General features: G+C 69.1%; 39 protein-coding genes and 2 pseudogenes (1 of these 41 running past the window's edge). 18 read left to right on the forward strand and 23 right to left on the reverse strand.

Translation table 11 applies throughout. The features are described from left to right. Nucleotides 1-553: 553 nt before the first annotated feature. On the reverse strand, nt 554-1885 hold the full coding sequence (locus tag ACFYX4_RS37785; RefSeq protein ID WP_306945445.1) for a hypothetical protein: 1332 nt from the start codon (nt 1883-1885) through the stop codon (nt 554-556). A 455-nt stretch (nt 1886-2340) separates the two neighbouring features. Here ACFYX4_RS37785 and ACFYX4_RS37790 point away from each other — a divergent pair. Next, nucleotides 2341-2467: pseudogene (locus ACFYX4_RS37790) on the forward strand (transposase); the annotation flags it as partial. A 244-nt stretch (nt 2468-2711) separates the two neighbouring features. Here the strand turns inward: ACFYX4_RS37790 and ACFYX4_RS37795 are convergent. The 3 genes from ACFYX4_RS37795 to ACFYX4_RS37805 form a co-directional block, all read right to left on the reverse strand. Continuing rightward, nucleotides 2712-3521 carry an HNH endonuclease gene (locus tag ACFYX4_RS37795; protein ID WP_141246209.1) on the reverse strand — a complete coding sequence of 270 codons (810 nt, stop codon included), beginning with the start codon at nt 3519-3521 and terminating at the stop codon, nt 2712-2714. Nucleotides 3522-3559: 38 nt separating this feature from the next. After that, entirely contained in the window at nt 3560-5053 is a 1494-nt protein-coding gene (locus ACFYX4_RS37800; protein ID WP_181801090.1) for an AAA family ATPase, read from the reverse strand. Nucleotides 5054-6691: 1638 nt separating this feature from the next. Beyond that, nucleotides 6692-7786 (reverse strand): restriction endonuclease, encoded by a 1095-nt coding sequence (locus ACFYX4_RS37805; RefSeq protein ID WP_389343893.1) that lies wholly within the window; start codon nt 7784-7786, stop codon nt 6692-6694. Between ACFYX4_RS37805 and ACFYX4_RS37810 the strand changes: the two genes are divergently transcribed. Continuing rightward, nucleotides 7785-8591 carry an aminoglycoside adenylyltransferase domain-containing protein gene (locus ACFYX4_RS37810; protein WP_389343896.1) on the forward strand — a complete coding sequence of 269 codons (807 nt, stop codon included), beginning with the start codon at nt 7785-7787 and terminating at the stop codon, nt 8589-8591. The two genes, ACFYX4_RS37805 and ACFYX4_RS37810, sit on opposite strands and share 2 nt — an antisense overlap. Nucleotides 8592-8649: 58 nt before the next feature. On the opposite strand, the gene istB is transcribed toward ACFYX4_RS37810, so the two are convergent. From istB to ACFYX4_RS37830, 4 genes are all read right to left on the reverse strand, one after another. Continuing rightward, complete coding sequence (gene istB / locus ACFYX4_RS37815) at nt 8650-9420, reverse strand: IS21-like element helper ATPase IstB (RefSeq protein ID WP_389343899.1); 771 nt, start codon at nt 9418-9420, stop codon at nt 8650-8652. After that, nucleotides 9417-11012, reverse strand: a complete 1596-nt coding sequence (istA, locus tag ACFYX4_RS37820; protein ID WP_389343902.1) for an IS21 family transposase — start codon at nt 11010-11012, stop codon at nt 9417-9419. The genes istB and istA overlap by 4 nt, the downstream gene beginning before the upstream one ends. Nucleotides 11013-11283: 271 nt before the next feature. Then, nucleotides 11284-11886, reverse strand: a complete 603-nt coding sequence (locus ACFYX4_RS37825) for a hypothetical protein (protein ID WP_389343905.1) — start codon at nt 11884-11886, stop codon at nt 11284-11286. A gap of 446 nt (nt 11887-12332) precedes the next feature. Then, nucleotides 12333-13337: a hypothetical protein gene (locus ACFYX4_RS37830; protein ID WP_389343908.1), complete on the reverse strand. Its 1005-nt coding sequence runs from the start codon at nt 13335-13337 to the stop codon at nt 12333-12335. A gap of 208 nt (nt 13338-13545) precedes the next feature. Here ACFYX4_RS37830 and ACFYX4_RS37835 point away from each other — a divergent pair, with 208 nt between their 5' ends. The 4 genes from ACFYX4_RS37835 to ACFYX4_RS37850 all read left to right on the forward strand — a co-directional run bounded on the left by ACFYX4_RS37835 (nt 13546) and on the right by ACFYX4_RS37850 (nt 16796). Then, nucleotides 13546-13809, forward strand: a complete 264-nt coding sequence (locus ACFYX4_RS37835) for a helix-turn-helix transcriptional regulator (protein WP_181801087.1) — start codon at nt 13546-13548, stop codon at nt 13807-13809. A gap of 168 nt (nt 13810-13977) precedes the next feature. After that, nucleotides 13978-14832 (forward strand): DUF6083 domain-containing protein, encoded by an 855-nt coding sequence (locus ACFYX4_RS37840; protein WP_306945457.1) that lies wholly within the window; start codon nt 13978-13980, stop codon nt 14830-14832. Nucleotides 14833-14835: 3 nt separating this feature from the next. Next, a complete protein-coding gene (locus tag ACFYX4_RS37845) occupies nt 14836-15312 on the forward strand; it encodes a hypothetical protein (protein WP_306945459.1) in 477 nt (158 codons plus the stop codon). Continuing rightward, entirely contained in the window at nt 15309-16796 is a 1488-nt protein-coding gene (locus ACFYX4_RS37850; RefSeq protein WP_181801085.1) for a UvrD-helicase domain-containing protein, read from the forward strand. The genes ACFYX4_RS37845 and ACFYX4_RS37850 overlap by 4 nt, the downstream gene beginning before the upstream one ends. 362 nt (nt 16797-17158) lie before the next feature. Here ACFYX4_RS37850 and ACFYX4_RS37855 read toward each other — a convergent pair whose 3' ends face one another. Continuing rightward, nucleotides 17159-17305, reverse strand: a complete 147-nt coding sequence (locus tag ACFYX4_RS37855) for a hypothetical protein (protein WP_181801084.1) — start codon at nt 17303-17305, stop codon at nt 17159-17161. 25 nt (nt 17306-17330) lie between these two features. Between ACFYX4_RS37855 and ACFYX4_RS37860 the strand changes: the two genes are divergently transcribed. The 4 genes and pseudogenes from ACFYX4_RS37860 (at nt 17331) to ACFYX4_RS37875 (ending at nt 19972) form a co-directional block, all read left to right on the forward strand. Next, on the forward strand, nt 17331-17606 hold the full coding sequence (locus ACFYX4_RS37860) for a GntR family transcriptional regulator (RefSeq protein ID WP_181801083.1): 276 nt from the start codon (nt 17331-17333) through the stop codon (nt 17604-17606). A 38-nt stretch (nt 17607-17644) separates the two neighbouring features. Then, nucleotides 17645-17839: a UTRA domain-containing protein gene (locus ACFYX4_RS37865; RefSeq protein ID WP_181801092.1), complete on the forward strand. Its 195-nt coding sequence runs from the start codon at nt 17645-17647 to the stop codon at nt 17837-17839. Then, nucleotides 17806-18095, forward strand: a pseudogene (locus ACFYX4_RS37870) (UTRA domain-containing protein). Before ACFYX4_RS37865 ends, ACFYX4_RS37870 begins: the two are co-directional and overlap by 34 nt. 485 nt (nt 18096-18580) lie before the next feature. Continuing rightward, complete coding sequence (locus ACFYX4_RS37875; protein WP_389343916.1) at nt 18581-19972, forward strand: hypothetical protein; 1392 nt, start codon at nt 18581-18583, stop codon at nt 19970-19972. A gap of 118 nt (nt 19973-20090) precedes the next feature. Here ACFYX4_RS37875 and ACFYX4_RS37880 read toward each other — a convergent pair whose 3' ends face one another. Genes ACFYX4_RS37880 through ACFYX4_RS37890 form a run of 3 tightly spaced genes read right to left on the reverse strand, consistent with a single transcriptional unit; the run spans nt 20091 to nt 27324 of the window. Next, on the reverse strand, nt 20091-22835 hold the full coding sequence (locus ACFYX4_RS37880) for an RNaseH domain-containing protein (protein WP_389343919.1): 2745 nt from the start codon (nt 22833-22835) through the stop codon (nt 20091-20093). Between the two features lie 20 nt (nt 22836-22855). Next, nucleotides 22856-26146 carry a hypothetical protein gene (locus ACFYX4_RS37885; protein ID WP_389343922.1) on the reverse strand — a complete coding sequence of 1097 codons (3291 nt, stop codon included), beginning with the start codon at nt 26144-26146 and terminating at the stop codon, nt 22856-22858. After that, on the reverse strand, nt 26143-27324 hold the full coding sequence (locus ACFYX4_RS37890) for a hypothetical protein (protein WP_389343925.1): 1182 nt from the start codon (nt 27322-27324) through the stop codon (nt 26143-26145). The genes ACFYX4_RS37885 and ACFYX4_RS37890 overlap by 4 nt, the downstream gene beginning before the upstream one ends. 50 nt (nt 27325-27374) lie before the next feature. Here ACFYX4_RS37890 and ACFYX4_RS37895 point away from each other — a divergent pair, with 50 nt between their 5' ends. Next, nucleotides 27375-27932, forward strand: a complete 558-nt coding sequence (locus ACFYX4_RS37895; protein WP_181801076.1) for a putative phosphothreonine lyase domain-containg protein — start codon at nt 27375-27377, stop codon at nt 27930-27932. A 130-nt stretch (nt 27933-28062) separates the two neighbouring features. Here ACFYX4_RS37895 and ACFYX4_RS37900 read toward each other — a convergent pair whose 3' ends face one another. From ACFYX4_RS37900 to ACFYX4_RS37925, 6 genes are all read right to left on the reverse strand, one after another. Then, a complete protein-coding gene (locus ACFYX4_RS37900) occupies nt 28063-29100 on the reverse strand; it encodes a hypothetical protein (protein ID WP_181801075.1) in 1038 nt (345 codons plus the stop codon). Nucleotides 29101-29229: 129 nt separating this feature from the next. Continuing rightward, nucleotides 29230-30003 (reverse strand): ATP-binding protein, encoded by a 774-nt coding sequence (locus ACFYX4_RS37905; protein WP_181801074.1) that lies wholly within the window; start codon nt 30001-30003, stop codon nt 29230-29232. After that, nucleotides 30000-31595 carry a Mu transposase C-terminal domain-containing protein gene (locus ACFYX4_RS37910; protein ID WP_389343930.1) on the reverse strand — a complete coding sequence of 532 codons (1596 nt, stop codon included), beginning with the start codon at nt 31593-31595 and terminating at the stop codon, nt 30000-30002. Before ACFYX4_RS37910 ends, ACFYX4_RS37905 begins: the two co-directional genes overlap by 4 nt. 488 nt (nt 31596-32083) lie before the next feature. Beyond that, nucleotides 32084-34774 carry an SbcC/MukB-like Walker B domain-containing protein gene (locus ACFYX4_RS37915; protein WP_389343933.1) on the reverse strand — a complete coding sequence of 897 codons (2691 nt, stop codon included), beginning with the start codon at nt 34772-34774 and terminating at the stop codon, nt 32084-32086. After that, nucleotides 34738-35292, reverse strand: a complete 555-nt coding sequence (locus ACFYX4_RS37920; RefSeq protein WP_389343936.1) for an AAA family ATPase — start codon at nt 35290-35292, stop codon at nt 34738-34740. Before ACFYX4_RS37920 ends, ACFYX4_RS37915 begins: the two co-directional genes overlap by 37 nt. After that, nucleotides 35289-36527, reverse strand: coding sequence for an exonuclease SbcCD subunit D (locus tag ACFYX4_RS37925; protein ID WP_181801072.1), 1239 nt, complete (start codon nt 36525-36527; stop codon nt 35289-35291). Before ACFYX4_RS37925 ends, ACFYX4_RS37920 begins: the two co-directional genes overlap by 4 nt. 433 nt (nt 36528-36960) lie before the next feature. Here ACFYX4_RS37925 and ACFYX4_RS37930 point away from each other — a divergent pair, with 433 nt between their 5' ends. The 4 genes from ACFYX4_RS37930 to ACFYX4_RS37945 are packed head-to-tail and all read left to right on the forward strand — an operon-like array spanning nt 36961 to nt 41859. Continuing rightward, entirely contained in the window at nt 36961-37800 is an 840-nt protein-coding gene (locus ACFYX4_RS37930; RefSeq protein ID WP_389343940.1) for a hypothetical protein, read from the forward strand. A gap of 50 nt (nt 37801-37850) precedes the next feature. After that, nucleotides 37851-38993 carry a hypothetical protein gene (locus tag ACFYX4_RS37935; RefSeq protein WP_389343943.1) on the forward strand — a complete coding sequence of 381 codons (1143 nt, stop codon included), beginning with the start codon at nt 37851-37853 and terminating at the stop codon, nt 38991-38993. Then, nucleotides 38990-40498, forward strand: coding sequence for a hypothetical protein (locus ACFYX4_RS37940; RefSeq protein WP_181801069.1), 1509 nt, complete (start codon nt 38990-38992; stop codon nt 40496-40498). The genes ACFYX4_RS37935 and ACFYX4_RS37940 overlap by 4 nt, the downstream gene beginning before the upstream one ends. Then, nucleotides 40495-41859: an AAA domain-containing protein gene (locus tag ACFYX4_RS37945; RefSeq protein ID WP_389343948.1), complete on the forward strand. Its 1365-nt coding sequence runs from the start codon at nt 40495-40497 to the stop codon at nt 41857-41859. Before ACFYX4_RS37940 ends, ACFYX4_RS37945 begins: the two co-directional genes overlap by 4 nt. A gap of 63 nt (nt 41860-41922) precedes the next feature. Here ACFYX4_RS37945 and ACFYX4_RS37950 read toward each other — a convergent pair whose 3' ends face one another. The 5 genes from ACFYX4_RS37950 to ACFYX4_RS37970 form a co-directional block, all read right to left on the reverse strand. Then, the gene (locus tag ACFYX4_RS37950) at nt 41923-43098 is read right to left on the reverse strand and encodes a hypothetical protein (RefSeq protein WP_389343951.1); all 1176 of its coding nucleotides are present in this window, start codon (nt 43096-43098) and stop codon (nt 41923-41925) included. After that, on the reverse strand, nt 43095-48392 hold the full coding sequence (locus ACFYX4_RS37955; RefSeq protein WP_181801066.1) for an AAA family ATPase: 5298 nt from the start codon (nt 48390-48392) through the stop codon (nt 43095-43097). Before ACFYX4_RS37955 ends, ACFYX4_RS37950 begins: the two co-directional genes overlap by 4 nt. Nucleotides 48393-48602: 210 nt before the next feature. After that, nucleotides 48603-51116 (reverse strand): TerD family protein, encoded by a 2514-nt coding sequence (locus ACFYX4_RS37960; protein WP_389343955.1) that lies wholly within the window; start codon nt 51114-51116, stop codon nt 48603-48605. A gap of 196 nt (nt 51117-51312) precedes the next feature. Then, the gene (locus ACFYX4_RS37965) at nt 51313-53367 is read right to left on the reverse strand and encodes a DEAD/DEAH box helicase family protein (RefSeq protein WP_389343957.1); all 2055 of its coding nucleotides are present in this window, start codon (nt 53365-53367) and stop codon (nt 51313-51315) included. Between the two features lie 8 nt (nt 53368-53375). Beyond that, on the reverse strand, nt 53376-53909 hold the full coding sequence (locus tag ACFYX4_RS37970; RefSeq protein WP_007387412.1) for a hypothetical protein: 534 nt from the start codon (nt 53907-53909) through the stop codon (nt 53376-53378). A gap of 565 nt (nt 53910-54474) precedes the next feature. On the opposite strand from ACFYX4_RS37970, the gene ACFYX4_RS37975 reads away from it, so the two are divergent. The 3 genes from ACFYX4_RS37975 to ACFYX4_RS37985 all read left to right on the forward strand — a co-directional run. Then, on the forward strand, nt 54475-54738 hold the full coding sequence (locus tag ACFYX4_RS37975) for a hypothetical protein (RefSeq protein WP_007387413.1): 264 nt from the start codon (nt 54475-54477) through the stop codon (nt 54736-54738). Beyond that, entirely contained in the window at nt 54704-55681 is a 978-nt protein-coding gene (locus ACFYX4_RS37980) for a helix-turn-helix domain-containing protein (RefSeq protein ID WP_389343960.1), read from the forward strand. The genes ACFYX4_RS37975 and ACFYX4_RS37980 overlap by 35 nt, the downstream gene beginning before the upstream one ends. A gap of 1263 nt (nt 55682-56944) precedes the next feature. Next, nucleotides 56945-57671, forward strand: the start of a protein-coding gene (locus ACFYX4_RS37985; protein ID WP_389343962.1) for a DnaB-like helicase C-terminal domain-containing protein. 1310 nt of this gene lie beyond the right edge of the window; the window shows 727 of its 2037 coding nt (coding positions 1-727); the start codon lies at nt 56945-56947; its stop codon lies beyond the right edge, outside the window.

Genomic DNA, 57671 nt, shown 5'->3' on the forward strand with positions numbered 1-57671 from the left:
AGAACCCGTCGAACAACTCCGCCGCGAACGCCTCCAAGTCCTCCCGGACCGAGGCCATCTCCTCAGGTGTCACACCAACTCAACGACACCGACGAGAAAGCAGACACGCCACTCACGAGTGAAGATGACCAAGCCCTACTAGTGCTGTGCAAGGGCTGCCGGGGTTCACCTATCCGCCTGCGGCATCCTGCAAGGAGGGCACCTCCGGCCGAAGGTCCTCCGTCGATGGCGAGGTACCTGCCTCGGTCGTCCGTGAGCACGGTGACACTGCGGTCCTCAGGTCGTCCAGCGCCCACGCGGACCCGGCGGCGCGAACATAAGGGTGCCGAGCCCGGATGTACGACGCCTCCTGTCTCAGGGAGGCGTCGTACACATCCCGCAGCCGGGCGTCAGCGCGGTCCCGAGTGGGGCTCGGCTGTCGCATCTGCGGCCGGCGCGCCCGGAGCGAGACCAGTTCGCTGCCTGAAGCGCCGCCTGACGCTGCGCGCGGCGACCAGCGTGAGTGCTGCCGCAAGGCTCGCTAGATATTCGGCTGCGGCTGCGCTGAGAATGTTCACTGGCCGGCCGCCGGCACCGGGGCGGACGGGCTTGCCGCAGCACGGTGGCGCAGTCCCAGTCGTCTCAGCTTGCGGCGCACCCGGTTGCCGAACGCATCCGGTTCGTCGGCGCCGCCCAGAGCCGCGGCCTGGGCCCATGTCACGCGCTGCGCACCGTAGGTCATGGCTACGGCTCTCTCCATGGGTGCCAGATCCGCGAGCACGGCAAGGACGCGGCAATCGTCCACCTCGCCGTGCAACAGGCCGTTCTCCGGGCGCCGGTCATCGCTGACCACATCTCTCAAGGACACTCCCGATGCCACGGGGGCCTCCAGCAGCCGCACCGTGCGGCCGCCGGATTTTCGCTCCCAGAGCGGCTGCAGACAGCGATGTTCCCGTTCGGTATGACGGTGGAGCAGCTCCATGATCTCGGCATCGCCACTCAGGTGCCGGCCAAGAGCCTCAACCCAGTCACCCAGCAGGGCCATCTCCACGGCCGCGCGCCACGCGTGCGGTCGGCCAAGATGGAGCCACGTCCGAGAGAACTCGTCCACGGCTGCCGTGTCACCCTCGATGCAGGCGTTACGTGCCACCAGCGCGGCCATGACGGCTTGGCGGGTGGTGAATGCTTCTGGTCCGCTGAGCTGTTGGGCGAGCGTGTGCAGGACGGCAGCGATGAAGTTCACGGGGGAGTGCCTCGCGTCGGTGTCCCTTCTCTGCCGCCCCCTCTCCAACAAGGCGATCCAGACGTCCTGGGCGAAGGCCCCGTCCTGTTTCTGGTCGACGTTCACGGCGTCATCGGGCAGACCCCGTGCCCTCCACATGCGCGCCATCTCATATAGGTGGCGCACGACAGCCCTGCGGGCTTCCTCACCGGCGCCGGGCACGCGTGTGGTCACTTGCCTGGCCATCCGGCGCAGCCGCTCGAACACCCGGGAGGCAGCAGGCCGAGCCTGCGCCAGCCAGGTCCCGTGCTGCACGGGCACCGGTTCGATTCGCACCGCGTACACGGCCTCGTGCACGGTCTTTCCCCTCGGGCTTGGCCGGTTGAGAGCCGGACACCGCGCCTGCCCATCGCGGGGGCAGTCCGGGCAGAGGTAGCGAAGGCAGGCGTTCCGGTCCATCAGTTGTTCCTCCGCGTAGCGCAGGAACCGGATGGTCCACAACGCCAGTGCCTCGTCCTCGGGCGTGCAGTCCTCGATCGGTGAGGCGAAGCGGGCAGGCACACGCGTGGCCCGGTCCTGGGTGTCGACCAGCAGGCGAAGCACCCAGCTCTCCAACGCGGAATGAAGCGCCGGGACGCCGACGCGGTCATCGTCCTCGAGATCCGAGTAGCACAGCATGACCATGTGAAGCTCCTTACCTGTAGCGCATGATGAGGCTGCTATCCCTAAGGACCGGCCTGAAGGCGAACCGGCAATCACCCCGCGATTTTTCTAAGTGATCTACGTCACCCTGCGGTTCTGGGGGGCCCAGCCTTCGGAGCCCGGGACGAGCCACGCCACTGCATCGGGCGGCCGAGCTGGCAGGCCCGCCCGATGGATCGCGACACACCGGGACGAGGCTGCAGTTGGCCACACCCTCCATCCATCACAGGCGCTCCCTGCCTGCCGGCAGTAGACCGCTGCCCCATGCCCGGTGCAGCGGGTCGCAGAGCACAGCCTTCAACTCTCCCGTCTCCGTGGCATCTTGCCCGGTACACGGATTGGCGGCAGAGCGGCCACAGCAGTGTGGCGGAGTTTCGGGCGCGTCGCGCACTGGGATGTGGATGTTGGTTTATGCACACTCGAAGGGCGGTGGCTGCAGGTGCCGAGCGGGGGAGCGCTGGCGGGACCTGGCCCGAGCGCTATGACCCATGGCAGACGGTCTACGAACGCTTCGCCCGCTGGGAGCGGGACGGGACTTGGGCGAGGCCGCTCGAGCACGTCCAGACGACGCGGTGGAGTGGACGGTGTCGCAGGGCCGATTGGAGTCGCCTGGGTGGGGCCACTGGACGCCGCCCTAGCCATCGGGGCCCGACCGCCTCAACGGAAGGCATCATCACGGCCACACTGGTAAACAGGTCACGGGGCCCGGTCTCCCGCGAGAGGGACGGGTTCGGGGTGTGACCGACACCGTCAGCGCGTGCTGCGATCGCGGAGCGAGCCGTGCCTCCACCCAGACGTCCTCATCGCATCAGATGTCCTTCATGCCGCCGTTGATGTACCAGTCGGAGTCTGCGAGGGCGTACAGCAGAGCGGTCTCCCAGTCGTTCGGGTCGAATGCCGCGCAGCTGTCGGCGTCTTCGATGAGGGTGGCGCGCAGGACCTCGGGGCCCGAGGACTCGAGCAGGTGCGTGTCCTTCCGGCGTCGGGTCGCTAGACGGCGGGACGCTGCGAACTCGTATTTCGTTCCGAGCTTGTGCCTGGTGAAGTGATGGGCGAGGCGTTGCGCTTTGATCTGCGACCAGTCCGCAGGGGGACGGACGAAGAACTCGACCGCGCCGCCCCCGTCGACATGGCGGACCTCGGCGTGCAGCCATCGGACGGTTCCGAGGTCGTCGAAGTAGGGATGGAAGGGTTCCTCGGCAGCGTTGGTGGAGAAGTTCTTGCTCTTGCCCTGGTTGCAGGGTACGCAGGCAGGCACCAGGTTCAAGGGCGTCAGCGCCAGAAGCGGAAAGCTGTCTTTCGGAGCGTGGTGATCGAGGGTGGACGCCTCTCCTACCCCGCACATTGTGCAAGCACCGTGAATCGCGGCGGCCTTGATCGCGTTGTAGAGCTTGCGTCCACCCCCTCCTACGAACGCCTTGTCGTACGTGGCGTTGAGCCGGTACTTGTCCGGGTCCGTGCTCTGAGCGTGGAGCTCGGAAATCAGCAGGGCGAGCAGTTGACCCGTGTCAGCCGCTGCCCGGTACCGTTCCTGAGTCTCTATGAGCTCCGGGAGCCGGCCCTGGAGGAGTTCGTCCCATTCCTTCTTCGCCAGCCACCTCATGCAGGCGTTCAGCACGTGCTTAACGGTGATCCCCGGCCGCGGTGGCCACAGCATCAGCGGTCCCCCCGCGTACGAGCAAACGTCATCGCTCGCAGTAGAGCCCGGGCTTCCGCTCCCAGGCCGCTGAACCGCTGCGTGATCTCCTCATAGCTTCCCCCCTTCTCGACCTCCGCGGCGATCGCTGCGTGAAAGCCGGTCGAGGTGACCTCCAAGCCGAACACGTCGTAGGTCAGCTCACCGACGCTCTCGCCGTAGGTCTCAAGGCCTGGGCGGTGAGCGGTGAGTTCGTCACCGTGACGGATCATCTTCCACACACAAGACGCGGGCACCTCTTGCAGGACGACGGGGGAGTGAGTCGCAACCACCGCCATGCCGTTGCGGTCGGCCAGCAACGTGGACAATGCGCTGGTCAAGGCAGCAAGTAGCGGCGGATGCAGGTGCGTCTCCGGTTCGTCGATCAGCACCAGGGTGCGTTCGCCGACCACCTCGATCAGACGAGTCATCATCAGGAGCACCACTGCGTGGCCAGAGCTCAGACTGTCGAAGACCTTGCCCACCCGCGCCTCGAACTTGTGGCTGCTGCCCTCCCTCATCATGGCGTCCAGCACCATCAAGTGATCGTCGAGGAAGCCGCTCGCGGCGTAGTTCAGCGTTTCGATGGCCTTGCGCCAGCGCATGCCTCTCGAACCGATTCTGACAGTGGCGAAACTGTCGACGAACTCCTTCCGCCTCTCATCTCTCGTCTTGAGTCGCTCCTCTTCATGGTGATACAAGCCTATGTACTGGAATGAGAGCGCGCCGCGGGGCATCGGCCCATAGGGCCGATCGAAGGGGCTGAACGACACGACGACACAGCCGTTGAAGCTGTTGTCATCGTCACCATCGCTCTCCACTGTGATGCGACCCGCCATAGCGTCGACAGCGATGCGATGCAGCAGCGTCGACTTTCCGGCACCGTTGCGGCCGATTACCGCATGAAGATTCGTGGGAGGGCGACTCCCCGGCTCGGCGTCGAAGGTGAACTCATGCGCCGGCAACAGACCTTCCCCACCGAGGGTGTACGTCCAGCGGAAGGGAACGACACGCGCACGCAACCCGTGGGCAATGCGATTCGCATTACGCAGCTGATCTTCGCTGCGGCCACGGAGCACCGACTTATTGAACACCTCGAGGGACCTGAGTGACCGAATATCCGTATCCCAGCCAAAAGCGACATCGTGCAAGGCCATAAGGATTTCGCGGCCCATGCCTGGGGGGAGCTCCAGCAGTGACACGTAGTAATCGTCCTCGTGACCAAGGCTGAAGAAACCGCGCTCCAAAGAGGTGAAGCGTCCTGGCAAGATTTCTGCCGTGTTGACGAGTCCATCTCGACTCATCGAGACATGCGCGATCCGGAGGTAGCCGATGCGCCGCCTAGTCATATCGGCCAGACGGATGTGGAGATCGAACGTGGTCACGTACCCGTGATCGTTCCAGCCGTCTTTGATCAAGTACGCACCGACGCGACGGGGTAGTGCTTCCTGGTACTCCAGCAACGTGAACTGCATGGCAATGCTCCCCCTCCTGGGACTGATCGTCCGCAGGTAGAATGCCTCAGCTGACTCAACGACGGCGAACTGCAACCGCGCACCTCGACGAAACTCGGCGCCCGAGGAGAGCAGCACTGGTCGCGGTGCACGCTCGACTCCGTCATGCGGGTGGCAACGGAATCCGACCGGACCGAAATCCGACCGGCCCTGGTCAGCGGATCGAGAGTCCACCTGATGACGGAACCGGACGGCTACAGCAGGCACTCGTTGCGCTGCTGCGCTCGCCGGCCGCTCCCTGTCCCACAACGGCTCGGAGCTGTCGAACGAGGGTCGACCTCAACCGCGTGATCCTCAGCAACAACAACTTCCAGGACTGCCTGAACACGACTCTGTCCTGGCTGGTGCCACCGCGAGGGCATGCACGAGATCCCGAACGGCGCCGACAGCATCTCCTCCCACCGCGGCGACGAGAACGCCGTGGAGAGCCCGGCCCGTCGCCCGCGCGGCCGAAGAAGACGCCGGGCACGCACAAGCCCAGCGGGATCCCCTCGGACCCGTCGACGTCGAGCATGCCCAGCACATCCGGCACGCCGTCCACCCCGAGCGCGCCCGCTCCCACCCCCCGACAGCGTCGGCCATCTCCAGGACGTGGGCACGGCGAAGTCCACCGGGAAGGCGGGCGACGCGTTCGTCCAGAAGGGTCAGCACCAAGGCCGAGACAAAGGCGGACAAGGTTGCGGCCAAGATCCGCATCCGCTTCACCGTCATCGGCGACATCGACGCCACCTTCACCGGCGGCGAGAAGGTCGCCACGATCCTCGCCAACAGCACCGGCGTGGCCGTCGCCCCCCTGCAGGCGGGCGCCTGTGCTCGTACCCCCGCTTGCCCTGAGGCTGCCCGCGCATCCGGCGGAACCTTAAAGCCTTGCAACTGCGAATTGAGCGGAATGGGCTCAGTCGGACCTAGCACCCGGTGCCGCAGACTGTCGCCGGACTCACTGCCTTCTGCCACTTCGAGGCGACGCCAGCAACCCACGCCCACAAGCAGCTTGACGACAGATTTGATCCAGGTCAAAGCAAAGGTGGGGAGAAAGGGACCACGAGCAGACAGCCGGGCAGGGGACTGTAAAGCGTTCGGCCCTGTCTCACATTCGGTGGTGACGGTGAGCCGTGAGGGTCGTTGATGCTCGCGTGGGGATCAACGAGCCTGCATAGGCGGGTGTTTTCTGGTCTGTCGCCGCTGCTCTCAAGGGATGAGGCCGACGAGGGCGAGCGGATCATAGTGCGGGCGCGGACTCCGCAAGAAGTCGCGGTCTGTTGGAGGTTGCCCCGGCAGGGGTTCACCGGGCTCGAGCAATCCATGAGGTGCTCGCCCAGAGGGTTGGTGCTCTCGAAGGCGTCCGGGGCGTACAGACGGAACCGGTAGGAAATCGCTCTGTCCCATCCTGCACCGGCCCGCCGAACAGATCATCGACCGAGAACGTGGAGGAACCGGCACTGCCGACGCAGCTTCGATGTCGTAACGCCTGAGTGGCAAGCCTGGTGATGAGCGTTTGCCAGCACGACAGGCAGCCGCACCCGTACGACGTGCTTGTTCCTCGCGTGTCGAACCGTTGTCTCCGACAGCACACCGGCCCGAAACGACACGAGGGCGGCCTCAGGCCAGGTCGCGTGTCTGCCAGCCGGGCGGGAGCTTGGGCAGGCCGATCAGAGCGTCGATGCCGAGGTGTTCCAGCAGCAGGGCTTTGAGGTGCCGACCGTCGATGAGCTCGACGCGGTTGCGGGGTGCGAAGTCCCAGCTCGCCTTACCGAACCACGCGGTGGTGACCACGATGCCCTTCGAAGCGCTCTTGTCGTTCACGATCCCCGCGACCGACCGCACCGTCTCGGCGGATACCACGTTCTTCGAGCGTTTGGCCTGGATGATGCACAGCCCGCCGATGAGAGGTTCCTCATTGACCGCGACAGCGTCGATGCCGTCATCCCGGGAAGCCTGGGTTACCCAGGACTTGAGCCCGATCTTCTCGAACAGCCGCCGGATGAGGTGCTCGAAGTCGATCGGGTCCATCGCGACGAGGTCGGGCCGGCTGTCGAGGCCGGCGACGACTTCCCGCTCCGGAGCGATCTTGTACCGGGCCAGGTCGAACGTGACGACAGGAGGAACGGGCTCAAGATCATAGGGGTGCTGGGAGACGATCGCGTTCAGATAGTGCAGGCTCGCCACCGGGTCGAGTTCGGGCTCGTCCAGCACCAGCTCGGCAAAAGCCTCCCGGCTGACCCGCACACTGATCAGGCACGGCTCGATTGCCTTGCCGGTGGCACGGTCCTTGGCGTGGACTTTCCCGTTGAATGCCACTCCGTCCACGAGTAACGGCGGTGTCACGGCGAAGGCCTCGTCGATCGCCCGCAGCGCGAGTCTGGCCACCAGATCCCTGTACAACGCCTTGCACTCACTCTCCTTCCGCGGCTGCGGGACCACTGCCGGGGGAGCGGAAGCCTTGAACCGGTACTGCGTGACCGAAGGAACCACCGACTGGGCCGGCAACTCGATCTCCAAAACCAGCTCCCGGGACTCCGGAGCGAATGCCGCCTGCCGAGCACCGCCGAGCTGTGGACGGTCACGTAATTCCCCATGCCTGGTGGTCACGTAATTCCCCAGGTCTCGCTTGATTGTGGAGGAGACCGCGTCGGCGGGTTGATCGGTCCGCAGCTCTTGATCACTGTCGATGCTGCTCGTTAGGTTGGCCGGCATGTCCTTGCCGCAGGAAGTTCAGCTGACGACGTCCACGTTCCTGGCCGCCATCGATGCTTCTGCGCCTGGTCTGGTCGAGGGGTTGTACTTGATTGGCTCGCTGGGTTTTCGTGAGTTCTTCCCGGACCGCAGTGATGTCGACTTCGTGGCCGTGCTGGCGGAACGCCCGGATGCCGGAGGGGTTGCTGCTCTCGATGCTGCGCATGAGGTCGTGCGTCGGCGTCATCCTCGTCCGTTCTTCGATGGTGTCCACCTGGTTCGGGACGACCTGGCCAAGCCGCCGGAACAGTGTGCGGATCTGCCGTGCACCCAGAACGGGGCCTTTGAGGCGGCTGGCCGGTTGGGGGTGAACCCGGTCGCCTGGCACGAGCTCGCCCGACACGCTGTGACGGTCCGTGGCCCGGTCTTGACCGAGGCGGAGATGTGGACCGACGACGACGCGTTGCGCGCCTTCACCCATGGCAACCTGGTCGGTTACTGGGCTGGTGTCGTGGACGATCTGGTGAAAAACCCAGAGGACGCCGCCCAGGAGTGGGCCGCGGAGTGGTGCGTCCTCGGTGTCAGCCGGCTGCATCATCTGCTGGCGACGGGAGCGTTGACGTCGAAGAGCGGAGGCGGCCGGTATGCCCTGACCGCCTTCGAGTCGCGGTGGCACCCAATCATCCACGAGGCGTTGCGGGTGCGTGAGGACACTGGTGCGCCGTCGTCCTATGACGCTGCCCCGGAACGCCGGGGCAGCGAGACGGCCGAGTTCACGGCCATGGTCGTCGAGGCCGGTCTGGCGCTGGGGGCCTCTCGGGGCTGAGGAACGACTCCGCGGTCGGTGATCGCGTCAGTTTCCCCAGCCCCTCGGGCAGAGTCGGCTACTTGATCGGGGGCTCGGTTGGGGCGGTGGGGTTCTTCGGCCGCTTGTTGGGTCGGTAGCTGGGGCCGTTCATGATGATCTGGTGGCTGGCGTTGATCAGCCGGTCCAGGAGCGACTCGGCGACGACCGGATTGGGGAAGAGCGGATACCAGTCGCTGGGCGCCCTGTTGCTGGTGATGATCAGGGACCGTCCCTGTCGCTCGGAGACGAGTTCGTAGAGGTCATCGGCCTGGGAGGCGGACAGCTGACGCATCGCAAAGTCGTCGAGGATGAGCACGTCGGGCCGGATGAGGTCGCGCATGCGCTTGTCCCAGGTGCGGTCTGCGTGGCCGCCGGCGAGCTCGCCCAGGATGCGGCTGGTTTTGGCGAAGCGGACGTTGGCGCCCTGGCGGACAGCTTGGTGGCCGAGAGCTTGGGCGACGTGTGTCTTCCCGACACCGACCGGCCCGAACAGAATGACGGACTCGCCGGAGTGGAGCCAGCGCAGGGCCGCGAGGTCGCGGATCTGGGCGGCGGGCAGCTTCGGGGAAGCGTGGAAGTCGAAGCCCTCCAAGGTGACCTGCTGCTCGAACCTGGCCTGGCGCAGGCGCCGTTCGAGGGCGACGGTTTCGCGGCGGGTGATCTCGTCCTGACACAGGACATGGAGGAAGTCCAAGTGGCCGAGTTCGCCGCCCTGGGCCTGAGAGAGACGGGCGTCGAGAGTCTCGAGCATCCCCGAAAGCCGCAGGGTCTTGAGCGACTCGCGCAGGGCGGTGGTCATCACGCTCATCGCGTGGCCTCCTCGACATCGCCGCGGCCCTGGTCGTCGTGGAGCTCGACCAATGTCTGGGCGGGGATGTCGGCGGCGAACAGCCCCTCGGGTCCGCGCAGGAAGGCCGCAGCCCCCGCGTCGCCGGTGTCCGGCTCGGGGTCGGTCTCGGTGCCGGCGACCAGGATGCCCTTGACCGTGCGGTAAGACGGGTCGCCAACCGCGATCGCCTTCCTGCAGGCGGCCTCCAGCCGTGTGTCGCCGTACCTCTGGCGCAGTCCGAGGACCCCTTGGGCGGCGCGGAGCCGGTAGAGCGCGTTGACCTCCAGGAGCTGGTCGATCACCTCCCGGCAGGAGTCGCCGACCTGCGAGGCTTGGCCGCGGCACCAGATTGGCGTCCGCATCTGGAAAGCGATCTTCTCGGGCGGGTAGTCGTTCTTGTCGGTGCGCTTGCCCTGTTCCAGGGCGGCGTGCGTCTTGACCAGTTCGCCCTCGTGGAAGATCTGCACCATCGTGGCGGTGGAACGGACGTCGACACGTCGCCCGACCAGTTTCCAGGGCACCGAATACAAGGTGCGGCCGACCTTGACGTGAATGTCAGGGCCGACGGCGGCCTTCGCCCATCTGGCCAGCACAAATGGTTCCTGCGGCAGCGGCAGGAGGGCCTCGGCCTCCACTGCCTCGAAGACCGCCAGCGGCTTGGCCCCGCCCAGCGGTCGGCACTGCCGCTGACCAGCGACGTTCCTGTCCCAGAGGAGGGCCTCGGCCTGCATGTGCTCCAGCGAGGTGAACTGGCGCCCGCTCCAGAGCGAGTCCCGGACGTAGGGCATGGGCCGCTCCACTCTGGGCTTGTCCTTGGGATGAAGAGCCCTTGCCGGATCCACCAACGTGCCGTAATACGTGGCGAGTTCGGCATACGACTTGTTGATCTGCGGGTCATAGAGGTCGGGCTTGTCCACCCCGGTCTTGAGGTTGTCCGGCACCAGACGGCGCGGGACGCCGCCGAAATAGCGGAAGGCTTCCACGTGCGCGACCGTCCACGAGTGCTGATCCATGTGCACCACGGGACGTACGAACATGTGCCGCGAGGCAGGCAGAACCATCACGAACGCCCAAATCCGGTGCCGTTTACCGGTAGTTGGGTGGAACCACTGCCCCAGGAAGCCGTAGTCGATCTGGGCCTCCGAGCCTGGCTCGACGTTGTCTCGCAGAACGGTGACCTTGGATCGGGCCGCCTCGTCGGGCAGGTTCTCGTGCACCCAGCGGCGGAACGTCGACAGTGACACCTTCAACTTGCCTTCGTCCCGCAGACGTTGGTGGATCGTGGTGACCGTCGTGGTCTTCAGTACGTCCTTGACGTAGTCGCGGTGCGGTTCGATCTCTCCCCACCTGACCTGGTTCAGCTTCCGGCTGGCGAGCTCCGGGAACCAGCTCTTGAGCAGCTTGGCCCAGTCCGGCTCGCTCATCGGCGGCCCGCCCGGGGTGATCCCTGCCTTCTCCGCCGGCGCCAGGTACTTCCTGACCGTCTTGCGGTCCACCCCCAGCGAGGCGGACACCTGACTCTTGGACCGGCCCGCATACCAGTGCACGTAGATCTCGACGATATCGACCACGGTGAACGTTCTCCTTGCCATCCGGTGTGCCCGTGACCTCTCGGCTCGCAGGTCAAGGGACCGCGACGACTCCGAGAGGACAGGACCCTCAACCCGGGCACCGGCATGCCCATGGGGAACCCGACCGATTCGCAAGGAAGATCCAACGGCAGCTCAAACCACCCGAAACAGGGAAAGTTGGGACAGTTCGAGCATGGTCAGCAGCACCATCGACGGTCAGCGCCCCGGTGAGGACCGGTGACCGCGAGGGTGGGGAATTACCTGACGCTGATCATGCAGATCGTGGGGAAAATTCTGACCGCTGACAGAGCCTTTCCGGATAACCGATGGAGCCCAGCGCCCTCTCCACCCCGACCGCAAACCCCTCGAGATCTCCTTCACCGAGCGCCTGCTCCACCTGCAGCCGCAATCTCTGCAGCCCGCCAGGGCGGGCGCGCAGAACCGCAGTCAACACCTCGAGCCGTTCTTCCACCTCGGCCGTCCGGCCTGCAGCCTCCCGGCGCAGACTCTCAACACTCTCCTGCTTTGCACGCCGTTCCGCCGCAGCCTTCTCACGGGCCTCCGCACGACGCTTCTGCTCGAGCTCCCTCGCCCGCGCCGCCTGACGCTTCTCAAGGTCCCGCACGATCTGCTCGGCCCTGCGCGACTCGGCACTCTGCTGCGCCTGCTTCTCTTTCTGCGCCCGCATCCATGCCCGCGCCTGCTCGCGTTCCCGCCGTGCTTCCTTCTTGGCCCGCTCGGCGGCCTCACGCTCCGCGCCCCGTGCTTGACGCGCCAGCTCCGCCTCAGCCCGCTTCGCCGCTGCGGCCTTCTTCTTCTGGCTGTCCCTATATGCCTGCAACAACTGCGCCGCCAAGGACTTCCTGCTCGCCATTCGCCGCCCTCACCACAGGTCAAAACACAACAGCTCCCCCAGCCGCAGGCAGGGCAATCCCAGCGGCCGGGCCATGGCCTGACTCGCTCGGAACATGACTGCTTTTCACTCGCGCCGCCCCGAATCCGACGCAAGCCCGCAGGGCTGCTCACACTGCTCCTGCGCGGCATCGCAGGGAGGCATCCAGACGCCACAAGTCCTCCACCACCCGTCTCACCTGGATCGGCAGCCTCGGGCGATCATCTGCGCTGCTCTCGCTTTGGGATTTGTGGTCCGAGCCCACATATGGTGGATGCCTGGGATTAGTGCGCCGCGTGGCCCGCATGCGCTCGTGACCAGCGCAGACACTCGAAGCTGGGGCGGGAGAAGGCCCACGATGTCGCCCTGGGGGGCACCGGCCAGTCCGCCGCATAACTGAGATGGCAGGCAGGCAGACCTGGCCGCGGTCAGTGCGCAGGCGAGTCTGCGGGGCCCAAGACCGGCCGGTGAAGGGTGGCCGGCTGCCAGTGCACCTCGTCGGTATCCCGCTGATGGTGCCAAGCCGCCAGGGTACGGCCGGCGACCAGCCGGTCGAGCAGTACTCCGGTCTGCTGTGGGGAGTGCCCGCACAGACGGGCAACAACGGCCATGTCGGCTGTGGCGTCGGCCGCGGTGGTGTGGGCGGCCAGGACCAGGGCAGTCAGCCGTTCTGCGGGTTTTGCCGTCGCCGAAACGATGTGTGAGGTGGGCTGCAGGGCCCAGTGGGCGGCGCGCCGACGGGCGCTGCGGCCCGGGGCCTGGTTCAGCGCCGCGTCGTCGAGCAGCCGCACTTGCAAAGGCGCTGCCCGGGGATCGGGCAGGTCGAGCCAGCCGTCCTGCACCAGCTCCTGCCACGCCTCGGTGTGCCGGTGCAGGCGCATGCTGCGCAATAGGCCGGCCGGCAGCCGGGCGCAGCCGTGTGTGTCGGCGCGCAGGGCGCATTGCAGGGCCAGCAGCCGGGCGGCAGGGGAGGTGACGCAGCCGAGTGCGGAGGCGAGGTGGGTGAGCATCTCCCGTACCCGTTGCGGCTCGTCTCCGTGCACCCGCGGCCGGACGGGGGCTGATGCGGCCGGTCGGTGAGGGCTAAGCAGGGTCTCCGGCACGACGGCGGTGTGGCTGGTCGCTGCCGCGCAGGCCGCGCACGCGTCGGCCAGCCGCCAGGTGCGGCCGCCGCGGTCGCGGGTCAGGGCCAGCAGCACCCGCCCGGCACAGCCGCGATGACGCGGATGCCACACACAGCCCCGCAATCGGCACTGGCAGCTGCGCAGGTGCGGCGGCAGCGCGTCCGCGCGGACATGGCAGGCCAGATGCGCCAGGGCGGCCGACCGTGCGGAGGAGGCCTGCAGGGGGAAGGTGCGGGCGGTACACGAGGGGCAGACGAGTACGGGGCCGTCCGCTTGCGGGCGCAGCTCCACTGTCCAGATGCGCCGCACTGCGGCATGTGCGCCACCGAACCGCATGGGCCGGTCGTCCTCCTGTCGTCTGTCTGTCCTTGTCGTGGCGGGGGTCACCGTGGCGGGCCCCCGAGACGGACGCACTGTAGTGCAGATTCCCGCACCATGGATTCGCCGTTTCCCCACTCCGGCGAAAGTGCAGAAACCCGCACTGACGGGGCAGGGGTCTGCACCGTCGGATGGTCGGGTGACGATCTTGCCGCCCGACCCCGACCTCACTGCGCTGCGCGTCGTGCTCGCGCGCCTGCGGGCCGAACGCGGTTGGACCTTCGACGAACTCGCCGACCGCAGCGGGCTGGCCCGGCGTACCCTCATCGACCTCGAACACGGCCGCACCACCGGCAGTGTCACCACCTGGCACACCCTCGCCCACACCTTCGACGTGCCCATCGAGCGCTTCCTGGGCGCCCTGTGCGACGACCACACCCCGCCCGGCACGGCCGCTTCCTGAACCCGCACTCCGTCCCGGCTGGCCACGCCGTGAATCACCCGATCGGGCAATCAGGCATAGAACAGCCATCCGCAGTAACGCTCATGTGTGCGGGCCCGCTGGGCCGGCCGGGGGACATACCCGCGACACGTTGCTCATGTCTGCGTGTCGCCTGGCACGGTCCGGGCCATGTGCCCCACGCCCGCCCCCGACGGCCGTCACTGGGACGGCAGCCCCCGCGCCCCCCACCGCCCCCGCCCGCTGCGGGTGACCACCACCAGTCCCAGCCGCCTGCTGCGCGCCGGCCAAACCGGACGCTGCCGCCACTGCGGCAGCCGCATCGACCTCTACCCGCGCCCCGATGGGCGGCCCATCGCCCTGCACCCCGCGGAACTGGCCATCACCGACGTCCCCGAATCCTGCCGCTGGCACCTCAGCGGCGGCATCGCCCACCCGCACGGCGACAACAGCGCCTGGTGCCGCATCCCGCATGCCGTGCTCTGCCCCCACCACACCCCCACATGCCAGGCCGGCCCCCGCCTCGAGGCGATCCGCCGCCACCTCGCCGTCCGTGCACGCCGCCTGATCGACACCGGGGCCCTCACCCCCGCCTCACCTCAGCCCGCCGCCCTCCACGCCGGAGGACCCGACCGCCCCGTCGTCCAGTTGCTGCTGTGCCGCTATCTCGCCCAGCAGCGGCTCGAGGACCTGCGCTGCGTCGCCCAGACCCGCCACCGCCACCGCTGCCCCCACCCCCTCCTCGCCCCCGCCGGCCCGGCCGGTATGTGGAAACTGCTGCCCAGCACCGCCCAGCACGGCCAACTCGCCCTGCCCGACGTCCTGATGGCCGTCTACGACCTGGGCCACCTGCCCTACGGCGAACAGCTGCGCTGGCGCACCCAGCGCTGCCCGGCCCACGCCACCGCCCCCGGTGCCGCCGACCTCGCCCTGGCCGCCTGGGAACCCTTCGACCCCCTCCTGCACGCGGCACACATCCACACCCGCCTGCCCCACCCCCCGCCCCGCCCGCACCGAAGGGGATGACCCGTGCCGCACCACGCCCTGGAAATCACACTGACCCGCCCCCTGACCCCCACGGCCCTGCAGCGCGCCGCCCGCCTGCTGCCGCTGGCCGCCAACCACGAGGCCACCCGCCTCATCGCCCTCATGCCCGCCAAGACCCCCCACCGGGCACTACGCCGGCTGCGCCACCGGCTCGGGGACCGGCTGCCCATCGACGTGATCACCACGCACTACCCGGACGCCGACCACCGCGTGCTGCTCAACGTCGCCTTCCCGCCTGCCGTGCACGCCGCCCTCAAGGCCCAGGCCCGTCGCGCCGCCCAGAGCCCCGAGCGCTTCCTGGAACTGGCCCTGCACCGTGCCCTGGCTGAGCACGCCGACCGGGAGACCGACCGCCTCGATCGGGCCGTACGTCAACTCCTCGCCCACACCAGCCCCGGCTACCTGCTGTCCGCCGTCGGCCAGGCGCTCACCCGACTCCCCGAAAGCCCCACTCCATGAAACCCACCGACGAACAGACCGCCGCCGCGGATGCCTTCCACGCCGGCGCTCACCTGGCCCTGCAGGCCGGCGCTGGCACCGGCAAGACCACCACCCTGGCCCTGCTCGCCCACAACAGCACCCGCCGCGGCCGCTACCTCGCCTACAACCGCGCCATCGCCCAGGACGCCCGCACCCGCTTCCCCGACACCGTGCAGTGCAAGACCGCCCACGCCCTCGCCTACGCCGCCGTCGGTCACCGCTACACCCGCCGCCTGAACGCCCCCCGCCGCCCCGCCTGGCAGACCGGACAGGCCCTCGGTCTGACCAAAGCCCTACGCATCGGCGACCGCGAAATCTCCCAACGCGCCCTGTCCAACGCCGTCCTGCGCACCGTCACCCGCTTCTGCCACACCGCCGACGACAGCATCACCCGCCACCACGTGCCCATCCTGCGCGGCCTGGAAGACAAAGGCCATCACTGCGAACTCGCCACCTACCTCCTGCCGTTCGCCCACAAAGCCTGGACCGACCTGCACCACACCGACGACGGCGCCGTCCGCTTCGACCACGACCACTACCTGAAAATCTGGGCTCTCACCCAGCCGAAGATCGATGCCGACTTCCTGCTCCTCGACGAGGCCCAGGACACCAACCCCGTCGTCGAACAGGTCTTCCTGGGCCAGCGCGACCACGCCCAGCTCGTCATGGTCGGCGACTCCGCCCAGGCCATCTACCACTGGCGCGGCGCCAAAGACGTCATGACCGGCTTCGACGGCACCCGCCTCGCCCTGTCTCAGTCCTTCCGCTTCGGCCCCCACCTGGCCGCCGAAGCCAACCGCTGGCTGAGCCTCGCCGACGCACCCATCCGCCTCACTGGCACCCCCACCGTGCCCACCGAACTCGGCCCCGTCACCCAGCCGGACGCCGTGCTGTGCCGCACCAACGTCGGCGCCATGGCCCAGGTCATGACCCTCATGGCCGCCGGCCACCGGGTCGCCCTGGCCGGGGGAGGAGACAGCCTTCAGGCCCTGGCCCTCGCCGCCCGCGACCTGAAGGAAGGCCGCCGCACCCACCACCCCGAACTCATCCTCTTCCCCTCATGGGGCGACCTGCAGGACTACGCCGCCCACGACCTGGCCGGCCGCGACCTGCAGCCCCTGGTCAACCTCGTCGACACCCACGGCACCAATGCCATCCTCGCCGCCGTCGCCCGCCTTGCCCCCGAGCCGCACGCCCAGGTCACCGTCTCCACCGCCCACAAGGCGAAGGGACGCGAATGGCCCCGCGTACTCATCGCAGACGACTTCGCCCGCCCGGAGAACAACACTTCTCACGAGCAGACAGGCACCCCGGCATCACCCGAACCCATCGACGACGCCGAAGCCCGTCTCGCCTACGTAGCCGTCACCCGCACCCGCCAACGCCTGGACCTGGGCGGCCTGTCCTGGATTCACGACCACCCTGACAAGACCCACGACCCCTCAGCAGCAACTCCGGCATGAGGTGTCGCTTCCGGGGGAGTCCGCGACGACAACAAGACGCGCCGGCGGGCGAGGCAGAGCACAGCCTCCCCCGCGCCACCGGCGCGTCTTGTGGGTCCTGAATCGCGCCCCACGGTGCTACCGGGTGACACCGGTAAGTGACTGCAGTCGCTGGACGACAGCATCAGGTAGCGGGGTCCGCCCCGGGCACGAGGGCAGCTGAGGTCGGCTGTGGCCGGCTGGCCTGGGGCACGTACCGCTTGGCGGCTTCGAACAGCTGGGCCACACGGTGGCGTTCCTCTGCGCACTGGCCGGTGAGAGGAGAGACGATGAGAAGACGGCGAGGTTGACGGCGAAGCCGAAGATCCCGCCGGTAATACTGCTCAGGACGCGGATGTCGTCGGGTAGACCATCGTCAGGACGCTGGCGACGGCGAAGCCGGAGACCATGCCAGAGATGGCTCCCCACTTGTTGCCCCCGTGCCAGAAGATGGCCAGGAACAGGGGCACGCCGAGCCGCCTCAGTGGCACACGCCCAGCCTCGCCGGGAGACTCGTTGCAACGCTCGCTGCTCAGCACCGCGCCACGCATCGTCGCGACGCCGGAAAACCCCGCTCACATACAGATTGAGCGCTGGCTCATCGACGCCATCGAGCAGTGGGTGGTACGCCCCGGGGAACGCCTGCCCGGCGGACGCGTCCTGTCAGACGCGCTGGGCGTCAGCCGGATGACGCTGCGCCAGCCGATGAACGTCCTGGAACAGCGCGGAATGATCAGACCCAGCCCGGCGGGGGAGGCGGGGCCTTCGTCACGGAACAGTCCGTCGATGTAGACCTGACAAGCCTCAGCGCTCACATCGTCCGCGCGAACATGACCGCGGGCGCCCAGGTCGTCTCCGCAACCACCCTGGCCGGACAGCCCTCCGTCACCGCCATGCTCGGACTCGTCCCCAACGACGACGTGCACGAAGTCGTCCGGGTCCGTCTCGCCAACGGAGACCCGTCGTCCTGGAGCGGTCCTACTTCCCGGTGGTGCTCTTCCCCGACCTCCTCGACAAGCCGCTGACCGGGTCCATGTACGCCGTCCTGAGAGAAAACTACGGGCGCACCCCACCACCGTGACCGAGTACGTCCGGCCCGTCTTGGCCAACCAGGAACACGCCGACCTGCTCGGCGTCGAGCCGGGCAGCAGCCTGCTCGCCGTAGAGCGCACCGCCTACGACGCAGAACACGTCCCGGTGGAGTACTCACTGGACCTCTTCCGCGCCGACCGGATCCGCTTGCTCGTGCGCAGCCAGCTCATCCCCGAATCAGAGACCTGACCTCCTTGCACGAGCCCTGCCCGTCCGCCGGAAGCAGCGGCGCGTGCAGCGCAGATGCCGGGGAGGAGCATCTCCACACCCGTGCGCACCAGTTGGCCCCGAATTTCGCATGCTGCGGCGCCAGCGGAACCTCCCGGATCGTATCGGGAAGGGAACACGGGCCCCCGGGGCGGATCTGCGCAGACCAGGAGGGTGCGGGTCAGCCGCTCATGCCGCCGACGACTGCCCAGATGCCGCCAACAAGCGTCGACAGCGGGGCCGTGGGTCTGCCAAATCGACGGATGAGCCGCCACCGGCCGGGTACGGTGTTGTCCAGTCAGGCCCGGGCCGTCGTTCGCAGCGATGGCACCAGCCGACCCCAATCAACTTCCTTTCCACCGCCCGGAGATGCGCTCGTACCGCGTCAACCAGCGGGTATCCCATTTCCGTGCACAGCACGCCCGCCGTTCGGGCCGTGCACGGGACTGCCATGTGGAGACTTCGCGATGACCGCATTGCCCCGTACGGCCCAGGCCGTCGACTTCCTGTGCGAGCACACCCCCAGCAAGAGCCGCGTGATGGCCCTGCTCGACCACGACCACGGCCCTCGTTCCCTGACCGCCGTCCTGACCTGCAAGAAACCCGACGACGCGCACGAGGCCGTCGACATCCTGCGCCGTGTCCTGGCCAGACGCGAGGCCACCTGCGCCGACGACGAACTGCAGGCATTGACCGCCGTCATGCCCGACGCGCCAGCCGGCTCGCTGCGCCAGGCCGTCACCCACGCCGCGACCGGCACCTGGCCGACCGGCCCTGGAGTACTCTACGAAGTCGCCGAACCGGAAGACCTCGAACCCGACAATGCACAGCAGGCCGCGCCCGTCCCGTTCGAGCCGTCCAGCCACCCGCGGCTCAAAGACCTGCCGGGGAAGATCGTGCGGATCGCCCGTCTGTATGAATTCCACGTCACCGACGAGGACGCCCTGATCCGTGCCGCGACCGATCGCGGATGGGAGCCGTTGCCGGCAACCGACCTGGGAGACGACGACCCGCGCGACCTCGTAGGCGCCGTCATGACTCTCACCGACGATCTCGAACTCCCCGGAGCACAGACCCTGGAGGACCAGAGCGTCGCCGAAGTCCTCAGCCCCGAGGACGGGGACGAACTCGCCGACTGGAACCCGTCCCCGGTCACGATCCGCTTCCACCACGGATGGCGGCTGCGCCACGAGCGCAGCCGCCCCGCGGCCAAGGCGCAGACACCGAACTTCGCGGCGCTGTTCCCGCTGCGCGAGTGTGACTGCCCCGGCGAGTCGGAAGACTGCGAAGCCTGCGGATGGCAGCTGACCCCCCGCACTGCTGACCTGCTGAGCACGGCCCTGTCCGTCCTCGCGGACCAGGCCTTCGACGACGCCGCGCGGCTGGGCGATCAGTACCTGCCGGACGCTGACTCCACTGGCTGGGCCGTCTTCGACCGTCTCCCCCCGCTGACCCGGTCCGCTGATCACCGCTGGCGTCGGCGTATGGCCAGGGCCTTCGACGACCTCGCCGACGACCTGAACCAGGGCCGCTGGCCCGAACCTACCTGCACCGCCGAGGAAATGGCCCTCCACCTGGCCATCGAAGACGCCCCCACCTACCTGGAGGAGCGGCCCGCGGACGATGAACACCACACCCTGCCCCGGCACGAGGACGACTACAGCTGGGATGGCTGCTCCGAACTCCTCTTCCAAGACCACGACGTGTTGATGCTCTTCGACGCCTCCCTTGCCGGCTTCGAGGAGCCCGACAACCCCGCGAACCAGCGCCTGGGAGCGGGAGACCTCCGTGCGGACTCCTGGTTTGAGCCCTTCAACAACGGCGCAGCCCGCAATCCGCGACGAGGCTTTCGCCGATAGCAGCCCGCACTGTCTTCTCCGGCCTCCAGCCCGTTTGCAGCCCGCGCGGTCGGCCGAACCGGTCCTGCCGTGGTGGCATACAGCCATGGCGCCGCGCGCATGCATCGCTTCCGGTGGGTCAGCCGGTGGCGTCGTCGCTGTCCCAGTCGACGGTGCGCCGGTATTCGGGGTGGTTTTTGTCCATCTGGATGGCGGCGTGGATGGGCAGGGGGTGTCGGGTGCGATGTTCCCAGGCCAGGGCGTGGTTGCACAGCCGTGCCGTGGTCAGAGCGTAGGGGAGGGCGCCGTCCTCGGCGGGGCGCTGGATGACGGCGATCTCGGTGGCGGTGAGGTTGTGCCAGGTCTCGGCCTGCTGCTCCTGGTCGTCACACAGCCAACGCCCCTGGCTGCGACCGGACTTGGCCGAGGGGGTCTTGCCGTCCATCTGGTGGGGGCGGCGGCTCATGATGAACGTGGTGTCGGTGCCGTCGAGTTGGAACAGTGCGTTGCTGGTCTTGTCGCCGTCGCTCGTGGTGCCGTTCTCGTCGATCTCGTGGAAGAGCGCGGGCAGCGGGATGCTGGGGTCGGCGCTGGAGGTGGTGCGGATGACGGCGCGCGGCCGGTGTTCAGGCGCAAGGGTGGCTCCGGGCAGGGCGGGCCTGCCGTTGGCCAGGCCGTTGTCGTCGGGGAGCAGGTCGGCGTTCTTGTTCGACAGCAAAGGCCAGACGGGGCGGGTGGAGTCGCCGGAGACGTAGAGGACGTAGCCGCACTCGAGGTGCCGGCTCAGTTCGTACAGGGCGTGGTCGATGCGGCGGGGCAGGGTGTCGTCGCCGCGGCTGCCCTCCGGGATGGGCCGGCTGCGCGACAGACCCTGGGCGCGGGCGTAGTTGAACCAGCCGCCGTGGCCGCCTCGGCCGGCGGGAAGGTAGGCGAGGGCCTTCCACTGCTCGCCGACCGGCACGAACGCGGTGAGGACCCACATGAGTTTGGGTTCCTCGGTGCGGTTGGTGTGCTTCTCGCCGAGCTGGGCGCGCATGTGCAGGCCCAGGTGGGCGACGCGGTCCTTGAGCCCATGTCCCGTGGAGATGGCGCGGGTCAGACGGGGATGGACCAGACCGGCGGCGCGCAGCATGTCACCGATGGCGTGGTGGCCGGGGAAGTCCGCGGCGAGCTCCATGCCGAGGGCCTCGAGCGGGCTCTGGGCCTCGCGTTCCTTCTTCTTCGAGCGCCGCTTTCTGGTTTCGGGGGTGAGGAACTGGGCGATGACGCCGTGCCGTGCCAGGTGGCGGGAGACCTCCGGTTTGGCATCGAGCGTGTACGGGTCGACGGCGCCGTCCTCCCCGCGGCGGGCGGCGCGCCGCTTGCGGCCCCATTCCTTGGCGTCGTACTCGGTCTCGACCAGGGCCAGCACTCCGGTGTCTTCGGCTTCCAGCCCGGGCAGGGCGTCGGTCAGCGCGCCGCGCCGGTCGTGGTGGCTGCCGTGGGACAGCAGCTCGGGGGCCCGGTGCAGCAACACCTCGGTGCGGCAGCCGAGTTGAACGATTTCGTCGTCGGGCATGCCGTCGGCGAGGTGGGGCTGGTTGAAGTGGTAGGCCAGCAGGCGCTGCATGCGGGTGCGCATGTCCTGGTGCTGGTACAGGGCCAGGACGCGCAGCTTGGAGCAGCCGGCGGCGGCCAGGATGTCTTTGAGGCTGGCGTCGTCGAGGAGGGTGGCATCGCGGCCGTACTCGGTCTTGCGGGCGCCCACCGAGAGGACTTTGGCGACCTGTCGGCCGTGGACGAGGTCCTGCCCGGTGACGGTGGACAGGTGCTCGGCGAGGGCGGTGATGGTGTGCAGGCCGACGCCCTTGCCGATGGGGAACGACTTCGAGAAAGGGATCAGCGCGCGGAAGTTGCCCGGCTTGCCGGACAGGTCCAGGGCGCTGAGGGGAAGGAATTCGTTGTCGTCAGCGCTGCGTGGGAAGACCGGGTCGTCCATCAGCCGTACCCAGGCGTTCAGGGCCAGGCGGCTGGTGTGCTCGAGGTGGGTGTACTTGCCCCTGCCGCCCAGATTAACCCGCAGCAGCGGGGCGGCGGGGGAGCGGGGCGCCCACCAGGCGGTGCGGGCGCCGTTGATCTGATTGCTCAGTCTCGACACGCGCGGTGTCATGACCACGAGCGGAACGGGAAGGGAGTGCAGCGACTTCATCGCCACTTCCACCCGCAGCGCGGCGTAGTGGCGCCTGACCTTCCACTCCTCCGCCTCCTGGGCCGCCTCGTCTGCCCCGGTCTCGCCTGTCTTCTCCTTGGCCGGGCGGGCCTCGAGCCAGGTGTTTGACCAGAGGTGTTCGGTGTCCCATACCATCATGTTGTTCTCGGTGTCCGGGCGAAGCGGGATACTGCGGCCATCCGCCGTCAGGTCGGTCCGGGCCAGGAGGGAGGCGAGGTTCCAGCTGGCCGCGTCCCACACCCAGCCGTCGGCGTCCACCGCGTGCGGCCCGACACGGACGTGGTCCCACACTGCCACCTGCTCGGGCTCCTCCGAGGCGAACAGGTCGGCGAGGTCACTGGGGTGGGCCAGGGAGATCTCGTCCTGAGGGGTCTGCAGCAGCGCCTGCTCCCACAGCGCGACCGCGGCCCTCAGATGGGCCGGTGGCAGCTTCTTGGACAGGGCAAGGAACTGCGGCGGCTTGCTCTTGCTGGTGGGATACAACGATGCGCTGGTGGCGCCGCTGGCGCGCAGCACCATCAGCAGCCCGGCATAGGGCAAGTTGGCCTTCGAGCCGGTCTTGCCGCGGTAAATGGCACGCAGCTTCTTCCACTCGGGCTCGATCTTCTCGGGGAGCCGGTACAGCCACACGGTGCCCATCAACGAGCTGGTCAACGGCGCGGCCAGCATGGACATGCGAATGTCATTCGACGGCATTACGGGGGTCCTTGGGCATCCGGGGGCGGGGCGGGGATGAGGGTGACGGGGTTGGGCAGCAGGTCCTCGCTGTGGGCGAGGTCGAGCCAGGCAGTGAGGGTGGAGCCGTAGACGCGGCGCAGGATGTCCTGCTCCTCCGCATCCAGCTGGCCGTAGTAGGAGCGCAGCAGCCGGGGGAAGTCGCAGCCCAACTGCTGGTTGAAGAAGGCGTGGTCGACCAGGTAGAGCTCGACGGGGGTGCCGCCGCGGCGTGCGCGCCCGGCCAGCTGGATGAGCTCGACGAGGATGCCCGCCAGGATCTCGGTCTTGAGGAACTTCGGCATGCGGGAGAACCGCGGGTCGGTGCGCAGCAGCAACTCCCGCTGGCGGACGGCTGCGGTGCGCTGGGAGGCGAGCATGCCGGCGGGATCGGCGCTGATGGTGCCGGAGGCGATGCCGCAGGCGTTGATGCTCGCGTACATGACGGCCGGCTCGTGCAGGTGGGTTAGGGGGCGCACGCCCACCCACACCGAAGCGAGCGCCGAGCGGTCGGTGTGGGGGATGAGGATGTTCAGGCCGCGGGAGACCACCGACAGCGGCGCGCAGATCACCTTCACCCGTGGGTGCGTGGCGGGCAGGTCCTCGAGTTCGTCGATGGTCACCCGCACCACGCCCTCGGGCAGATTCACAGCCTTCCCGGAAGCGGCCTGGTTGCTGCTGACGAGGACCGCGACCCATTCCGGGCGGCCGCACGCGGCCGCGATCCCGGCGGCCATCACCGCCGCGTGGAAGTAGGAGTTCCCGGCCAGCAGCGCCAGCTCCCGCAGCGGGTCGTTGCGGGCGACCTTCTCCAGGTGTGACGACAGCTGGGTGTGCCACAGCCGCTCGGCGAGCTTGCGCAGCTCGGAGGGTTTGTGTCTTTCCTCCACGCCGCCGATCGAGATGGGCTGCCAGCCCAGATCGGTGGACGACACGCTCCCGGCGTGGGCGGTGACCGCGCCGGGAGCGGCGTCGGTCATCACATAGGCGGGCAGGGCATGCACGTGCTGCAGGGCGGCCTTGGGGAAGAACGCGGTGGCGGACAGGCCCAGGACGCTGCGCCGTACTCCGGCGGTGGCCAGCGCGACGGTGTCGCCGAGGCGGACGGTGGAGGTGTGCGGATCGCCGCCCAGGGACTGCAGCGAGAGGCGGCCGGTGCCGCTGGCGTTCTTGTCGAGCTTGAACCCGTACAGGTTCTGTCCGAGCGGCCCGTAGGGAATCGGCTCGTCGCGGGGGAGCAGCCCCATGGTGGAGACCAGGTCGGTGGCAGCGTTCAACTGACCGAGCAGCGGCAGGATCGACCACTTCAGGGTGTGGAGCTCGTTGTGGAGCGCCCCGAGCCAGGCCCGCACGAGGAGGTCGTTGACCACAGCGGCGCGTTGGGAGGCGGGCACGTGGAACGGCGCGTCGGCCAGGATGCGGGCGATGGAGTGCTTGAAGACCGCGAGCTTTCTGCTGCGGCGGGTGCCTTTGACCTTGCCGGCCAGGGCCTGGCGGATCTGATCGGCGAGCGGCTGCCAGCCCGCCGGCAGCTCGGCACCGGACCGCTCGCCGGGGAAGAGGGCCAGGTAAGCCTGGTGCACCGCTTCGGTGATCTCGGCATCCGCCGAGGCGCCGGTCAGCAGGCGGCACAGCTCGGCATCCTTCTTGCCCACCATGTACCAGCCGGAGCCCGGGCGATTTTGCCGCTCTTGCTCGGAGTCCAGGTAGAGGTGCCCGGTAAGGACGTTGTCCAGGAAGGTTTCGCTGAGCCGGCGCGCCTCCATCAACGGGCCGGTCACCAGCAGGTTCTCCAGCGCCGACAGGCCGCCCCGGTGCCGGTCGACCTCTTCCAGCCGCCCCGCGTGGCCCCGCCCGCGGCTGATGAGGGTGAACTCCTGCGCGCCCTGCGTGCACCAGGTCGCCTGGAAGGCGTCGACCTCGTCGATGATGACGACGCGGCAGCGCCGCAGCACGAACTCCAGCACACTCATGTCATGGACGATCCGCTCGCCGTCCACCTCGACGGGAACCTTGCAGCGTCCACGGATCAGGTTGTGGTGGTTGGTGACGATGATGTCGGCCTCGGCGGCCTGCCGGATGTGCTCGAAGCGCCGGCAGACACCCATACGCGGGCACAGATGCTTGCCGGCCTGCTCCGGCTCGGCGGGACCGGCGACCCACTCCAGCTGGGCACAGGGGAGCCTGGTGCGGTCCAGCCGCGGGCCGTCCACCTGCCAGCCGGTCATCTCGCAGCCACCGGCGAACTGCTCGAAGCGGTCCTCACGGCCCTGGGCGAATGCGAGCGCGGCCTGGTCGTCGTGGCGTGAGGACGCCACCCACGCCACCACACGCAGCGGCTTGCCGGACCGCTCGGCAGCCTCCCAGACAGCGGCGGCCGTCTCCTCGACCAGCCCGTTCTCCGCGGCCAACTGCTCGGCGGTCTGCAGGCCTTCACGGATGCGGCCCACCACGATGAGGACCGGGCCCTGTCCGCCGGCGGCCAGCAGGTGCGCCGCATCCCGCATCAGCACGCTCTTGCCCACTCCGGTGGGCGCATTCAGCAGCGTCATCGGCCCCGCGGGCAGCCGCAACTCTGCCGCCGTGCGCCCGTAGGCGTCGGTGAGCCGGTCGAAGAACCCCTGAAGCAGACCCGGTTTCCACCCGAACTTCTCCGGCTTGGCGATTGCCTGGCCCACCACGCGGTCCATCACCGCTTGTCGCGGCAGCCTCACCTCCTCAAGGAACGGCTCGGTGTGCAACCGGACCGGGGCCACGAAGGCGTCCTTCTCGCTGGCAGGAATCTCCACTGTGTACAGACGCTCCCGCCCGAAGGACCACAGGCCCTCACCGGCCGTCGGCAGCACCCTGTGGAGCATGGCCCGGTACTCCTCGGCCTCCTGGACGAGATGCTCGGCCAGGACGAGGGGCTCTTGCGCGTGGCAGGCCACCAACCAGTGGGTCTCGTCTGCGTTCGACTCTCCCGGAATCCGGAACAGCGCAGTGGGAGCTACCGCGTACTCCAAGACCGCCTCGCGGAACGTGTCCGGTTGCGCCAGGTCCCCCTCCTGCTTCAGTGCCTGCCACAGTCGGCCCACCAGCTCGTACTCGGCGCGCGGCAGCGACAGCCACCTCCCCCATGCATCGGTGCGCCGGGCGGCGAACATCTGCGCGAAGTCCAGCGGCACACCGCGACGGCCATCGACGGTCTCGAATGCGAAGTACTGCTCGGACAGGGCGAGATACGCCGCGATGGCGCAACGCTGCAACGCCTCACGGACATCGCCGCTCACCACTCACCCCGGCACCAGCGAAGAACCTCGGCGACGAAGTCCTTGTCGGTCATCACTTCAAGGTCCCGCCGCCCCGCAAGGCGCGCCTGCAGCAGCGGAAGGTCGGAGCGCTGCCGGTGGGGGACCACGATCGTCAGCGGCACCGGCGCGGCCAGCACGGGACGCTCCAGCAGGGCATCGGCCAGGGCCCCGAAAGATCGCCACGCCTTCGCATCCACCCGCCACTCTTTGGCCACCAGCGGCTCGGCGGCTGTGATGCGCAGGTCGTAGCGGTCACCGCCGGGGTACATGAGGACGTCGAGACCGGCGATCCCCGTCAGCGCGTCCCGGATCGCGAATTCCATGCGCCCCGGCAGGGTCATGTACCGCCACACCGTCCGGGAGACCGCGAAGTAGTCGCCGGCAGCGGGAAAGCCCTCCACTCGACCGGCTGAGGCCCCGCCGCCCTCCAGGACCGGAGGGCCGCTGCTGCCCCGCACCGGGCGGTAGGTGTACTGCACCCCCTCCAGCAGATGGGCGTCGCACGCGACGGCGAAGACCCCCTGCACGGCGGGCTGTGCGCGCATCGGCCAGGCACAGGCAGGACACGGGAAGCACCAGCCCGCCGCGTTGCACCACGGCCAGGACGCAACCGGCTCGAAGAATCCGAACCGCCCCCACAGCCCGTCCCACTTCTCCCACAGCACGCCCTGCTGCGCCACCGGATCACTCGCCAGCAGCTCGCGCACCTTCGCGTAGTCGTCGGGCGGAAGCCGCCGGATCTCCGCGTACAGCTGCTGCTCCTCCTGCTCGGCACGCAAGCGCGCCCAGGGCCAGTACTCCATCAACGCCTGCTGAGGCACGAGGTGTTCGCGGCCCAGGTCCTCCACGGCGTCGCACAGCAGGCCGTCCTGGTCCAGCAGCCTCATCTCGCCGAGCGGGTCACCTTCTTCCTCGCCGCTGGCAGGCAGGAGGGGCGCAAGTCCGTGGCGCAAGCCGCGCCGCAGCGCATGCATGTCCAAGGCGGCGGCTGCACCGGCGCCGTGTGCCGAGCGCAGGACTCCCAGGCAGTCGATGAGGCGGGCGGCTCGCTGGCCCGGCTCGCCAGTGCGGTCCGCTTCCGCGACGGCGGCTGCGCAGCACGCGGTCAGCGCCAGGTCACGGCGCCATCGGAGGGTGTTCCGTTCCACGAGGCCCATAACGGGTAAATAAGCGAAAAAACCAATAAACCTCGCATACAGTGCCGATTGTGATCGTCAAGACCGCCCCATCGGCCCAGCAGGACACCCCGTCACGCGAGACGACCGAGCACTGGCTATGGGCCGCCGCCCCGGACACCCCCCTGACCGAGGACGACCACCCCTGGAGCGGCAAGTGGCTCTGGTTCACCCCGCTCAGCCTCCTCGACCGCTCCTGGGCCACGATCCGCACCGCAACCGAGGACGGCCTCCTCGGCTACCGCAGCAAGGCGGCCACGCTCATCAACGCCCGCACCAAAAGCGACGACACGCGCCGCCCCATCTGCGTCTACACCCGAGACTGGCGCAACATCGACGACGTCCAACGCGTCCTGACCAGCCTGCGGGCCCTCGGCATCGTCGACGTCCTGCTCTACAAGACCGACAGCGACACCCGCAAAGGCCGCTACGGCACCGGCGCCAGCACCTTCGTAGCGCCCGCCACCAAGATGAAACTGGTCATCCCCAAACGCACCCGTGAGGCACTCGAGCACCAGCACGCTGCCCGAGCCCAGGCCCGCAGGGCTGCCGCGGCGCGCAGAAAGGCTCCCGTGCCCAAGTCCACCTGAACAGGCTGCCTGTGCTTCCGTCGGGAGAGAACAGACGCCGCTGCGGAGCCCGACCACCCCGCGGGCGAAGCATCCGCCACCTGCATCAGCTGCCGTGTCCCTGCTGCGCAGGGCGGGCGGGGCGCACAGCTCACGGGACAAGGGCGCTGGCGGGCAGTGACAGGTCGAGCCGGGGCAGACGTCCGGCGTGCGCGCGCAGATGGCGTGCTTCGGCAACCATGACGGGGGCGAACACGCCGTCTGCGGGCGGGTGGGCCGTCAGGCGGTGGTGGGCGCGAGCGCCAGCCAGCAGCGGGCGTGCCCAGGCAGGAACGGCGTGCAGCGGGCAGTGCCGATGGCCGACCCCGTGGAGCTTGATGGCACAGACGTCGCCGGTGATGTCGAGGTCGCGGGTGAAGCGCAGGCTGCCCAGACCGGCCCGGGTGAAGGCCAGCACGCTCAGTGCTCCGGCGATGAGCGGGTGCGCGAGAACGGCCAGAGCGGCGGCCTCCTCGGACGCAATCTCGAGGGCAGGGACGGCATGGACCAGCTGCGCCGTTGCCGTCGCGCTGGAACAAGGGTGAGCCGGCCGCCCGGGCCTCAGCGACGCCGCCCGAGTCTCCCGCGGCTGCTGGGCGGGTGACTGCCCCGCCACCGCCACCGTCGCCGGCCCCGCCATTGGTGGAACAGGAGGGAAGGACGGGCGCGCGGGTATCGGTCCCGGCTCGGCGAGGAGTGCCTCGAACTGGTCCCGGCCGCTGATATGGCGCTTCACGCGGGCCAGCGCCGGCGGCAGTCCGCGCTGCGGCGTCTGCCACAGCAGGGTCAGCTGAGTCCCCGTCGACTCGCGCCAGGCGAGTATTTGGTCGATGCGCCGGAGGGTCAGCAGGTGGGCCCGGGGGACCACCACGTGCCGCACCCCGGTCGCGAGGCCCCAGGCAGCCGCGGCGAGCCAGGCCGCGTTGACCGAATCCAGCCACACATCGGGGGAGTTGGGCCCGGGGGCCAGCCGCTTGCCCAGCGCATACAGCATGTCGTGCGCCAGCGCGGCCGGGCTGGAGCTGGCCGGCGTCGGCTGCACGGTGATGCGGCCTTCCCCGGGCCGGTGGGCCTGCAGCGCCGCCCGGGTGTAGAACAGGTCATCCTGTTCGTCCACCACGATCGTCACCTCGCCGTAGACCACGGCCACCGCCTCCTTCCGGCCGCGCACCGCACAGACTGGCCCCGGATGCGCAGATGCCAGGACCGGTCCGTGCGGTGCGCGAGGTTGTTGGCGGCGGCCCGGGCTCGCCGGGCCGCCGCGGATGTGCGGCCGTTGCTACATGCCGCCCAGTTTGCTGTACACCCAGTTGACGAGGTCCTGCTTCACCTCGGTCAGGCCCTTCTTCTGCATGCCGTTGAGCATGTGTTTGGTGATGGTGGCCCAGTTGCGGAAGTTGCCGTGGGCCGCGGCCCGGTCGATGCTGCGGATCATCTGCGGGTCCACCCCGGCCCACAGGGAGTGGAACGCCGGCAGCGTGCCGACGACTTCGGCCTCGGGCATGCGCGTGAACTTCTGCCAGATGAAGATCCGCGACGCCAGCATCGGTTCCCGCTTGAGGACCTTGTAGCAGCCATCGCCGCCGGCGAAGATCACCGCGATGTCGGTGTTGCGGTCGTCCCACAGGTGGCGCCAGTACTCGAACGAACTGCGGCCCATCCACTGGGCCTCGTCGCACACCAGCACGCGGAACGTCTGCGACAGCGTCTCCTTCAGGAGGGTGTCGAATTCGATCGGCCGGGTCGGCGGTTCCCCGGGCAGCCCCAGGGCGTGAAACAGCCCGTGGCGGATGTCGCGGGGAGTCGGACCCGAGCGCAGCTCCAGGCGGTAGGTGTTGTCGGGGGCGATCTTGCGCAGCGCCGAGTTCACCGACATCGTCTTGCCGTATCCGGCCGCTCCGTAGGCGACCATCATGCCCTTGGCGTCGATCGTCGCCTGCACGTCGTCCAGGGTCGTCATGAGCGTATCGGTGGCCACCAGGTGCGCATCGAGGCGGTGGAAGTGGTCCTCGTCCTCTGCGGGCAGCCTGCCGTAGTCCATGTCGCCGCTCACGCGTTCTCCTCAGAGGTGTCGTTTCCCGGCTCGTCCGCGGCCGGGGGGACCGGGCGGGCCCAGCCGTCCGGGACGGGCTGGTGCGGGATGTAGCCGGGATCGGCCCGCCGCAGGTCCGTGACATCCGATTCGGCAAGTTCTGCCTCGGCCTCCGCCTCGGTCAGCGCACCCAGACGCTCGGGCGGGGCGGCGGTGGTGACGGCCTCGAAGCGCTCGCGGCGCAGCCGTGCGGCGGCCTTCATGTCCGCGCGAAGCCGCCGCGCCTTGGCGGTGCGGGCTTTGCGGACCTTGTTGACCTGTTCCTCGCTGGCCGCCTCGGCCAGGACGGCGCTGCCCAGGTGCACACCGTCCAGGCCGAAGACCTCGATGGTCATGTCGTGGTGGGGCAGGTGGCGCACCACGACGCGGACGCCGGCCTGGCCGACCATCCAGGGGGCGATGTAGTGGCGGTTGCGCCACTGCACGCCCTGCGTGGTGATGGTGCGGGTGCGCCCGTCGTCCTCGAGCCCGAAATGGGCCAGCTGCTCGGCGGCAACGTCGTGCAGGGGAGTGGGATCGCACGACCACGCCTGCATCGGGGTGCGGCCGCCCAGCGCCCTGGGCTGGTGCTCGGTGTTCCACCAGTGCACCCACTTCAGCAGCAGCTCCAAAAACGCCTCGAAGGAGAGCGCGGGCTCGTCCGGATCCGCGGTGCGCCCGCCGGTGAGCGTCTGCTGGTGCACGTAGCGCGGCATGGAGACGAACAGCATGTCCTCGACTGCGTCGTTGAGCGCCTCGATGGTGCCCTTCAGGTGCGGGCTGTAGGCCGGGAGATCGACGACGGGCACGGCGAAGGCGCCCAGGGCCGAGGTGACGGTGGGACACAGGAACTCTTTGCCGCGGTCCACCCTGATCAGGCCCGGCAGGCCGCCGGCCGGGCCGAAGGGCTCAGCCCGGTCCAGGGCCATCCGCAGGGCCGCCAGCACCGCATCCGCGCTGGGGGCGTGGGGGGTCACGGCCACCCCCGTGATGACTTTGGTGTGGCAGTCGATGAACCAGGTCACCCAGGGCTGCACGAGCTGGTCCTCGAGCAGCACGCGCACGGGCACACACTTGTGGTCGCCCTCCCAGGCAGCGTTGCGGTGCGCGGGAGGGCGCTGCCCGAACACGTCGAAGGCCCGCCGGGCGGCCTCCCCCTTGGCGAGCCCGGCCCGCTCCCCGGGCGTCAGGTCCCGGCGCAGCGCCCGGTGGAGTGTCGACAGCGACGGGGCCGCAGGCAGCCGGGGATCGTTCAGGGCCCGCTGCTTAAGCTCACGGTGCACGGCGGAGGCGTTGCCTCCCCACACCACCAGCTGCCGCCGCAGTTCAGGGGTGACACGGAACCGTGTCCGGGGCGCCGCATCGACCTGGCCGGTGGCGCGCGCCTTGGCGACCCACCGCCACACCGCCCGCTCCGAGCGGCCCACGGCCGTGGCGACCAGCTTCACGTGCGCGCTGGTCAGCTCGCCGCTCTGGTCCAGCGACAGCAACCGTGGCAGCGCGGCCAGCCGCCCCGTGCGGGCGGTGAACACCGCTTTGTCGGCACCCTGTGTGCTGGCAGAAGAGTTACTCATGCGGTCTGCTCCTTACATGGATACGAATCGGGGAAAGGACCGGAAGTGCCGTGCTGGTGCCGGGTGTTGGCGGTGCCAGAAGGCGGACGGCACTGGCATTCCCGGCCGTTTGTCAGGGCCGTGATGCGGCGTCATGCCGGGGGAGGGACGGCGGAGCCGTCAGCCCGCACCGGCTGCGGCGTCGGCGACTTCGCTGGGAGGGGGCTTGTCGAAGGCCCGGCTGCTCCAAGGGGCAGGCTTATGCCGGGGCATCGGGGGTGGCCCGGCGCTGGCCGGTCTTGTTGCGGCACTTGGGGTGGAAGGCCGCGGTCGGCGCTGAGCTGAATTGCTTGTCAGCGCCGGCCCCAGGGCTTCCTGGGGCGCCTGCATGCGCCGGGGGACGTACGGGATGGGCCGGGCGCAGGAAGGGAGGAGAGTTACCGGTGTCCCAAGGTGCTGCCCTGGGGCGGACGGTTCCTTGGCGCCACTGATGGTCGGCCCGGTGTTGCTCAGGCGTGTTCCAGCATGCGCCGGATCCCGTCGCGGATGGTCGTGGCGCGTTGTTGCGGCGTGAGCCAGGTGGCTGTGGAGCCCTGGGCGGTCTTTTCGACGAACAGCACGTCTTCGACGGCGTCGGCCACCGGATACAGGTGGCTGATGACCGCGAGGGTCTTGTCCTGGATTGCAGCGTTGCTCAGGACGGGAAGGGTGGCGTCCAGACGGTCGGAGTCCAGCGAGCCGAACCCTTCGTCCAAAAACAGGCTCTCCAGCTTGCTGTTGCTGCGGTTGTGAAGTTCCACGAATGCCAGTGCCAGCGCGAGGGAGGTCTGGAATTTCTCCCCGCCGGAGAGGGTTTCTCGGCCGCGCGTGAGGTTCGTGGCGGACTCCACGATCTTGAAGTCCTCGGTGAACGCATAGAGCCCGGTGGAGATCTGCTGGAGGATTCTGCTTCCGTAGCGGAGCAGCGCATGGGTGCGCTGGTCTGTGAGATAGGTGAGGAACTTCGTGTCGGTGAGCTGGTCCTTCACTCTTCTCCACACTGCGGCCTGTTCATCCCCGGCGGTGATGGCAGCGTCCAGTGCCTCGGCGTAGGGGATTTGGGACCGTGCGGTACGCAGGTCGGACTTGGCCTTGCCGTGCGCCGTTTCCGCGTCGCTCGTCTTGCGGCTGAGCGGGTCGAGAACGGCGGGTGCCAGCAGGTCGCTCTTCTCCGGCACCGGGAAGCCCGGGTCATCGTCGGTTTCGTCGGCGGCGGTCCCGGCCTGGAGGGCGAGTTCCTTCTCGAACGCGTGGATGGCGTCCGTGGCTCGCTGCCCGGATTGTTTCAGTGCGCCCGCCAGTTGCCGGCTCAGGGAGGCGAGGGCCAGGTAGTAGTCGACAACGACGACCAGGTCGGATCCGTCCGGGGCAGGAGGCAGTTCCTTGGGCGCCTCGCCGTCAAGGAGACTTTGCGCGTCGGTGGCGGCGTCCGCCCAACGCTCCAGCTTCTTGAGGAGATTGCGGGTGGGAGTCTCCACCTTGCGCTGGCGCCGTCCGTCCAGGGCCTGCCGGAGCTCGGCGTGCTCGGTGAGGGCCTGCTGTGCTTCGTCGCGTGCCTGTGCTGCCTGTTCGAGCTGTGCAAGGCGCTGACCGGCTGTCTCCAGCGCTGAGGCGATGTCCTTCGGGGAGGGGAGGTCCTGCGGTGTGTCCTGGACGGGTCGTACCGAGGCCGGGAGGCTGGCGACCTCGGTCAGCAGTGTCTGAAGGTCGCTCTCGTACTGCAGTTGGGTCTTCTCCAGCCGTTTGCGTTCACGCTGCAAGCGGCCGCGCTGGCGTTTGAGGTCGGCCCGGGCCGCCTCCTTCTCGGCCTGCGCGGTCGCCAGCTCCGCCTGGGCGCTCGTGTGGGCCGCGAGCGTTTCTGCTTCCGCAGCGCGCAGCGGCTGGACGAGTGTCTTGACCGCACGGGTGATCTGGGCCCGGTTCTTGGGGTCGCTGCCCGCGAGGACACGCGCCTGGGCGGCCGTCTGCCGGCTCAGCGTGTCCAGAGTCGCGGCCACGCCCGGCACGACGTCCGGCCGCATCGTGTCCACCAGCTCCTGCAGCTGAAGCAGCGAAGTGTCCATGCGCTCGAGGGCGGCCAGATGCGCACGCTGATGCTTCTGCGCCGTCTGCTCGGTTGCGCTCAACTGGGCCATTGCCTCCGCCGCGGCTGTTACAGCTGCGTTCACGGCTTTCGAGGACTTGGTGAGCTTGCCTCTGGCTTTGCCAAGCGCCTTGCCGTCCAGCGGGGAGGGGGGAGTGAAGTCGCCTGGGAGGGGCCGGACGCAGACCGGGCAGGCGTCCCCTGGCGCCAGAGCGGAACCCGCCGTGTGGGCGGCTTCGCCGCGCTCCACCGCAGCAAGCGCCTCCTCGGCCTCTTCCCGTGCCCCGCGCAGCTGACGTAGCTCAGCTTCCAGCTTGCCGACGCGGCCGCGCTGCTCCTCGACTGCCTTGAGCGCCGTGTTGGCCGACTGCAGATGTGCCGCCGCGGCGGCGGCTTCCTGCAGCGAGCCCCGGACAGCCTCCTGGATCTGGTCGGTGTGCGCGCGGGCCTGGGTGACGGCATGCTGTGCCCGGTCGGCTTCCTCGACGAGAACCGCCAGGCGCTGCTCGTGCTCGGCCAGCTCCTGCTGTGCTTGCGTGTGCTCCTGCTCATGTTCGCCGTGCTGCAGCTGCTCCTGTGCAAGCCGCTGCATCAGGGCGTCCAACCCCGCTGTACGGCGCGGCAGGCCGGAGAGCACAGTCACCGCACCGGACAGGGACCGGACCGTGTCACCGGCCTGCGTGGCCGCCACCAGGGCGGCCTGCGCTGCGTCCAGCTTCAGGCTCAGATCACGTCCGGCCGCTTCCTGCGCTGCGGCTTCGGCATCGAGCTCCGTCGTCGCCTTGGCCAGCGTGGCCAGGGTGACAGCCGCTTCCGGGACGCTGCGCTCACGCAGCAGCCGTGCCGCCTTGTCCAGAGCAGTTTTGCGGTGCTTGTGTGCGAGGGCCCGCCCTTGTGCCGCGCGCAGAGCGGCCAGCCGCTCGCGCCGGCTGGCCGCGATGCCACGCGTACGCTCCACATCCAGCGCCGCCTGTGCGGCGACGGCATGGGGATCTCGCAGGAGGTCCGCCCGGGCGCTCCTGGCGTCGAGGATGCCCGCGCTCAAGCGCTCCAGTCGAACGCCGGCGTGCTTGCGCACACGTTCCCTTCGTTGATGCCGAAGACGTGCCGCAGGATGTCGGCACGGTCGCCTTTGTTCGCCGTGAGCAGGTTGTCGAACTTCCCCTGGGGCAGCAGGACCGTACTGACGAAGCCCTTCCAGTCCAGCCCGATGAGCTGGGTGACGGCTTCTGTCACCGCGCGCATGTTGTCGACCCGCAGGTCGGCGCAGCCTTCGGCCATGGACTCCAGAACAGCCTGCGGCTTCCTGCGGTTTGCATACAGGGTGCGCCGCACCCGCCACGGGCGGCCGTTCACGGAGAACTCGAACGTCACGTGCATGCTGGGGCTGCCGGTGCTGATCAGCTCGTAGGCTTCCTCGGCTTTGCTCGACCACGAACTCGCCCCGTACAGGCCGAAGGTGAACGCCTCAAGGAGAGTGGACTTCCCCGCGCCGGTAGGGCCCAGGATGGCGAACCGGCGCTTCCCGGTGAAGTCGATGGTGCAGGTGCCGGGGTAGCTGCGCATTCCGCTGACGATGAGCCGGCTGGGCTTCACGACGCCTCCGTCCAGGTGTTGTCCAGCGCAGCGCGGAGCATGTCCTCGGCCGGGACCGGGGGAAGCGTCTCGTCGTCGAGCTCGTTGAGCAGGTGGGTGAATGCGGTGACGGTGGACTCCGCGGCAGCGCCCCTCACTCCCTCGGAGGCCAGGTAGGCGCGGAAGGCGTCGGGGAGCTCCGGCTCCTCGCCGGGATCACCGTCCATGACAGCCTCGGCGGCCGCCTCCCGTGCCGGTACGGGGTTGACGAGGATCGCGTTGGGGACGATCTCGGCGATCTTCTGGCTGAGGAGCCCGTCGGGCTCTTCGCCGGCGATCACCGCTTTGAGGAAGGTCCCGTCGTACTGGGCGGCCGCGGCCTTCAACTCCTCCAGGGTCCCGGGGAAGTGGGCCAGCCGTCGGCCGCTGGAGAGCCGGCGGGGCAACGCCCTTACCGGTCGTCCGGGGTCGGCGTCGACGATCACGACGCTTTTGGATTCGTCGGCTTCGCCGAAGTCCATGGCGAGCGGACTTCCCGCGTAGCGGGCGATGCACTTGGCGCCCCGCACCGGTTGCGGGCGATGGATGTGCCCGAGAGCGGCGTAGGAAACCTCCGGAAGATTCTCGGGGCCGGTTTCGAAGCCGTCGTCCACGGCCCGTTCGCTCGGGGAACGTTGGGCGCCGGTGACGTACACGTGGGCCGCGAACAGCAGGATGTCCCGGTCGGGGTCGTACCCCTCGTGCATGGCCCCCGTCAGCTCCGCCTGCAGCCCGCGCATCCCCTCGGCGTAGTCGGCGTACGACGTGCCGGTCGCGGAGTGCTGCCAGAAGTGGTTCGGATGCACGAACGGCAGGACGGCCAGGCGGATTCGCTGCTCACCGCCGCAGGCGTCGAAGGTGAGGACACCGCCGTCGTCCGCCGGGCGGAACCGGTCGGCGAAGAACAGGCCCCGGCCCCGCAAGGGGCCGTTCATGGAGCCGAAGAACTTGAAGTATGCGGGGGAGTCGTGGTTGCCGGCCAGGACCACGGTGGGGGCGATGGCGGCGAGTTCGATCAGGGTGTCCATGGCGCGCGACATGGCCCGGATGGTGGGACGGGAGTGGTGGAACAGATCGCCGCTGTGGACGATCAGATCCGGCTGGCTTTCCTGGGCGATGGCCACGATCTCGGCCAGGACGGCGTCGAAGTCCTCTTCGCGGGCGTGCCCGTGAAAGATGTGGCCTAAATGCCAGTCGGAGGTGTGGAGCAGTCTCATGCCTTCGTGCGCCCTTCTGGGAAGCGAGGCGTAGGAGAGCACCGGTGGTGCCTTATGAGCCCGGGACTGTACACCAAATTCCCTGGAGTAAAACTGGTAGTCCCGAGTTCCTGCTAGCGTCCGGGCATCGACGAACACATGATCGATCTCGACGAGCTCCTGCAGTAGCTGCAGGAGACGGTCCGGCGGACACTCGCGCAGCACGCTACTTTCCAAGTGCCCCTTATAAGCGCGGATTTGACACGCACTCGACTCACCTGGAACGTTCTGGGCAGGCTCAGCGATGTCCCGCACATGGCCCGGCCGACGGTCACGCCTACGGCCGTCGAGTCCCACCTGGTCGCGCCTGTACGCGACCAGATCCATCAGGTGTGGGCCCTCATATTTTCCTGGAGTGAAACTGGAATATCCGAGTGACTGCTAGCATGCGGGCATGGATGAGCATCTGGTCGCACTCGAGAAGCGCATGCAGCAGCTGCAAGAGGCGCTCCGGCAGGCGCTCACACAACACGACACCGCCCAATTGCACTCCCTGGGCGAGGAGCTGACGCGCACTCGACACGCCTGGAACGTTCTGTGCGGGATCAGTGAGGTCCCGGATACGGCCCAGCCGGAGGTGCAGCCAGGAGTCCGGCCGGAGCCCGCGCCGGCAGTCGTCGAGCCCAACCAGGACGTGCCCGTACGCGACCAGGTCCACCAGGCGCTGGCCCTGCTCACTGTCCCCGCCTCGCCCAAACTGCTCAGCCAGGTCCACCAGGCGTTCTTCTCCACCCCGCTGAACACGGCCCGCATGACCACCCTGCGCCGCGACGAGGAACGCTCCTTCCGCTCCGCCCCCTACGGCCGCGCCTACTACATCTGTCCCGCGCTGACCTTCGATCTGCTCTCACCGGCCCGCGCGCTGCTCGCCCTGAGCACCTGGCCACTGGAGCAGCGCCTGGTGGGACCGCTCACCCAGCGCGTCCACTTCCTCACCTCAGCTGTGCGGCTCGCGGACGCTGCCGAACACCTCGCCGGCGAGGCCGGGATGCCGCAACCGGTCCAGCAGCTGCTGCTGCACTACAGCCGCAACATCCACGGCGACGCCCCCCGGGGCCCGCTCGACCTGGACGCGCTGCGCCGGGCCGCCGCAGCGGAACTGGAGATCCACGCCGACGACGACGCCGACACCCGCGCCGAAGCGGCCCAGCGCGCACGCCAGCAACTCGGCGACGCGGAGCAGATCTTCGGCAACATCCTGCGCAACACCGCCCGCCTGCGCCGTACTTCGTAAACCCACTTCTGCAACCAGCACGGCTGTGCCCTGTCCCGCCAAGGAAATCAGTGAGCTCGCTCGACGAACGACTGGGCGTATTACGCGGAACCGCTGCGCCCATCCCGCACAATGCACGTACCCTGGCGGCGCTGACCGCCAATCCGAGCTGCGAGCGCCGCTCGCTGCTGGATGCGGCCGGCATCGACAAAGACGGCCTCGCCGCCCATCTGGGCCTCCCGCGGCCGCTGAGAAAATCCCAGCTCGCTCTCGACTACGGCCTCGCCTTCGAACGCCAGGTCACCGCCCAAGGCGGAGCCCCGCTGGTGCCGCTGCTCCGCCAGGCCCTGGGCCTGAGCGTGCCGGAGGTGTCCTACGAGGACGTCAACAGCGTCGGCAGCGATGACGACAAGTCCCCTCTGCGGCTGCGCCGTGTCCACACCCGCTCGCGTATCCGCAGAGCAGCACACGGCAGGTCGGACCCCCGCACCCTGCTCGACCACCCCGTACTGCGTCTGACCGTCGCCGGACACCAGGCCTACCTCGAACCCGACGTCATCGCCTTCCAGCGCGAGGGCGTCTTCTATGTCGTAGAGATCAAATCCTTCCCCGTCATCCACGGACAGCCCGATCCCATCAAGGCCACCGCAGCGCTGACCCAGGCCGCCGCCTACGTCCTGGCCCTGCGGGAACTCCTCGCCGAGGACGGTCTCCCGCCAGAGCACGTCTCCGACACCGTGGTCCTGGTCAACCCGCGCAACTTCACCCGCCACCCCACCGCCACGCCCTTCAGCGCCCACAAGCAGATCAAGAACCTGAGCCGCCACCTCGGCAGACTGCGGCGCCTGCCCGAACTGCTGGACAAAGTTCCACCCGACACCACCTTCGACCTGGCGCCCGGCCCAGACCAGAAACCGACCCGGCCCCGCGGTGAACTCGTTGCCGCGCTCGCCACCGTGCGGCCCAACTACACCCCCGGCTGCCGCCACCACTGCGACCTGGCCTTTCACTGCCGTGCCGAGGCCCGCAACCAGGGCAAGCCCGCCGCTCTGGGCACTGCAGTACGCGAGGACCTCGCGGGAATCGACACCATCGCCACGGCCCTGGCCCTCGCCGACGGGCACCTGCACCCCTCACGGGGCCAGAAAGACCTCACCCAGGCCCTGCGCCAGGCACAGCGCATCCACACAGATCTCCAGACGGACAGCGCATGATCCGCCTCACCTCGCTCCTGCGCATGCGCGCCGCCTCCACCGGCAACGCCCAGCGCGCCAGCCAGCTGCGTCACCTCCACCTGAGCGACCAGCCGCTGATGCTGCTGGCGCTGAAACAGACCGGGCCCGCCGCACGACCGCTGGCCGTCATGCTGGGCACCGATCCCCGCCGCCCCCAACTCCTGGTCGCCCCGCCTTCGGGCAGCACCACTCCCATGCTCGCTTCTCTGGCAGACGCCGTCACCGCCTACATCGACGCCTGCCAGCGGCACAGCGAACACCTGCCCGCCACCTCCAGCAAGCCGGCCCGACGCCGCTACACCGACGCTCCCCAGATCCTCGTCCCCAACCCCCAGACCGTGCAGCACCTGAAAGACCTCGGAGACGACCTGAGGTTCCGCACCGCCGATGACCACCATCCCGGCTCCCGGGCCGTCCAGCGCCTGGGACACTGGCTCACCTATCTCACCGACCGCGCCGACCTGGTCGGCTCAGCCGCCCTCATCCCCATGACCAGCTTCCTTGGCATGCACTGGATCAGCGGCCAAAGCCCCCTCGAGGACAAGGACCTGGCCACCCTGCTGGCCTGGATCGACCCACCCCGCCACACCGCCTCCGGACGCGACGCCGCACTGGCAGCAGAAGACCCGGCCACCCACCGCCCGGCGGGACCAGCCACCGACGCCGCCTTCGACAACGACCACCTGGCGCCCCTGTTCGACGCCTACGCCCGCGCCCGGCGACAAGCCCTGGCCCAGGAGCAGACCCGCATCCTGCGAGAACTCGAGCGCCTGCTGGCCACCTGCCTGCAGCCCACCTGGGACCTCATGTGGCATGCCTACGCACTCCTACAGGCCCTCCCCGAAGCCGAGAGCACCGCACGCCGCTGGGACCACGAACGCACCGCCTTCACCGACGAATGCCTGCACCTGGCCCAGGACGGACGCCCCCGGCCGGCCCGCGACCAAGCCGTCGCCGCCGCCGTCCGCCTGGCCCACATGGAACTCGCAGCAGCCGCCTTCGCCGCCGAACGCACCGCCGACGACCCCTTCGCACGAGCCGAACTGCGCACCACCGGCGAAGCCTTCGGCGGCACCGTCACCGCGATCGACTCGAAGCACACCCTGCGCGGGCCCACCGGACGGCCACAATGGCGGCCGCGGTTCACCGTGTCCACCTCCGACCCGCTGCGCATGGAACCCGGCCAGCTCCTGGCCTGCCACGCCTACCGCAAGGCCGGCTACAAGATCTGCGAGATCACTCCCGCCGACGGCGACACTCTCGTCGAACTCGAGATCACCGCAGGCATGGGCCACGCCGACCGTCCCACCTACGACGTCCTGCCCGAAGCCGGGGCCTTCCTCGTGTTCACCATCGCACCGGATTCCTACCGGATGCCGGAATTTCCCTCACGAGAGAAGACCCCCTGGACCCATGGCGGGTCTCCTGCCGACCATCCGGACGACAGCGACGAGGATGCGGGCGAGGGTGAGGAAGAACAGTGACACCTTCCCACCAGCCCTCGCCGCAGCAGCGGATGGACACGGCCGCCCGCGCCATCCTGGACCAACTGCCCACACTCACCCACCGCGGAATCGTCGTGCACTCCCCGCCCGGCGCCGGCAAATCCACCCTGGTCGCCCGAGCCGCCGACGCCCTCGCCCAGTCCAACGCCCCCTGCCCCGTCATCGCCCAGACCAACACCCAGGTCGACCAACTCGTACGACGACTCGCCCGGCACCACCCGCATCTGCGCACCGCACGGCTCACCGCAACGGAACACTCAGTCCCCCACGACCTGCAGGCACATCCCGGCATCCGTATCGCCACCCGCATCGAAGCCCTCGAGAAGACGGCCGACGTCATCGTGGGAACCGCCATGAAATGGGCCACGGTCACCGACCGCCGATGGCCGTGGGCGATCATCGACGAGGCCTACCAGATGCGTTCCGACATGCTTTTGTGGACCGCCAGCCTCTTTGACCGGGCCCTCTTCGTCGGAGATCCCGGCCAACTCGACCCCTTCTCCACGGTCGAAACCGACCGCTTCCAAGGCCTGCCCCATGACCCCATGAACAGCGCGGTCGCCGTCCTGCTCGGCAACAACCCCGACCTGCCCGTCCACTTTCTGCCCGTGTCCTGGCGCCTGCCGCCCTCAGCCGTCCCCCTGATCAGCGACGCCTTCTACCCCTTCACGCCCTTCCACGCCGGAAGCCGTGAAGCCGACCGCACCCTCACGTTCTCCATCCGCGGCATGCGCACCCCTACCGACGAGGTCATCGAACACGCCGCCCGAACCGGATGGGCACTGTTCGAACTACCAGCCCGCATCACAGGCCAGCACGACATCGAAGCCTTCCAGGCCGTCCTCAGCATCGCCGAACGGCTGCTGGCCCGGCGCGCCACCACCACCTGCGAGGAAAACCCCGAAGGCCACGTCCTGCAGCCGGGGGACATCGCCATCGGCACCGCCCACCGCAGCCAGGCCCACCACATCCGCGCCCTCCTGGCCCGCCAGTACCCCCACCTCCACGGCGTCACCATCGACACCGCCAACCGACTCCAAGGCTGCGAATTCAGGCTCACCATCGTCCTGCACCCCCTCTCCGGCCGCGGCGACGCCTCCGCCTTCCACCTGGAAGCCGGCCGCCTGTGCGTACTCACCTCACGCCACCGCCACGCCTGCATCGTCGTGGCCCGCGCCGGCATCGCCGAACTCCTCGACGCTCACCCCTCCAACGACCCCGCACAACCCGGAGCCGCCTCCCAGGTCGCCGACGGCTGGGAGGCCAACCACACCGTCCTCGCCCACCTGACCCAGCACACCATCTCCGCCCAGGCACAGCCCCGTCACCGGCGCGGATGAGGAGGTCGCCGCACGCCTGCCACATGTAGGTGGGTTGATGGGAGCGTCGTCGCTGGGGTGCCCTCAGTCCTCGTCGTCGAGGGTGTCGTCGGCTGACTTGTGGTGGACGTTGACGCCAGCTCGGCAGCGCGCGGCGCCGATCGTGTCGTGCAGCCGGGCGAACAGGTCGGGCCGGATGAGTAGATCAGCTCCCGCGACCGCGGGCAGGAGTGGTTCGTAGTTTCCGTCGTGGACGAGGTGGCCGTGCCACTGGCGGCAAATCAGTGCCTCACCGGTGGCGTCGCTGAGGCTGAACCCGCAGATTCCCTCTGTGGGTTCAAGGCCGAGTGTGGCCACGACGCTGGCTGCGGGTGCGAGTACGTAGAGGGGCAGGCCGAGGCCGCTCAGGGTGCGAGGGCGAGGCGTATCGATCAGGCCAGAGGCTCCAGCGTCAGTGAGGGCCGTCAAGGCCTGGTCTGCGGCACTGATGTGCTCGGCTGCTGACTCGGTTGAAAGGCCGAGTCCCAGGCGCCGCCACGGGCTGGTCCACAGCTGCCAGGGGGCCTGGGAGGCGGGTAGTGTGCCGGGCGGCGGGTCGTCGTCGAGGGCCTCCAGGCCGACGGCGATCTGCAGTTGGCGGGCGGGCTGATCCGGGTATCGGCGTGCAGGAGTGCGCTGCCGCTCGAACAAGCCGATCTGCACCCAGCCCTCGTGCGGACCTCCATCCACGCGAGCAAAGGCCATGGCGTTTCCCGGCAGGGACCGCAGGCCCGCGACCGAAGCGAAGCCGGAAGGCGGCCAGGGCTTGTCCGCTTGATGGCTCTCACTGAACCACGGTGCTGGATCAAGCGACCACGCCAGGGCCTTGGGACGAGTCAGAGGGCGGGGAATGCGGGCGAGTTCGGCACGCAGAGCCGCGCGGGGGTCATCGCGCAGTCGCGCGGCCGCGCCGCGTTCGAAGTTCTGGGCATTGCCGAGATGTCCCACTTGGGCAAGCGCGGCACGCAGGCCGGCGGCAGCGCGTTGCAGGGCGTCTTCGGCGGCGGCCTGGTCGGCGAGATAGGCGTCGGGAAGCTGGCTGCGGCGTCCATTGGTCAGAAGGTCCAGCTGCCTGCTCATGAGCGTCTCGACGTCGGGAAGAGCATCGATCACGAGATCGATGACGGTCTCGCGGAGCCCGGCCGGACTGCCGGCGGCGTTTAGGCGGTCGCCCAGGTAGTGGTCGACGAGGTGGGTTGCGAACTCCCGAGGGTTGTTCATGCGCTGTCCTCGCTGGGGGAGAGGGCGGCGGCGATGGCGCGTGCGAGTGTCGGATGGGCTGCCGTTGCCGCGGGGGCGGGCGCCTGGTGGCCAGCGCGGGCCAGGATGGCGGACGCATCCGCACGGACGGACAGCACGTCACTGGCGCACAGCGTGACGAGCTGTGCGAGAAGGGCGGCATCCAGAGGCCCGTCGGGCAGGTGTCCTTGTAGGACGGTCAGGAGCCAGGTCAGGGGGCCGGCTCCGAGGTCGAAGGAGAGGACGCGCGCCAGGGCTGCCTGCGCCTGGCCGGAACGGCTGGCCAGCAGAACCGTCGCTGTGATCAGGGCGCGGCGCTTGTCGCCGCGTTCAGGCAGGGCAATCGTGGCCAACGCAAGTTCGCACAGTGCGGTGTCGATGTCGTGCTGGGTCGCCTGTTCCGGCACCGGGTGGTAGGCACCCTGACCGAGACGGGCACGGCCCGGCAGACGGTGGGCGATGACGCCATACGCCGCATCCCAGCAGGCGAAAGCGCTGACAGTCGGGGGTGAAGCGAGCGGGGGCTGAACAGCGAACGCCGAGACCAGGGCCAGGCTGACACCGATAGTGCGGCTGTAGGACGCCTCGGCGACGGCGTGGGCCACCTGGTCTGCGAGGTTGCGGGCTGCGGTGGCCGGGTCCGCGGAGTGCGCCTGCTGCCACAGATCCAGCCGGTCATTGCCGCCGAAGGAACGCCATCCGCCGCCGCCTCGCATCTTGGTGTAGGCGAGCATGCCCGCCGTGGCGGCGAGTGGGCCGTAGACACCAGGATCGCTGTCCTGGCGCAAGCGGAGACCCATGGCGAGGTCGGCCAGTAGCTCAAGGGGGTTGGAGGCGTTCATCTCGTCGGCGATCCGGTGCAGGAACTGGGCGGCTGCGTCTGCTCCCTGACCGTCGATGATCTCCAAGAGCCGCCACCCGACCGCATTGGCCAGCGCGTCCCTCGACCAGCGTGGGCCCGAGGGGGCATCGTATGCCTTGCTGCTGCGGTCACGGACCGCAGCAAGCGCGCCGGCAGCACCTTCTGGCAGCGTCGGACGCTGCTGGGCGTGCAGGTACGCGTCTGTGGTGGGGCGCTTCTCGGGGCCGAACCAGTCACGTGAGGTGTTGTTGGGCACGGGGCGGGGCGCCCAGGGCAAGCCGCCCTCACCGCCACAACTCTGTGCTGCTGTGCGCAGCGCAGAAGTGGGCTCGTCCCCGGCAGCCTGCGATGCGGCGATCAGTGTCTGGTCGTCGTAGGTGGAGGTGATCGCATTGGCCAGCACCGGCAGGAGACGCGATGCGCGGGCCGCGTCGTCGCCGGGCAGGTCAGCGAGCCTGGTGAGCAGAGCAACGTCCTGCTGGATGCTGCGGCCATCGGGTCCAGCGGCGATGCGGAGCGCGGCCAGGACGACGGGGTCGGCCGTGTCAGCCTGCGTGGCCAGCAGCTGCCGGTGGGCCGCGCCCACCCGGCCATCGGGCAGCCCGGGCTCAGCCAGCAGCACCTGGGCGCCCAGCTGCGCGGCACCCCGCGGATCCAGGCGCGCAAGGGAACGCCACCACTCCTGCGGCGTTCCCGCCGTGCCCCGCCCGTCGGTGCAGTCCGCGACGAGATAGACAAGAGGCTGCGTACGCGCCAGACGCACCTGCGCCTGGACGGGATCGGCCTGCAGGAGCTGAGGCAGCGGATCCAGCAGCTCCTCGATGGTGATGTCCTTGTGACCGCCATAGGCCCCCAAGTAGCGGGCGGCACGCTCCCAGCACCGCTGCGCCTCGTGCGGGTCGTCGCAGGCGAGACTTACGCGGGCCATCTCAAGCTCGAAGTCGGCGTCCTCCGCATACAGCGCACGGCGCTCGGCTTGCGCTCCGCGCAGCGTGCGCATGAGCTCGTGCACGACGTCGGCCCCTGCCTGGCCGACGCTCCCGACGAGCAGGGACACCAGCTCCGTAGTGATCAGCGGGCCGGTTCCGGCCATGCCCATGAGAGAGGTGGTGGTGCCCTCGCTGACGGCTTGCAGGAAGGCGATGCCCGCAGCGACATCATCGCCACGCAGCAGGGCGACGGCGTCGTGCAACACCTGCCGCACCTGCCGGTGGATGTCCGCAAGATCGCAAGCCCGGGGGCTGCCCGTGAACGCGTGTGCATGCTGGGCCAGTTGTTCGAGCGCCACACGCACGGTCGCGGACGCGGTTTCGGCTGTGAGGATGCCCGCCTCGACGTCGCGGTGCAGGCCGACGGTGGCCAGGGTGAAGCGCAGCCAGGCATGGTAGAAGCCATCGCCGTCCAGGAGGGGAAGCAGTCGGGCGGGCGCCTGCGGATCGGCGGCATGGGCCACGGCCAGCAGTGTCAGCCACCTGTTCACCGGGCCGGACAGGCCGCTGGCACGGTCGGTCAGTACATCCTGTGTTGCTTCCGCGAGAACCGCGGCGATGTCCCCGGAAAAGATCTCCTCGGCAAGGTCCGACACTGCCACGCCATGGCGGAGCAGGCGCCGCGGGTCGCACGGCCCGCTGGCCCAGGCCGCGGTGGCCAGCGCGCGGGCAGACGGCAGCGCGCCGCCCGCCGTGCCATGGGCGTCCGCAAGGTGCAGCAAAAGGGCCGCGCGCCGGTCGGGCTGCTCGATGAGCTCCGCGCTCTCGAGCAACGGGTCTGGACCCAGACAGTCCAACAGCACACCCAGCGCATCCTCAGGCGACGTCAGAGCCTCCTGGCCGAGGAACCGGGCCACCCGCTGCGCGAGCGTACGCGGGACCTGCCCGAGCTCGACATCGTCAGCAGCCCGGGCCGGCAACCGGATCCGTCCGCGCAACTCCGCCAGGAACACCGACTCATCGCTCTCGGAACCGTAGTGGACACGCTCATCCTTGCGTGCCTCGTCCCAGGCCGTCAGGTACGCCTCCCACGGGGCGGCATAGCCGGCCCGGTCGACCGCCGCACACAGTTGCAGGCCCCACCGCGCCGCCATCGTGGTCACACCCTCGTACATCAGGCTTGCCGCCACGCGGTCGGCTCCCACCAGCGCCACCAGCACATCCGCATACGGCACCAGGGAACCCGGCAGGCCTTCGTCCTCATACGTCGCCCGCGCCCGGCTCAGTTCGACGCAGCGCACCAGTGTGGGCCAGTCGTTGCGGACCGCCGCACGCCGCGCGGCAACGGTCAGAGTGTGGACGATGGCCTGAGGAGGCTGCAGCCCGGCAATCGCGCGGGAGAGGAAATCGGGTTCGATCAGCAGAGCGAGTTCGTCATCGTGCCCCAGAGCGGCCAGCAGTTCGGGCAGGTGCCGGAACGCGCGGGGATCGGTGAAGAAGCCCCGCTGGGACAACCAGTCGGCGGCCTGGGACCGGACCTGATCGACCCACCTGTCGTCGCCGTCGGCCCGGCGGATGAAGCGGCTGAAGCTCTCATGATGGATCTTCAGTCCGCCGATACCCGGCTGCTGCGCGACGATCGGTGCCACGCTGTTCAGCGCGGCACCGAGTTGCATTCCGGGCAGCGGGAAAATTTCCTCGAGCTCCGATGCACTCACAGCGAAGTCGCATACCGCGAGCATGCTGACAGCAGAACGCTGCCCGGGGGTCAGACCGGCCAGCAGATAGGCGTAGTAGTCGTCGAGGTCGTGCGCCGACGACGGCACCGTCCGCAACCTCTCCAGAGGATCGCCAGCACCATCCGGCGCCGGCGCCGCTCCCAGGCCCGGGGCAGGACCAACGGCCTGCCGGCACAAATACGTGGCGTACAGGGCGTTGCCTCGAGAGCGCTCCTCGATCAGTGCGACCGCGGCCTCCGCCCGCGCAGCGGGATCGAGCCCCTCACCGGCAGAGGAGGACTCCAGGGCCGTCAACACGCCCAGGCGGTCCGCCAGAGCATGCAGTTCGGCGCGGTTGAGCGGGGCAACGGTGAGACGGGAGGCACCGGCGTCGACGGCCTCGAGGTGAGGGCCGGGCTGGCTGGCCAGGACGAGCACGACACCGGGCGGCAGTTCCAGGGCGGAGAGGTCCGCGACCAGAGAGGCCGCCGGGTCCACCCGCGGACGAAAGGCGCTGCCGGTGGTGGATCCAAGAACCCGGCTGACATGGTCGATACCGTCCACGATCAGCGCGATCGGCCGGTCCGGTGCCAGGCCGCGCGCGGCAGTGACCGCGGCCGTGAGCGTCTCCGGCGTGGCCGCGTAGCGCGGCCTGACCTGCGCCAGCGCCTCCGGAACGGCCGTACCCAGCTGCTTCAGCAGGCTGCCGATCACGACCTCAGTCAGCACACGCTGCTGACGGTCGATGTCCGCAGCGCCGAGCCAGCAGTGATGCCTCACCGCCAGCCAGGATTCCCGCAGCGCATCCCCGAGCTGCTCGCACAACCACGACTTGCCGATGCCGGGAGCACCGGTGACCACCACGACACCCCCCTGCTGAGCAGCGTCCTTCACGGCCGCGACCACGCCCGTGAGCACCGTAGGACGTCTCACCTCGGTGGCCAGGTCCACGGGGTGCCCCTCACGGACCGCTCCGAAGTCGACTTCCAGACTCAGACGAGGAAGCAGGTCCTCGACCATCACGGTCCCCGCCCGGCTGCGCGCCGCTTTGGCCGCCTCGATCAGGGCCAGCGCCACCTCCTCGGGCGTGCGGTGCCGGTTCGGCGGCCGTCCGGCACCGAGTTCTTCGGTGATGCGGTGCAGCAAGGCCGCCTCGGCTGGCCCGGGCTCGCGAATGTTGAGCGAACACGCCGGAAGATCCGTGTCGACGACCAGGGATGCGCAAGCGCGGTTGAGCAGGTCATCACTGACCTGGGCGAGCATCTCCTTCCACGGAGCGTGTGCACGCAGCGCAGCGGCGTCGAAACGGAACCGTTTGCTGTTCAAGCCGTGCAGTGCAGGCCCGGGATCGGTGCTCGCGTGGACCGGGCGCAGCACCCGGGTCAGCTCGGGATCCTCCGGCTCCATGTCGCGCACCACGAGGCGATGCGAGGCACCCGGATCCGAGGTGAAGTCGTGGTCCATGGAGGAGAAGAGCAGATCCAGGCGTAGGCCTCGCTTGTCCTTCGTGAAACTCTCCAGCGACAACGCGCGGTCATGATCCGTGTGCTTGATCTGCAGCCGCTCGCGGCTGCCGGTGCCCCACTCGCACGTGATGTCATCAAATCGGTCCCCGGTGAACATCTTCGTGTCGACCAGCAGGGAATTCGCACGTCCCACCGCCAGGTCCACCAGTCGCAGCGCGGTGAGCAGGTCCTGGTAAGCGTAGCCAAGGTGTGTCGGGCGTAGCCCCATGCTCACCTCCAGCGTGCCCTGCTCACTTGGCACCCCTCCGTGGTGCGCTTCACGGTCACCCTAACCTCCCCGACGTACCGGGACGGAACGGAAACCCAAGGGGAGATCATGTGTGCAAGATCCAGCTGCTCCGGGAACACCTTGCAGGTTGGGCACCAGCAGCGGCTCTCGCACGCGAGATCGACGGCGACGGCGGCCGCACTCACCTGGTCGTCGACGGTTTCGCGTACCAGACAGGGGATGTCAGGCGTCGACGTTGATGCCGTAGTCGGTGGCCAGGCCCGCGAGGCCGGTGTTGTAGCCCTGCCCGACAGCGCGGGCCTTCCATCCGGTTGTGTGGCGGTAGAGCTCCACCGCGACGGTGACGGTCTCGCCTGATGAGAACGGCCCCGGAGCGAAAGCCAGTTGGGCGCTGGAAGACTGGGTGATGTCTGCGTGCCACTGGGTGTGCTGGTCGAAGACTGCGGCGGGCTGGGCCTCGATGTCGATGCTGACGATGACGGCGATGGAGGTGATGTCGTCGGGGATGAGGTTCAGATCGGCGGTGACGGTGTCTCCTCCGACGCTGACCCCGTCGTGACTGGGGTGGTTGTAGAAGACGAGGTCGTGGTCGTCGCGTACCTTGCCGTTGCGGGTGAGGAGTACAGCGGAGACATCGACGGGCGCGCCGGTGCAGGTGATGCGGACCGTCGTCGGTTCCGTGGCCACGGCCGTGTTAGCCCCCTTGGCCAGCAACTGCCCAGCAGCGTTTTCCCCGTTGCTGGCCGGGACGGCGGGGGAGGGGGGTGCGATCGGCGGCAGGCTGGTACCAGTAAGAGCCGCGATGACATGCTGGAGGATGGGCCAGCCTTCGGTTTCCTTGCCAGGCCACGGCCAGGTCAGCCGCTGGGCGCCGAACTCCTTGGCGGTCGGCGGCCGCCCGAGTGCTTCCTGTAGTTGGAGGTGGCGCAGGCTTTCGGTGGCCAGGCGGCTGAGCTGCCACTGCCGTTGGGTTTCTTCCGGGTTGTTCACCCAGGTGTCGTGGTCGACGGGCTTGCCGCCCAGGTCCTGGTACACCCGGCGGGCGAAGTCGTAGCCGTCCTCAGTCAGTAGGCGGGTAGGCCGCTCCTGTTGGGATGGCGTCGGCTCGCCGATGGCCGTGTACAGCGCCCCCAGGTCGCCGCCCGTCCAGTGGTTGGCTGCTGTGATCGCGAACCGGGCGAACTGGGGCAGCGTGGGGGGACGCCCCTTGGCGGCGACGAAGCGGTGATGCTGGTGGGCGACCTCCTCCAACTCGGAGCGCCAGCGGCCCTCCACGAAGGCACCGAGATACTGCTCGGCCCAGGCCCGCCGGTGTCGTGTGATGACGTCCCGTACCCGCTCGAAGCCGTCCCGACGGGCGCCGTGACTCATGCTGGAGGTGAACGTCATCTGCCCGTACGGGGTCTCGACCGTACTGTCCTCGCTGTCCGTGATCTCCTCCTCCGGCCCGAGGAGTTGTTCGGCGGCTTGCAGTTCGCGGAAGAAGGCGGTGTCGACCGGGCATCCGGCCGCGCGCAGGGCGGCCAGCGGCCTGCTGTAATAGCGGTCGACGCGGTCCAAGGTGGTGCGGGAGTAGGGGCCTTCGCACACGAACCAGGCGGTCAGGCCCACGCCGTGCCAGAACTCGGCCGCGGGACCGAGGGCTTCGGCCATGGTCTGGTGCGGGCGCGGGTTGCTGACGATGCTGCCGGGATACCGCGCAAGCGTCACCGTTTCCCACAGCCGCCCCACCCGTTCCAGGACATCGGCGGGCAGACGCTGCCGGTACAACTGAGGGGTGTACCCCTGCTCGGTCCGGTTCAGACTCATCAGATCCTGATCGACCAGCCCCCACAACGACGGCATTCCCCGTGACTGGCCGGCATGCGCCTGGTCGAAGTCCGCCCACCAGCCGCGCAGGGCCGCAGCCCGCTCCTCCACCGGAGACAGAGAACTGCCGCCGCCGAGGAAGGCCGCGAGCATCGCATGGACCTCGTCCTCCGCGATGCCCGCCTCGGCCGCCATGCCGGCCGTCTGCGTGGCCATGCCGACGTACAGACGTGGCTCGGGCAGAGCGGTGATGATCTCCTCATCCGGGTGCGGGGGAGCCTGAAGGTAATCCAGCACAGCCAGCCAGTCACCCCCGAAGTACGCGGAGACGACCGGCTGCAGCTCTTTGGTGAGCACCCGGCGCGCCAGGGCTGTTCCCGTCCTGGCCTTCTTGGCGAAACCAGCCATCAGCCCTTGCAACCGCTGGATCCGGTGACGTGCGGCAAGCTGCACGAGGTCGGCGGCGGCAAGGGTGTCCAGCAAACGAAGGCGGGCCTGCTGCTGTCCCGCACGGTCCAGCTGGTGCCAGCCGCCGCCGAAGCGGAAGGCTTCCAGCGCGCTCGCGTCGATGCCCAGCAGCCGGTAACGCTCCTCGATGAGTGTCCAGAACCGCTGCTGTTCTGTGCGAGGGAAGATCTCTCCTGCCGCCCGCAGCCGGATGGGCTGAAGCAGTGTCTCGAACAGCGGCACCAGCAGCGCCCACAGCAGCACCGTGTCCCAGTCCTCCACAGCGGTGAGGCGGGCGGTGTCATCGGCGGCCAGCGTCAGAGCGTGGCCAGGGCGTTCCCGCAGCAGATACGGCAGATTGACTGCCCCTGCCTTCACCGAGAGTTTCTGCGGCAGGTACCACGCGCCGAGCCGCTGCTGCTCCTGGACCCCGAAGGCGTTGGCGCAGAAGACTTCCTCTTCCCGGGTGAGGGCCGTCACCTTGGCGGTGTCCGGCGTGTGGCGTCCTCGGCCGGGGACGACGGTGGCCACCGGCCGTCCGGCGAGCCCTGTGGCCAGCAGTCTGGCCGCCAGGGCGTCGATGTCGGCGAACCGTTGCTGCTGCCCGGCCGCCCGCTCCAGGGCAAGCGCCTGCTCGGGACTGCATTCCACGGCCGGCTGCCACCAGCGTGTCGGGTCACTGGCCACCGGTCAGCCTCCGCATGTACTCGACGAACTGCTCAAACGGCACCGGCGCAGCGGTGTTCTGCGCATAGACGGCGTAGCGCTGGGCCATCAGCTGCATCTCCCGCTCCGTCCTTCGGGCCTCCACCCGGTCCAGCTCGTGCACCACGCGCTGCTCGACGCGTCCCCGCTCGTACAGCACGAACGCGTCCACCCCGCCCAGACCCCCACCGGCCCCCTCCGCGGCGCCGCCGGGGCCGGGGAGATCCCCTTCCATGGTGGTGGCGTCGATCAGCGGGACATCCAGGAGCACAGCGGGATCCATGTCGTTGTCCGCGCACATGGCCTCCAGATGCTCCTCCAGGCCGAGTTCGGCATGGCAGACCACGTCCAGGTACTGCTGGTCGGCAGCCACCGCGGTCTGGCGCAGGACGCGGACACCGCGGCCGACGAACTGATAGAACTCGCCGAAGCTGCCATAGGGGCGCAGCGGCACGACCACGGTGATGGGCGGGAAGTCGTAGCCCTGGCCGAGCATCCGCAACTGCACGATGCCCTGCAGATCCCCGGCGTCGGACTCGAAGCGCCGCCGGGTGGAGGCGATCGCGGAGGCGGGCATGCTGTGGTGCAGCGTGGCACTGGGAATCCCGTACTCCTCGGCGATCCGCGCGACCTGTTCAGCATGCGCCTGGCCCATCGCCGCGAACAGCACCCTCGGCTTGACGGGCGCCAGCAGCTTGGCCTGCGCATCCAGACACGCCCGCGTCACGGCCATCACCTGGCGGATCGGCGCCTCGGACTGTGCCGTGATGCGTGCCATCTTCCGCTCGTCGCCCAGCGTGGCCAGCAAAGCATCACGGCCCACGATCTGCTCGCGCCGCCCGTCCGGCCACACCGCCTCATACACCGTCGACGCTACCTCGGGAGCGAACCGGTGCACCCGCAGGTTCTTCGCCGACCCGTCCGCGACGGAGTCCACCAGCCGGTAGCGGTAGACGACATCGGCGTCGATCGGCTTGCCGTCCAAACGCTGGAAGCACGCCGACATCAGCAGGGTGCGCGCACCCTGGAAGTGGGCGAACAGCCGCTGGTAGGAGGCGCTGGCCGCGATGTGCGCCTCGTCGACGACGATGAAGTCGATGTCCTCCGCCTCCAGCTTGGCCAGCAGGTCCCCGTCACTGTCGCCCGCGCCCAGCGCATGGAAGTTGGTGACCAGGATGTCCGCGTCCAGAAGCCGCTCACGGCTGACCTGGCTGATCTGCCCGTCGTCCGCGTCCAGGACGAGCGTGGCCGGCGGACGGGCACCGGGCAGCAGCGGCCCGCCCGCCAGCCCATACAGGACGTTGCCCGGCATCCCCGGATCGAGGGCCTTGGCGAAGGTGCCGCGGATGACCGAGCCCGGGGTCACCACCAGCGCCCGCCGTCGGCTGAACGACAACGCGGCCGCCACCCCCAGGGCCGTCTTGCCCGACCCCACCGCCATCACCGCAGCCGCATGCCGGCCGCCGGAGGCGTAGTAGTTCGCCAACGCGGCCAATGCCTCGTCCTGGCACTCCCGCAACGGCGCCCGGTCCACCCTGGCCTGTACACCAGCGAAGTACGCCCCGCCTGAGGGCAGTTCGGCACCGCCAGGCGGATCGGCCGCCCGCATTGGATCGCCAGCCATGTCCGGGATCTCGATACGCGGCACGGTAGTCACCAGTGCCGCCAGGAGCGGATCCTGCCTCAGCATCGCCTGCAACTGGGCCACGCAGCGCGCCGTGTCCGTACGCACCGCGTCGTAGGAGAACCGCAGAACGGTCAGGCCGGCCGCGGCCAGATCGTTCTGTCGCAGCCGGTCGTAGGTGAACGCGGCCCGGTCACTGTGGAAGGCGAACCCGTCGAGCTCGACGGCCAACTGCAGCGTCTCACCCGCGATCAGGTAGTCCAGCCGGTAAGTGCGCTCGTTGACGGTGACCGGGTGCTGACTGTGCACCCGCGCAACGATCGACGCATCGACGGCCGGCGTGAGCACCCACCGCAAGAACGCCTCCTCCAAGTAGGAGGCAGCCGGGATCAGTCGCTTCAAACCCGCACTCATGACGATCCACCCTGTGCCGCAGCCTCGGCAACCAGCGCCTGGGCCTTCTCCGACAGCCGGGCCGCCACATCCTCGCCCTGCCCGAAACGGGCCAACCGCCGCGCCAGCTCAAGTGCTTCCGCGAAGGCGCCCTCGCGCTCCAGCAGGCCGATCAACCGTGGCACCGAGGACACCCGCACAAACGCCGCCGGTGCATCAGTGGTGTCGAAGGACACCGCGTGCGGGGTTGCTTCCATCAACTCCAAGTCCAGCAGGGCGAACACCTCAAGCGCGGCGAGGGCCCCAGGCTCCGCACGACGTGTACTCCACAGCCGATCGACCGCGCTCTGCAGAACAAAGTGGTAGTCCCTGGCCGAGCCCGGAAGCTCCAGCGCCTCCCAGACACGGGCGATCAGCTCAGCGCCGCGCGCGTCGAACGGCACATGCCGGCTGGCCGGTGTCGCAGACGTACTCCCCTCTGCGGTCGGCCACATCGGCGAGCCGTACGACTCGTCCGGACGAACCCCTGCGCCCGGCAGCGCCTCCCGCATGACACCCGGGCTCCCGGCAAAGGCAAGGCCAGGGACAGCCGCCATGCGCTCAAACCACGCCCCCATGTTCCCCCTTCACACAAAGAGGCCTGCACCCTCACCTACAGCGAAGTCGCCCCACCCGCCCCCTGCGGTACTTCATTGTCGCAGCCACACTCTCTCTGCACCCCGAAAGCGGATATGTGCTCCGCTCTCCGTCACCCACCCGGGCCCCCGACTGCCGCCGGCCGAAGAACGGGAACCAGACGCCCTTGTCGCCCACTCGACCTTGTGTCCGGAGTCGGGAATTTCGCTTCAAACACCTCTCGGCCAGCTGTACCAGGGACGGTGCCAGCCCTGGACGATTTCGGGTCAACCCGATTTTCCAGGTGGCCTGACCAGGGACGAACGACGTACCTGCGTTTCACGACGGTGAACACGTCAGCCTGAACGGGCGCCGATCAGGCTGGCCTTGAGAGCGTCGGCGAGGGAACCTTGAGGCATCGACGGCGGGATACGCCTCGCACCAATCCCTTCCCGAATCACCCGGGTTGGGGACCTCACCCCTACCTTCCTGGAGCTGCTCATGTCCGCCCTTCCCCTGCCCGCCGCCAGCCCCGAGCCGCCGGCGTTCTGCGCCAGCCACCTCCCTGCCCGCACCCAGCCGAGTCGGCTGGGCATCCCCGAGGTCGTGGTCATCGTCGTGGTCGTCCTGGCATCGGCCGGACTGGCCGCCGGCAACCGGCCTGTCCCGGCCGCGCTGGTCGTGGTGGCCGCCGCAGTGGCCGACCTGATCACCGGCCGCCGCTCCAGCGATGTCGCCAAGCCCTCCCGCCGCCGCAGCCGGTGACATGGGCCGCCCCGCCAAACCTGTCGCCGCCGGCACCAGCCCCCGGCTGCGGGCCCTGGCCGTCTACCTGCGCCAGCTCAAGGACGACACCCGTACCACCTACGCCACCCTGTCCGAGCGCACCGGCCCACCGGGCGCGCCCGGGTACCGCGGAGCCTCCACCCTCAGCCAGGCCGCCCGCGGCACCCACCTGCCCCCGCTCGAGACCGTCCTCGCCTACGCCCGCGCTGCCGGCGACCCCGGCAGCCACCCCACGCAGAGGCGAGAAGCGACAGCCCTGAGCCTGTGGAAGGCAGCCGCGATCGAGAAGGCCCGCCCGCACCTGGCCGGCCGCAGCCGACGGACCCGGCAAGTCCGCACCCCCGCCTCCCTGGGCCAGGAACTGACGCGACTGCGCCTGAGGCCCGGCCGGCCCTCTTACAGTGCCATCGAAAAGGCGACCAAAGCCGACGGGCACCGTGTACCGCGTTCGACAGCCCACCTGATCCTCAACGGGACGGTCCTGCCCAGCCGAGAGCAGCTGTCCGCACTCCTGAAAGCCTTCGACGTGAGCGTCGTAGACGCCGCCCAGTGGCACGCGGTCCTCGATCGCATCGAGGACCGCCGGCGACCGCCCGAGCCGATCCGGCGAGGCAGAGGGTACGCGTGCGCGGACGCCGACCCGGCCGTGCAGGAGTACCTCGAACGCCGCGAGCGCGACGAGGAGATCAAACGACGCACCGGACAGATCCATCCGGACGAGACGTACGAGGACTACGAGGAGCGGATGCGCGAGAGGGCGTTCCAGCAGCAGACCTCGGACGACTGGCTTACGAGGACTGCGACGAGCCGGAGGACGAGGCACAGAGACAAGTGCGGGCCGCTGAGCAGGCCGCCTCCGAACCCAGCTGAAGGCTTTGGTAGAGCGCGCCACCCCACAGGACAGGTCGCCGATCACGCCTGACAGCCGGCTTACCGTTTCCGCCCATCGCCACCTCCCATCCTCCTGAGCAGGACCAGTTCCGTGATCACCCACGACTCCCACCCCGGCGGTACATAATTCCAGTGAATATTATGTACCGTCAGCTAGACTGGGCAGCAGCGTTACATTTTTTGGCGTCCGGTCGTTCCGCATCCGCTGGCGGCCGCTCCCGAGCCGACTGCTCGACCTGCCCCTCGCAACCCTTGCCGCGTCTGTTCTTGGAGTCCCGGAATGTCTTCCTCGCATTCATCCCGCACTGCCGGTGAGGCGTCTTCCGGCGCTGCCATGCCGGACAACTCCGCCCCCGCTGCTCCGCCCGCAGCCTCGACGGAACCGTCCGACCCCGCTCCGTGCTGGGCGGGCCACTGGCCCCTGAGCTACCCCGAAGACGCCGGCCGCCGACACGGTGAGAACACTCCCGAGCCAGTTGAAGGCATGGTGGAGGACCCGGGAACAACCTCCACCGCCCCTGACGCGGAAACACCACACGCCATGGCGCGCACCCGCCCGGCGACGCTGCACGGGGCCCGCAACGCACTCAAACAGTTGATCGACGCAGCCATCCAAGGGCAACCCACGCCCCTGACGCGCGGCCCGCACCACGCACTGCTCACCACCCCCGCCCACGCAGCCAAGCTGGGCTGGAACCTCACCCAAGCCCCGACCCACAGCTTCGCGGACGCCCGCAAAAAGCTCGGAGACCTGATCCAGTACAGCGCCGAGGGCCACCCCCAGGTACTGCGCCGCCACAAGACCCCCGTCGCCGTCCTGCTCGCGGCAGCCGCAGACGGCACTCCCATGCCGCCCGCACTTCAAGCCGAGCCCGCACCCGACACCGTGGCTTCGACTGCAACGGCAGCCCCAGACTCCGCCGCAACACCCCCTGAGGGCCAGCAAGCAGTCCAAAACCCCCTCCCGACCACAGCAGCCGAAGTCGAGGCCGCCAAAGACCTCGCACCCGCGCCGACAACTACCCCTGCCAAAGCGGCCATTGCCCCCACCACGTCTTCGGCACCGCATCCGGAACCGGCGCCGACAGCCCACGACACGCCTGCACCTGCCCATACGCCCCCCGCCTCACCCGGCACCACCCCAGCCCCATCGACCGCCCTCACCGGCTCGCCGGCCGCTACCGCTCCAACCCCCGCCGATCCCGTACTCCAGCACCCGGTCACACCGCCGACCGCCCTCCCCAAACCCCCCTCGACCCCGCCCGAGCCGAGCCCGCCAGCCCCCGCTCCCGCGATGCCCGGCACCGGTCACGAGCCCGCCCTCCCGGCCGGCGGCCCACCAGCCATCGCTGCGCCGCGCACCCCGCGACGCCTGGCCGCACTCGCCCAAGCCCTCGACACCGTCATTCCGACCACCGCCCCCACCGGTGAAACCACCACGCCCACACCCCTGATGGGCCTGTCGACCGGCATCCGCACCCTGGACGACGTCCTCGGCGGACTCCAGCCCGGCCGCTTCTACCTCGTCGCCGCCGCCCCGGGCGCCGGATCCAGCCTGATCGCCACCGCCGCCGCCCGCACCAGCGCCCTCGACCAGCACCAACCCGTCCTGTATGCCGCCTCCGGACTCACCCGCGCCGACATCGCCGCACGCATCGTCGCCGCGCACCTGCCCGTCGACTACCGCCGCCTGCGAGCCGGCCGCCTCACCCCCACCGAACAGGACGACACCGCAGCCCTCCACCACCACCTGGCTCAAGCCCCGCTCTACATCGACGACGGCACCGACCTGACCACCGACGCGATCGCCGAAAGCGTCCCGGACCTGCCGGGCCTGGCCCTTGTCGTGGTCGACCGCCTGCAGACCACCGAGGACCCCCGGCTGCCGCTGTCCGGCCCGGCCCAGATCACCGACGCCGCCCAGGCCCTCGTCCACCTGGCCCGCACGCACGAACTCCCGGTCCTCGCTGCCGTCGACACCGACGACCCCCAGGTGATCGCCGCGCTCAGCCTCGACATCA

Origin of the sequence: Streptomyces sp. NPDC002328 (assembly GCF_042890065.1) — a bacterium.
Classification (GTDB): Bacteria; Actinomycetota; Actinomycetes; order Streptomycetales; family Streptomycetaceae; genus Streptomyces.

Coding starts and splice junctions, on each gene's coding strand:
- ACFYX4_RS37785 (WP_306945445.1), bottom strand. CDS start 1,885: ATGGTCATGCTGTGCTACTCGGATCTCGAGGACGATGACCGCGTCGGC.
- ACFYX4_RS37800 (WP_181801090.1), bottom strand. CDS start 5,053: ATGCAGTTCACGTTGCTGGAGTACCAGGAAGCACTACCCCGTCGCGTC.
- ACFYX4_RS37810 (WP_389343896.1), top strand. CDS start 7,785: ATGTCCTTGCCGCAGGAAGTTCAGCTGACGACGTCCACGTTCCTGGCC.
- ACFYX4_RS37805 (WP_389343893.1), bottom strand. CDS start 7,786: ATGCCGGCCAACCTAACGAGCAGCATCGACAGTGATCAAGAGCTGCGG.
- istB (WP_389343899.1), bottom strand. CDS start 9,420: ATGAGCGTGATGACCACCGCCCTGCGCGAGTCGCTCAAGACCCTGCGG.
- ACFYX4_RS37825 (WP_389343905.1), bottom strand. CDS start 11,886: ATGGCGAGCAGGAAGTCCTTGGCGGCGCAGTTGTTGCAGGCATATAGG.
- ACFYX4_RS37840 (WP_306945457.1), top strand. CDS start 13,978: ATGTGCCCCACGCCCGCCCCCGACGGCCGTCACTGGGACGGCAGCCCC.
- ACFYX4_RS37850 (WP_181801085.1), top strand. CDS start 15,309: ATGAAACCCACCGACGAACAGACCGCCGCCGCGGATGCCTTCCACGCC.
- ACFYX4_RS37865 (WP_181801092.1), top strand. CDS start 17,645: ATGACCGCGGGCGCCCAGGTCGTCTCCGCAACCACCCTGGCCGGACAG.
- ACFYX4_RS37875 (WP_389343916.1), top strand. CDS start 18,581: ATGACCGCATTGCCCCGTACGGCCCAGGCCGTCGACTTCCTGTGCGAG.
- ACFYX4_RS37880 (WP_389343919.1), bottom strand. CDS start 22,835: ATGTCCATGCTGGCCGCGCCGTTGACCAGCTCGTTGATGGGCACCGTG.
- ACFYX4_RS37890 (WP_389343925.1), bottom strand. CDS start 27,324: ATGGGCCTCGTGGAACGGAACACCCTCCGATGGCGCCGTGACCTGGCG.
- ACFYX4_RS37910 (WP_389343930.1), bottom strand. CDS start 31,595: ATGAGTAACTCTTCTGCCAGCACACAGGGTGCCGACAAAGCGGTGTTC.
- ACFYX4_RS37925 (WP_181801072.1), bottom strand. CDS start 36,527: ATGAGACTGCTCCACACCTCCGACTGGCATTTAGGCCACATCTTTCAC.
- ACFYX4_RS37930 (WP_389343940.1), top strand. CDS start 36,961: ATGGATGAGCATCTGGTCGCACTCGAGAAGCGCATGCAGCAGCTGCAA.
- ACFYX4_RS37940 (WP_181801069.1), top strand. CDS start 38,990: ATGATCCGCCTCACCTCGCTCCTGCGCATGCGCGCCGCCTCCACCGGC.
- ACFYX4_RS37950 (WP_389343951.1), bottom strand. CDS start 43,098: ATGAACAACCCTCGGGAGTTCGCAACCCACCTCGTCGACCACTACCTG.
- ACFYX4_RS37970 (WP_007387412.1), bottom strand. CDS start 53,909: ATGCGGGAGGCGCTGCCGGGCGCAGGGGTTCGTCCGGACGAGTCGTAC.
- ACFYX4_RS37975 (WP_007387413.1), top strand. CDS start 54,475: ATGTCCGCCCTTCCCCTGCCCGCCGCCAGCCCCGAGCCGCCGGCGTTC.
- ACFYX4_RS37980 (WP_389343960.1), top strand. CDS start 54,704: ATGTCGCCAAGCCCTCCCGCCGCCGCAGCCGGTGACATGGGCCGCCCC.